Here is a 56,011-nt window from a genome sequence, read left to right on the forward strand (position 1 = left end):
CTGGGGGAGTTGGGCGAGATACCGCCGCACGAGGGACTCGGGACAGCATAGCTTACTGCTCGCCGCGACCCCAGCCATCACATATCGACTATTGCTGATATCACGGCAGCATGATACTAAGGGTCCATGGACGCTTTCACCCTGCTCGCCGAGCCGGTCCGCCGACGCATAGTCGAGCTGCTCGCGGACGAAGCGCGGGCGGCCGGAGAGGTGGGCGCCCTCGTCCAGGGTGAGTTCGGCATCAGCCAGCCAGCCGTGTCCAACCAGCTCCGGGTGCTGCGCGAGGCGGGCGCGGTCGAGGTCGAGGCTCGCGGCTCTCGGCGGATCTATCGACTCCGCGCCGGCGCGCTCGACGAACTCCACGAGTGGACGGAGCGGTACGCCCGCTTCTGGCCCCAGCGCCTCGACGCACTCGAGACCGAACTCGCCCGAGGTCGGCGGCGTCCCGCCCAGGCCCCGGGCACCCCCGAACCTCCCGACTCCGCTGATCACCATGACCGCCACCACCCCACCGTTGAGGAGAACGACCATGGACCAGAGCATCATCCGGGCGCTGACCGGATCGCGTGACCACCCCGTCCTCGGCCTCGTCCGCGTCTATCGGGCCGAGGCGGCCGACCTGCGCGACGCGTGCACGGACACCGCCCGGCTGGCGCGCTGGTTCGGCACCGTGACCGGAGACCCGGCCAAGGTCGGTGACACCTTCGAGGCCACCCTCTCGGACGACCCGAACGATCGCGCGACCGGACGCGTGCTGAGATGCGCCGACGACGAGGTCGCCGTCACCTGGTCGTGGCAGGGCGAGCCCACAAGCCAGATCTCAGCACGGTTCCGGCCGGTCGAGGACGGCCACACCGAGCTCACCCTGCGCCACGAGCTGGAGGAGCCAGCTCACGCCGCGGGCTACGGCGGCGGCTGGGAGCAGACCCTCCAAGCGCTGGCCCGGGCCCTCGGCGTCGCCGACCCGGATGCCCCGGCCGACGATGTCATCGAGTCCACCGCCGCCGCGACCTGGCGGACGATCACGCGCGCCCCACTCGAGCTCGAACACCCCCTCGACGCCGACGCTCAGCGGGTGTGGGCCGCGCTGGCCACCGAGGAGGGACTGCGGACCTGGTGGTGGGTGCACTGGGACGACGTGACGATCGACGCCGACGTACGCCCCGGAGGCAGCTACCGGATCGCGGCACCGGGGGTGGGCATCGTGCTCGACGGTCGATATCTCGGCGTCGTGCCCCCGGATGACCGCCAGGCCGGCCGGCTGTCGATGACGTGGCGCTGGAGCGACGCCGACGGGACCAGCGTGGACGAGGCCGTCGAAATTGGGGTCCTCCCCGAGTCGGCCGGCACCCTGCTGACGGTGCGCCACAGCGGCCCGTGGTCGGACGACGCCCCCGCCGAGGATTACCGCCAGGGCTGGAGCTTCGTGCTCCAAGGGCTCACCGCGGCAGTCTGAATCGGGCCCTCGGGTCGGCAGCGGCGATCGAATCTCCGTGCAACCGGGCTGGGTGCGGAGTACGGCAAGATTGGCGGCATGGAACCGTATCTGGCTGCCGATGACCGTTACGACTCGATGCCCTACCGCCGGGTGGGGCGGTCCGGGCTGAAGCTGCCGGCGGTCGCGCTGGGCCTGTGGCACAACTTCGGCGACGACAAGCCACTCGCCGGCCAGCGCGCCATTCTTCGGCGGGCCTTCGACCTAGGGGTCACGCACTTCGACCTGGCCAACAACTACGGCCCGCCCGCGGGCGCTGCCGAAACCAACTTCGGACGCGTGTACGCCGAGGACTTCCGGCCCTACCGCGACGAGCTGGTGATCTCGACCAAGGCCGGCTATCACATGTGGCCCGGGCCCTATGGCGACTGGGGTTCCCGCAAATATCTGGTGTCCTCACTCGACCAGTCGCTGCGCCGGACGGGCCTGGATTACGTCGACATCTTCTATCACCACCGCCCCGACCCCGAGACGCCGATCGAGGAGACCATCGGCGCCCTGGACCAGCTGGTCCGCAGCGGCAAGACCCTGTACGCCGGCATCTCCAGCTACAGCCCGGAGCAGACCCGACAGGCGTACGCGGCCGCCGAAGCGGTGGGGCTGCGGCTGCTGATCCATCAGCCCTCCTATTCGATGCTGAACCGGTGGGTCGAGGAGGGCGATCCGAACCTGTTGGACACCTGCGGCGACCTCGGGATGGGCGTCATCGCCTTCTCGCCGTTGGCTCAGGGCCTGCTCACCGACCGATATCTGGATGGAGTCCCCGAGGATTCCCGGGCGGCGGCGGGCAAGTCCCTCAACCCGGACCGGATCACCGAGGAGACCCTCGCCAAGGTCCGAGCGCTGCAGACGGTCGCGGATGCCCGCGACCAGTCGCTGGCCCAGCTGGCGCTGGCCTGGATCCTGCGCGACCGAGGGACCGCGACGGTCACCAGCGTCCTGATCGGCGCCTCGAGCGTGGCCCAGTTGGAGGCCAACGTCGGCGCGGTGGCCAACCTCGACTTCACCGCCGAGGAGCTGGACCGGATCGGGCAGATCCTGACCTGAGCGGCGTACGCAGGCGCCCGTCCACGCCGCCGCATTGGCCTCCGGCGCTCGCTGCGGCTATCCTGTGCGGCGGAGGATTCGCCTAGAGGCCTATGGCGCTCGCTTGGAAAGCGGGTTGGGTTCACGCCCTCACGAGTTCGAATCTCGTATCCTCCGCCGACAGCGGCCCCGCACCCGAACGGGTGCGGGGCCGCTTCTGTGTGTGGGCCACCGACTGGACTCGGGCGCCGAAAATACGTTGCGACCGGCTGATGACCTGACCTACCGTCCCTGGCATGTCAATTGACTCCGCGGCCAGCTTCAGCGGCCGCCGCGACCGCGCCGCCTGAGACGCGCTCTTTCCGGGTCCACGTCGACCCGTCGACCACCCGCGCGCCGCCGCCGTGCCCACGCACCTCGGCGGGACATCCGCGTACGCACGCGCCGCAAGGGGTGCTCCGGAACCACAGCCACGGAGCGCAGTCATGCCCCAGCAACCTTCCCGCACGTCCCGGAGAGTCTCGTCGCGTCGCGCGGCCCCTGGCGGACCCCACGAACCCGGCCAGAACTTCCTCCACCACCGCCGAAACCTGACGGCCGTGGAACTGGACGGCAACCGAGCGGCTCGCCTGCGCGAGCAGGTCCCGGGCGCCCGGATCGTCCACGGCGATGCGATGAGCCTGTGGGTTGCTCTTCCCCTGCGGTGATGCCATCAAGCCCCTCGGCAGCGGACAGCAGCCCCGCACCCGATGGAGGTGCGGGGCCGTTGCGCTCAGTCAGGCGCGTGCCGCCTCAGTGGCGGGGGTCGCCGGTCAGTCGAGGGCCTTGTCGACTTCCAAGCCCTGCTGGGCGGCCTGCTTCGCCGAGTCCGCGCCGGCACTGGCGAGGTTGCCGTCGTTGTCGATCAGGTGCGAGCGCACGAACCACTGCGACTTCTCGAGCTCCTTGATCTGGCCGATGAGGATGTCTTCGACCACCGCGTCAACCTTGCCTGCCTCATTCATCACGTCCCGGTGGTCGCTGATGACACCGTCGAAGACCAGGTCGAGCGCCGCGAGGTGTTCGGCGGCCTGGGCACGCCCGATCGGGTAGTCCTCCCAGGTGCGCGTGGCAACCAGGTCACCGGGCGTACCGATGGGCTCCACGCCCATGGTGGCCATCCGCTCGGCGATCTCATCGGCCATGGCGCGGGCCTGCTCGACCATCGGATCCAGCATCTCGTGGACGGAGATGAACTTGGGGCCCACCACATTCCAGTGAATGTGCTTGAGGGTCAGTTGCAGGTCATTGAGCGCATGCAGACGGCTCTGCAGCTTGCTGGCAAGGGCCTGCGCCTCCGCCACAGGGAGTCCGGGAACGCTGTATGAAGCATTGTTCTGGTCAGCCACGATGATCCTCACATTCTGCTCGATCGTCATCTTCCGCCCCTGCGTCGGGGTCTTACTTTGTCAACGCCGAATTCCGATGAAACATTCCGATTCGGCGGTGATCCGGGTCACATCTGTCAGCCGTCTTGCCAGTGCGCGATTCAGAAGGCCGCGCCAGGGTCAACCGGACAGGCAGACAAGCGGCCGGGGCCCGAACATCACCGTCCTGGCCCCGCAGTCCCACTCAGTCGATGGGCGACCCGCTCAGGCGATGCCGCCGTTCTCCTTGGCCTTCGCGTACTCCTCACGCGCCTTGTCGGCGAAGTCGCTGACGAACTTCTCGATGCCGCGATCCAGATCCTGATCGGAGACCTCATTCTGGATCCAGCGGCGGAAGACGTCCGACACGTCCTTGCCTGCGGCGCTCTCGTTGGTGGAGACCCACTCGGAGTAGAGCTCCCAGTGCGCCGCCTTCACGCCCTGCTCCTGATGGTCGAGCTGCCACTGGTGCAGCTCCTCGGCGACGGACTGGTCCTCGGGCACGTAGATCTGGCTGTTGACCTGCTGGCCGAGGTAGGCCCGCGCATTGAGAGCCTCCTGCTGGGTGGCGTCCTTGTTGGCGATCGGGGCGCCCGACTCCATCGAGTAGTGGGTGCCCTCCACGCCGTACTGGACGTCCAGATATTCCTGGGCGCCGAACGGGGCGGCGAAGTAGTCCATGAACTGGAGGATCTCTCGTACCCGATCATCAGAGGTCTGCTTCGAGACCGCCACGAAGTCGCCGTAGCCGGGGCGCTTGAGGTAGATCTGCGAGGCACCGCCGTCGAGGCCGGGCAACTCGGGAATCACCGCCTCCAGGCCATCGCGCTGGAGCTCGCCCGGCATGTACTCGAAGCTCTGGTGCTTGAAGACCGTGACGCCGGCGTTCCACCAGGTCGAGTAGCTGCCGGGCTCGGAGAAGGAGTTCGGGTGCAGCGCACCCTCGGCCCACAGCCGCTTCACTGCCTCCAGTGCCGGCCGGAAGGTCTCGTGCTCGCACTGGTGCACGAAGGCGCCGTTCTCCTCGCCCCAGACGTTGGGTGAGCCCGCCATCATCGCGGTGAGGTTGAGGATCGAGGTGATCGGATCGGCGCCGAGGGCGAAGATGTTCTTGCTGCGGTCGCTGCACTCGATGCACATCGACACCCACTCGTCCAGGCTGCTGGCCGAGAAGTCGCCCTCATAGCCGGCCGTACGCGCGGTCACGGGGCTGCCGACGATGATCCGGCCCACCGCGGGACGGGGCTGGGTCACGCCCCAGATCCGGCTGCCCAGGGTCGGAATGGTCCAGGTCTCGGTCGGGATGCTGGCCAGGCCCGGGTAGTCCTCGACGGCGCTGCCGGACAGGAAGGGGGTGAGGTCGGTGAAGGCACTCTCAAGCAACTGCGGCTTCCGCGGCGCCGTGCTCGGCAACATCATCAGCTCAGGCAGGTCACCCGAGGCGATGGTGACCTGGAACTTCTGCTCGTACTCGGTCCACGAGCCCCAGTTGAAGTTGAACTTGTTGGCCGTCGCACCCGACAGCAGGCCATACCAAGCGCTGCCCCCGAACGGGTTGGGCGGCGGCGCACCCTGGCAAAGGAATTCGATCGGGTCGGTCTCGGCGGGCGGCTGCTCGCGCATCCGAGGCGGGTCGGCCGGGTAGCTGAAGAAGGCCGGCTGGATGCCCAACGCGTTGTCGCCGGGCAGGTCCGGGGTCACCTCGGCGAAGGGCACGTAGTTGGGCGCCTGCGCCCGGGTGCTCGTCGCGCCGCCCTCCCCTTCGGCACCGGAACCGCCGGTGTCATCACTGGCGCACCCGGCCAGCGCTGCGGCGGCTGCAGCGGCACCGGCCCCGGCGAGAAGATGGCGACGAGAAATCGTGGTCATGCGCGAACCTCCATTGGCGACGGGCCCGGCGGTGGGCCATGCCCTGATCTTGGAGGACGCCCGCAGCCTCAGCAAGCGTTTTCAGATAACGATTCGGGCACCCGCCGACGGCTCACCAACCGATGGAACGCAGGTACTCGCGGGACTCGCGTACCGAGTCGAAGGGATCGCGCCCGTAGGTCTGGTCCTGCTCGACGAAGATGTACTCGGCACCTGCCTTGACCGCCGCCGGCAGCACCTCGGGCCAGTTGATGTTGCCGGCGCCGACCTCGGCGTACTGCACGATCTCGTGGAGGAAGTACTGGTGGGCGCTCATGCCGCGCTCCTCGTCGCTCATCTCGAGGTTCTCCAGCGTCGGCGCGGCGATCCGATAGTCCTTGGCGTGGATGGTCTTGCACACCCCGTCGTAGGCCCTGAGCATGTCCAGCGGAGCCATCCCGCCGCGCTGCACCCAGTGAATGTCCACCTCGAACTGCATGGCCGGGGCGACCCGGCGTACCAGGTCGAAGATCCGTTCCCCGTCCAGCTTGGCCAGGTCGGCGTGGTGGTTGTGGTAGAGCAAGGTGATCCCCTGCTCGGCCAGCCGCTCGGCGTAGGGCTGCGCCTCGGCGGCCCACGCCTCGCAGGCCTGCTTGGAGGTCATCGCCTGGCGCGGCATCCCGCCGATCCGGACGAAGCGGGTGTTGAGCCGCTGGCAGTCCGCGACGATCTTGTCGAAGTCGGCGTCCAGCGCGTCGGGGCTGTTCTCGTTGGCCTTGGTCAGGGCGGTCGACAACGCGCCGACCTCCATCCCGAGCTCGGAGATGCCGCGTTCGAGGTCGGCCGTGTTCGCCTCGTCCATCGGGACCTGGGAGATCTCGACCGAGTCGTAGCCGATCTCCTTGAGGCGCTCCAGCGTGGGCCACATGCCCTGCTCGCCGATCTCGCGCTTGAACATCATCACAATGCAACCCACAGAAGCCATGGCCGGAGCCTAGCGGCTCGCCAGCGGCGACCTACCTGATGTGGTCGCCATCGGTGCTGCGCCCCGGCTCCCCGAGCTGCTGGAGTCCGAGTTCGCGGACCTCACCGACCATCTTTCCGGCGACGCCATCGAGGCCTGCGCTACGGCGTCCAGGAACATGCGTGACGACCACCAGATCGGCTGGGTCAACGCGGTTCCGAACGCGGTCCATCACACCGCCCTACGGGCCGCCGCGGCGATGGCCCGAGCACTCGGCGACCGGAGCACCGCCGATCGCCACGACCGGCGCGCCGACGCACTACGCGAGGACTTCCAGCGGCTCCTGTTCGACCCTGAGGCCGGCCGTTACCGCGACGGCCTGGACCGGACCGGCTCCCCGATTGACCACCACTCCTTCCATTCCAGCGTCTTTGCGCTGCGGATGGGGTTGGCCAGCGAGCGTCTGCGCCCCGGCTTGGTGCGCGCGGTCGCCGACGGTGGCGTACGGGGAAACATCTTCGCGGGCATGTTCTTCTTCGAGACGCTCTTCAGCTACAGCCAAGGAGTGCGGGCGCTGGAGTTCATCACCGACGCGGCCGCGGTCGGTCCCGCACGCCAGCTGGCGCAGGGTGCCACCACCACTTGGGAGGCCTGGGACAAGGACCTGAAGTGGAACACCAGCCTGTGCCATCCAGCCGGGTCCATGGTCGGCTCGGTGATCGCCCAAGAGGTGACCTACCGCTGCTGGGGCGCGGTTTTCTGCGCGAAGCGTCAGCGACCGAGCAGCTTTTCGACCTCAGCGCCGATGGTTTCTGCCATCCGCAGGAAGCCGAGGTCAGTCGGGTGAGTGCCGTCGACAGTTCCCTCCCCGTCGGTGCCGAACAGCCGCTGGCTGAAATCGCCGCCGGGCAGAGTCACCTGTACGCCGGCTTGCTGCGCCCGCGTCACCGCCCGGACCAAGCTCTCGTTGGAGCTCTTGACCCGCTCCGCCCGGGAGGCCGAGATCCAGGAGTTGGCGTAGTCCGGGCTCGGGACAGCCAGGATCGGGATGTCTGGATGCGCCTTGCCGATCGCGACCAACGCGTCGTGGACGGCCGGTTCGAGCTCATCACCGGACAGGTTCGGCAGCGGATCCACCACCCACACGTCCGGGGTCAGTTCGGTCAGCAGGTCCACCACCGGCGGCTGGCACTTGCCGTTGCCGGAGAAACCCAGGTTGATGTGGTTGATGCCCAACTTGCGGGCGATCTGGGCCGGGTACGCCATGCCCGGCCGGTTGGCGCAGCCGCCGTGCACGATCGACGTGCCGTAGAAGGCGACCACCGGGGAGGTGTCGGCAGCTGCCGCGCTGATGGTGCCGTCGGTGCCGATCTGGATGTCGGTGGCGCCGCGGTAGAGCGGCAGATAGAGGCAGTACTCGCGCTCGGTGCCATCCATCCCCTCCAGGATCACCTGCTCCTGGGGCTGGTCGTGGTTGCGGGCCGGCCACGCCGCCCGAACATGACGCCACGCGGTGGCCGGGGCGCCGAGCTCACGGGCGTACAGGTCGAAGCCGCTGGAACCGCTGTCGGGCATGTGGGACAACGGCCCACCGGCGGTCAGCCGCCACCGCACCGCGGCCACCGTGATGGCACCGACGAAGCGGACCCGGAGGCCGGCCGAAGCGCGAGACAGGTCCCACACCCGATCGGGCACGGAGCCCTCCGCACGGTCCGGCAGCCGGGTCCACGGTTGCGATTCATCGGGCCAGGCCTGCCCCTCGATCCGCAACGTGGCGGCATCGGTCCAGGTCAGGTCGGGGGTCGTTTCTTCCATGACGCTCCTCGGCGACAGTGCTGGCCCAGGATTGGGCTGGCGGGGATCAGGTCCGGGTCAGCGGCGGCGCCGCCCGGTGCCGAACAGGCCACGGGTCACTTCACGCATGACCGTACGCCCCATCTGGCGCACGAAGGTGTTCTTGCTCAGCTGCTCGAACATGCTGGGCTCGTCCTTCTTCGGCTTCGGCTCTCGGCGCGGCGCCTCCTGCCGTGGCGCCGGCTGCTGCGGGAAGGGCTGTTGCGGTTGCTGGGCCTGGGGTTGGGTCTGCTGCTCCTGTTGGGCGGCCTCGGCACCTGCTTTCAGTTTGCGCGACAGCATCTCGTAGGCCGAATCACGATCGACCACCTGGCCATACTTGGCCTGCAACGGCGAGGCCTGCACCAACTGCTGCAGCTGCTCGTCCGGGGTCGGCGACATCAGCGATTGCGGTGCCCGGACCCGGGTCCAGGCCACTGGGGTGGGCGCCCCGTCGGGATCCATCACGGTGACGATCGCCTCACCGGTGCCCAGCGAGGGCAGCAGCTCGGTCAGCTCATAGCTGGAAGTGGGATAGGTCGCCACGGTCTGCTTGAGCGCCTTGGCGTCCTTGGGGGTGTGGGCCCGCAGCTGATGCTGCACCCGCGACCCGAGCTGGGCCAGCACCTCCTCGGGCACGTCGGTGGGCGACTGAGTGACGAAGAAGACACCGACACCCTTGGAACGGATCAGCCGCACCGTCTGGGTGATCTGGTCCATGAACGCCTTGGAGGCGTCCTTGAAGAGCAGGTGCGCCTCGTCGAAGAAGAAGACGAGCTTGGGCTTGTCGACATCGCCGACCTCGGGCAGGTCGGCGTACAGATCGGCCAGCAACCACATCAGGAAGGTGGAGAAAATCTGGGGCCGGTTGGCCAGATTGGGCAGCTCCAGCAATGAGATGATGCCGCGGCCGTCCTCGGCCACCCGCAACAGCTCGGCGGTGTCGAACTCCGGCTCACCGAAGAAGGCGTCGGCGCCCTGGTTGGACAGCGTGATGAGGTTGCGCAGAATGACCCCGACCGTCGCCGCGGACACTCCGCCGATGCCCTTGAGGTCGGCCTTGCCCTCGTCGCTGGTCAGATAGTTCAGCAGCGCGCGCAGATCCGCCAGGTCCAGCAACGGCAGCCCGGCTTGGTCGGCGAAGTGGAAGACCAACCCCAGCGTCGATTCCTGGGTGTCGTTGAGACCCAGCACCTTGGACAGCAGCACCGGCCCGAAGGCCGACATGGTGACCCGTAGCGGTACGCCGTGGCCCTCACCACCGAGGGCGTAGAACTCGGTCGGATAGCCGGTCGGCTGCCAGTCCTGACCGATCGACTCGGTGCGTTCCAGAAGCTTCGGCGAGGACTCACCCGGGCTCGCCAGACCCGACAGGTCACCCTTGATGTCAGCCGCGAAGACCGGCACACCGGCCGCGGACAACCCTTCGGCCAGGCCCTGCAGCGTCTTGGTCTTGCCGGTGCCGGTGGCACCGCAGATCAGGCCGTGCCGATTCAGCATCGCGAGCGGGATGCGTACGCCTGCCTCGGGCCGGGGCTCGTCCTCCACCAGCAGCGCGCCGATCTCGAGCGCTTCGCCCTCGAAGGTGTAGCCCTGCTGGATCGTCGCCACCTGATCATCTGTCGCGGTCATGGCCAGCAGCTTTCCAGTAACGGGGTCCGGGCACAACGGTGGGGCCCGGACCGGTCTGCAGGGTGAGCCGAAATTGCGGCAACCGGTCACGTTGCCGAATCGTTAGCCGCAGGATTGGGGGTTCCCCCCGTCGCCCGGCCTAGACTGCGGCGCGTGATCTTCAAGCGAGTTGGCGATGGGAAACCGTATCCTCCGCATGGCTACGCCCAGAAGCAGTGGGCGGCCATCGCCCCCCACCAGGTGCGGCTGGACCAGTTGGTGACCACCAAGCGGACGCTCGATCTGGAAGCGCTGCTGGAGGAGGACTCGACCTTCTACGGCGACCTGTTTGCCCACGTCGTCTCCTGGCACGGTGACCTCTATCTGGAGGACGGTCTGCACCGGGCGCTCCGGGCAGCCCTGCAGCAGCGCCAGACCTTGCACGCCCGGGTGCTCGAGCTCGACTGAACCAAACGTGTTCGCCGGCACAGGGCGGGTTGACCTCACGACCGCCGCGGAAGTCGCTAACCTGTCGCCGTTGGCTGTGTCGCGACCGCGGGTGTCCCCGCGGACCGCGGTTCGGCTCCAGAACACCAGTCGAATGCAGGACCCCAGTCGGAGGGAAGTGAAGTGACTGCAGGCCGCGTCTTCCAAGCGCTGCGTACGCCGCTCACCCTCGTAGTGCTGTTGGTGCTCCTCTACCTCGGCTTCAACTGGGGTTGGGAGCGTGCCAGCGCACCGATTCCGCCGCCACCCCCGCCCACCTGCATCAACCAGCCGGTCCCCGAAGGTCGCCTCACCACCGAACAGGTCACGCTGCGGGTGCTGAACGGTTCCGACCAGCAGGGCCTGGCGCGCCGGGTCGGCGACGAACTCACCAGCCGCGGCTTCCGGGTCACCACGACCGGCAACACCGATGAGGTCATCACCAGCACCATCATCGTCGGCGCCGCCGAGGAGAACCCTGAGGTCCAGCTGATCGCGGCCCACCTGCCCGAGGCCGCCATCCGTGCCGACGGACGCAGCGACCGCAGCGTCGACGTCTTGGTCGGGTCCACTTTCGAGGGTTTCGCGCCCGAGGCACCCGATTCGGTGGAGATTCAGGGCGAGTCGATCTGCCTGCCGTCGGCCCCGTGATGGGGCGTCGGCCCCAGCTCAACTGGACAGCCGGCGTACGGCGAGTATCATGGATCCCTGTGCCCGGCGCGTCGCCCCGCCGAAAGCCCGGGAAGCACTTCAGAACTCACGAGCGTCACCAGCGTTCGTCCGACCAGATTGGTTAGCCATGGCTGTTCCCAAGCGCAAGATGTCGCGCAGCAACACCCGGCACCGCCGCTCGCAGTGGAAGGCCACCGCGGCTGACCTGGTGCCGATCAACGTCCAGGGCCGTCAGGTGCGCGTACCGCGTCGCCTCGTCAAGGCCTACCAGCGCGGCCTGCTCGACCCGCAGGACGCCTGAGGCACTCGGAGCCCAGCTCCGTCGACACGACACCGCTCACCGGCACGCCGGGGGCGGTGTTTGTGGTTTGCTGAGGACCTCATGGCAGACACGATTCGGCATCACATCCTGCGCGGCCCTCGGCTCAGCGCGCAGCAGTTGCACGACCTGCTGCAGCTGCGGGCGCGGGTCTTCATCCTCGAGCAGGGCATCATCTGCGACGAGATCGACGGCCACGACCTCGACGCGACCACCACTCACCTGTGGCTGAGCCGGGACGGTGAGGTGGTCTCGACGCTGCGGATGATGGACGGGCCTGATGGCGTACGGGTGGGTCGGGTCTGCACCGCCGCCGCCGAACGTGGCCGCGGCCATGCCACCAAGCTGATGAGCCTGGCCCTGGACGTCATCGGCGATCGCCCCAGCGAGCTGCACGCCCAGGAACCGGTGATCGACTTCTATCGCCCCTTCGGATACGCCCCGGTCGGCGACATCTACCTGGAGGAGGGCGTACGCCACCAGACCATGGTGCGGCCCGGCGCCGGATCCGGTACGCCCCCAGCCCCGGCAGCCGAAGCCGTCGTGGAGCATCGGCCGAGTCGGCGGGTCGCCCCGGAGCCGGTCGGACCGATCGTTGCCGCTGCTGATGGCTCAGCACTGGGCAATCCCGGACCGGCCGGTTGGGCCTGGTACATCGACGACGACTGCTGGGCCAGCGGCGGCTGGAAGCATGCGACGAACAACCGCGGGGAGTTGCAGGCGGTGCTGGATCTGTTGTGGCAGACCGCCCACGTGGATCGGCCGCTGCAGGTGCTGTGCGACTCGCAGTACACGATCAACGCGTTGACCAAGTGGATGCCGGGCTGGAAGCGCAAGGGCTGGCGCAAGAAGGACGGCAAGGCGGTGCTCAACCGCGACATCCTGGAGCAGCTCGACCGCGCCCTGGCCGGCCGCGACGTGTCGTTCAGCTGGGTCAAGGGGCATGCCGGGCATGACCTGAACGAGGCCGCCGACGTCCGCGCCCGAGCCGCGGCGACGGCGTACCAGCAGGGCCGCGACCCCGATCCGGGGCCCGGATATCCCGACGCCCGGCCCGCGCCGCCCGCCGTTGCCGCGCCGGAAGCGGATCAGGCCGAGCTTTTCTGAACCGAAACCGTTACCAAGAAGCGTGCGCCACGCGCCCACTGACGGTTAGGCTGCCCTCGTGAGTAATCCTCCTTATGGTCAATCAGGCGGCAACGGCGACGGCGGCTGGGGCCAGCAGCCCAACAACGGGGCCAACAACAACTTCGGCCAGCAGCCCGGCGAGGGCTGGGGTCAGGGCGGCCAGCAGCAGGGCGGCTTCGGCCAGAGCCCGCAGTCGGCCAACCAGCCCGGCCCGGAATGGGGCCAGGGCGGCCAGCAGCAGGGCGGTCAGTCGCAGGGCGGCCAGAGCTTCGGCCAGGGCCAGCCTCAGAGCGGCCAGTACGGTCAGGGCCAGCCCCAGGGCGGACAGGGCCAGTACGGGCAGGGACAGCCCCAGGGGGGCCAGTACGGCCAGGGCCAGTACGGGCAGGGCCAGGGCCAGCCCCAGGGCGGCCAGCAGCAGGGCTTCGGCGGCCAGCAGGGCTTCGGGCAGCAGCCCGGCCAGCCTGCCTTTGGCCAGTCGGCCGGTTCCAAGCCGAACATTGTCGCGATCATCGCCGGTGTTGCCGTGGCGGCGCTGGTCGTGGTCGGCGCGATTTTCTTCCTGCCGAGCCTGCTCGGCGGCGGCAACCCCGAGGTCGGCGACTGCATCATCGTGGTGCAGAACGACGAGGGTGACTTCGAGCACGAGGATGCCAGCTGCGACGACCCCAGCGAGGAGATCGTCTATCACGTGGTCCAGGCCGAGAGCGGCCCGGCCAGCTGCGGCGAGAACTACTCCGAGTACTACGAGGAGGAGGAAGGCAGCGGCGATCGTCGCTTCACCGCCTGCCTCACCCCGATCTTCGAGTCGGGCGAGTGCCTCGCCAGCAGTGGCAGTGTCCTGGTCAAGGTGGACTGCAACGCGGTGAATGCCGAGATCAAGATCGAGCAGCGGGTCGACAGCGCCGACGAGAGCGCCTGCAGCGCCGATACGGTGCCGCTGGTGTACGAACTGCCCGCGCCGGGCATCACCTACTGCGCCACGCAGCCCTGATCCCCCAGCCCTGATCGGCTGAGACTGACGGCTCCGACTCCCGCGTCCGACCAGGGCGCGGGAGTCATGCGTCCCGGGGTCGTACGCAGGATGGCTGCGACGCCGGCAGGGACACGGGCCCGCTGGCTACAGTGCTGGCCATGACCTCCCTCGCCATCGTCAATGCCCATGTCGTGCCCGTCACCGGAGACCCGTTCGACGGCTCGCTGGTGATGGAGGGGACCACCATCACCGCGCTCGGCCCGGATGTCACCATCCCGGACGATGCGCAGATCGTCGACGCCGACGGCGCCTGGCTCACCCCGGGCCTGGTCGAGGCCCACGGTCACGTCGGCATCGCCGAGGAGTCCCACGGTTGGGCCGGCGACGACACCAACGAATCCTCCGAGGTCAACGGCGCCCGGTTTCGCGCCCTCGACGCGATCCATCCCACCGATGAGGGCTTCCGCGATGCGTTGTCGGGTGGGGTCACCACCATCGTGGTGAAGCCGGGATCGGCCAACCCGATCGGCGGCCAGACGGTCGCCCTGAAGACCTGGGGTCGGATCGTCGACGAGATGGTGATCCGGGCACCGGCCTCGATCAAGTCGGCCCTGGGCGAAAACCCGAAGCGGATCCACGGCTCGGACAACAACCGGCTGCCGAAGACCCGGCAAGGCGTGGCCGCGGTGTTGCGGGAGGCGTTCACCGCCACCCGGGACCACCTGGCCGCCAAGGAGCATGCCGAGGCTGAGGGCAAGCCGTACGCCACCGATCTCACCCATGAGGCGTTGGGTCTGGTGCTGTCGGGTGAGATTCCGTGGAGTCAGCACTGCCACCGGGTCGACGACATCGCCACTGCGATCCGGATCGCCGATGAGTTCGGCTACCGGTTGATCATCGACCACGGCACCGAGGCCCACCTGATCGCCGACCTGCTGGCCGAACGCGAGCTGCCGGTGGTGATCGGGCCGCTGTTCACCGATCGCGCCAAGCAGGAACTCCAGCACCGCTCCCTCACCAACCCGGGCCGCCTGGCACGCGCCGGCGTACGGCTCGCCCTCACCACCGACGCCCCGGTGGTGCCGATCGAGTTGCTCGTCGTGCAGGCGATCCTGGCCGTCAAGGAGGGCCTGGACCGGGACGCGGCGTTCCGCGCCATCACCCACGGCCCGGCCGAGATCATGGGCATCGGCGACCGGGTCGGCAGCCTGGCCGAGGGCAAGGACGCCGATGTCGTGCTGTGGAGCGGCGACCCGCTGGAGGTCGCCAGCCGCGCGCTGCGGGTCTGGGTCGATGGCCGCGAGGTCCACCACTACGACCCCGACACCCGCGAGGGCATCACCCTCGACCCGTACGCGACGCTCGGCACCACCGTCGCCGGCCCGCAGCGCGGCCGCCGCTGACGGCGTACCCGCCCGACCTCAGCCACCCGGCGTACGCCGGCGGCCGCACTGCGCCGCACAGGCGGCCTTGGGCTCGTCGCCGGATTGGGTCAGTTGGCGATCCAATTCCCATTGGCATCACGCATGTAGTCCTCGACCTCGCCCGCGACACCGATGGTGGCGTCAGTCATCACCGACAGCTGTACCGTCGCGGTGTTGTCAGTCTCCCCATCGGCCTCAACCGAGGGGAGCTCGATCTCGATTGCGTTGTCGGGATCGGTCCCGGAGGCAGCGCAATCGCCCACGACGGTGAGGGTCGAGAGGTCATCAGCAATGTAGGTGCCCGGCTCGGGCGCAGACTCGTCGAAGTCTGAGATCGGGTTGGGCGCCTTGCTGGAGGTGAGTCCCAGTGCGGTGGTGATGATCTCCGCGTCGGTGGTCTCGCCTTCACTGCCTCCGCTGAGGTGGGCATCCACCACTTCTTGACCGGTCGCGCCATCGGTGTGGAACGCCCGGCGAACATCTGGATGTTCTGTCCGATCTGCAGGGCCGTCAGACCGCGCTCCTTGCCGTTGGCGATGATCTCGTCAACCTCGGCGATCACCTCATCAATCGAGGATGCCTCGGTGCGTTCCAGAAGCGCCTCTTCAGCCCGCGCCCGTTGACCGGCGTCTGATCCTGCCGACAGGAGGCGGTCGGGTTGGCCGTCGAACTACGTGATCGCCACGTCAGCCGCGCAGACCTGCGCGTCACCGAGCGCCCTGCCGGTCACAACGATCTCGTCGATGACAAGGTTGTCGGCGTCGGCGCCCATGACCTCGCGAAGATCGTCAGGAAGTCGGATCGTCACGTCGGCCGAAGGCTCGATGCCATTCGTCTGAAACTCATAGACGTTGCCAGCGGAATCGCCCCCAGACTCGTCGGTCGGGGTCTCGGCCGGGCCGGAGGAGCATCCAGCAAGGGTGAGGCCAAGGATTGCGGCGGCGAGCACCGTTGCTGGTCGGTGCAATGCTTTCATCATCTGTCTCGCGCTGGGGTGCGCGCCCCTCTCGGAGTGGACTCCCCGGCTCGGTTTTGAGCCAATTCGTGGAAGCCTATCGGGTCCTGGTGGCAGCGACCCCCATCACGACTTCAGGCCACGAAAGGAATGACGAAGGCCCCGACTCCCCCATGCTTCCAGGGGATCGGGGCCTTGGTTCTGGCGGTGACGGTGGGATTTGAACCCACGGTAGGTTTCCCTACACTCGCTTTCGAGGCGAGCACTTTCGGCCGCTCAGTCACGTCACCGCCGAGAAGGTTAGCGCGGCTGACGCCACAGAAGCCAATCCGCGTTGATGCCGGTCGGGCTCAGCTCGGCGTACGCCGGTCCCCGAAGAAGTCCTGCAGCAGCTGTCGGCAGGCCGCCTCCTCGACTCCGGAGGTCACCTCCGGGCGATGGTTGAGGCGGGGATCGCGTACCACGTCCCACAGCGAGGCGACGGCACCCGCCTTCTCGTCCCAGGCGCCGAACACCACCCGCCCGATCCGGGCCTGGACGATTGCGCCGGCACACATCGTGCAGGGTTCCAGGGTGACCACCAAGGTGTGATCGGTGAGGCGCCACTCCCCCAGCGCGGCGGCGGCCTGGCGCATCGCCACGACCTCGGCGTGAGCGGTGGGGTCGGCGTCCCGTTCCCGCCGGTTGCCGGCTCCCGCAACAATCTGACCAGCGGGATCGAGGACCACGGCCCCGACCGGGATCTCCCCGGCCGTGACAGCGGCCCGGGCCTCAGCCAATGCCTGGCTCATCGCCGGTTGCCACCGGCTGGCCATGTCAGTCCCCGAAGCTGTCGACGATCCGCTCGACCTCGGTCGCCGCACCGAGTCGCTTGGCGACGGTGAGGATCTGGTCGATCGGGGACATGTCGTCGTCGGTGCACAGCGATTCGACGTCGAGCTCGCTCATGCCCAGGTCGGAGAACATCCCCAGGTCGCCGAACGGCGTCGGATCGTCGTCGTCATCGGGCAGGTCGTCCTCGTCGAGGTAGTCAGCGACGTCGCGGGCCAGCGGCCAGTCCTCGGCGGCGGCGCCGTCGGACAGCAGCACCTGCACGCTGCGGCCCCGCACGCGTACGGCCACGAAGATCCAGTCGTCCAGCGCCACGAAACCAACCGCGCCGGCATCACCGGGCAGCCGACTCAGCTGGGAGATCAGGACGTCCAGGTCGTTCGCGGCTTCCAGGTCCATGGCCTGGGCGACCACGCGCCCCTCTTCGCGATGGACCGACACCGCAACGTCGACGTCGTCCTCGGTGGCATCGTCGAGGTCGTAGTCGTCCTCGTCGTCCTCGTCGTCCTCGTCGTCATCATCGTCATCGTCGTCGTCGTCGTCGAGGTCATCGTCGTCGAGCAGATCGTCGTCGTCATCGACCTCGTCAACACCGGGCCGGTCGTCGCCACGGTCGACCAGTTCGAAGGAATCGTCGTCCTCATAGCCATCCATGGCGTCTCCTTCACCGATCCGACTCGCACACATCGTGTCAGATGGTACCCCGGTCGGCGACCCCGTGGACGCCGCCCTGACCCCGGTCCTCACCGCGGCCCTCGCGCCCACGGGTGCGTAGGTCGGCCCCACGCCTTAGGCTGCCCCCGTGGAACTGCGCATCATTGATCATCCGCTGGTGGACCACAAGCTGACGCTGCTCCGCAGCCGGGACACCGACCAGCCCACTTTTCGGCGGCTCACCGAGGAGCTCGTGACACTGCTGGCGTACGAGGCGACCCGCGAGGTCCGCACCGAGCAACACACCGTCACCACCCCGGTCAGCCCGACCGTCGGCTCGCGACTGACCGCGCCCCAGCCACTGGTGGTGCCGATCTTGCGCGCCGGTCTGGGGATGCTGGAGGGCATGACCCGGCTGATGCCGAGCGCCGATGTCGGCTTCGTCGGGATGGTGCGCAACGAGGAGACCCTGCAGCCGGTGACGTACGCCGAACGACTCCCCCACGATCTGTCGGGGCGGCAGTGTTACGTGCTGGATCCGATGCTGGCCACGGGTGGTTCGCTGGGCGGCACGGTCAACTTCCTGGTCGACCGGGGCGCGGACGACATCACCGCAATCTGCCTGCTGGCCGCTCCGGAGGGGGTCGAGAAGATGCGCGAACTCACCGCGCACCTGTCGGTCCCGTTGCGCCTGGTGGTGGCCGCCGTCGACGAACGCCTCGACGAGCACGGCTACATCGTGCCCGGGCTGGGCGATGCCGGCGACCGGCTCTACGGCGCCGCGGAATAACGCTTGACCGGGCTCACGCAATTTCGTTCCGGGGCGAGTGCGCGAGTAAGCTGACCCTAACTTTCAGCGCCAGGAGTCCCGATGACCGTTCGTACGCCCGAACCGACCGCCCGCCAGGCCGATCTGGGGCTGTCCGCCCGTCTTCGCAGCGCCACCTCCGAGGCCCACGAGGGCGCCGAGCAGAGCCCCTTCATGGCCAAGCTGGTCGAGGGCCGCTCCAGCGTGGATGCGGTGCTCGCCCTGATGGTGCAGCAGCACGTCCTCTACGAGGCGATGGAGAAGGTCCAGGGCAGCCTGGCGGCCGATCCGCTGCTGACCTTCGTGCACGACCATTCGCTGGACCGCAGCGAGGCGCTGGCCGCCGACCTGCTGCGCCTGATCGGGCCGGGCTGGCAGGGCATGATCGCCCGCGACGAGCTCCCTGTGATGGACGCCACCCGCGCGTACGTCGGCCGGGTGCTCGAGGCCGATCCGGAGTGGCTGGTCGCCAACCACTACGTGCGCTATCTGGGGGACCTGTCCGGAGGCCAGATTCTGGGCGTACTCTTCGGGCGCCATTACGGTCTGGCCGGGCTGGAGTTCTACCGCTTCCCCAACATCACCAAGGTCAAGCCCTACAAGGACCGCTACCGGGCCCAGCTCGACCTGCTGGGCAGCCAGCATCCGGAGGCCGCCGACCGCATCGTCATCCACGCCTCCGATGCCTTCCGCCGCAACGCTGCGTTGTTCGGTGAGTTGGAGCAGCACGTCGCCGCATGACTGAGTTCCTCGCCTGGCTCGACAGCCTGCCGCTCATCGTCGTGATGATCGCCTTCTGGTGCGGCGCCATGATCCGATCCAATTCGACCTATTGGATCGGCCGCTTGGCGCGCTTCGGGGTGGGCAAGGCCGTTGATCGCCACCGGGCCGCTCGAGAGCGTACGCCGGTGGGGTCCGGTGTCATTGACGCCCGCGACCCGGGCGTCGGGCTGCCGGAAGCGCCGGAGCATGCCCCTGTCGAGGAGGACGACCCCGCCCGTCTCACCCGCAAGGAACTTGCCCGCCGACTCGTCGACCGGCTCGGCCCGATCGCCGTCTCGGTCGGCTTCCTGACCGTCGGCCTGCAGACGGCCATCATGCTGACCTCGGGCGCCATCAGGATGCCGCTGTCGCGCTTCATCCCGGCGACCATGATCGGGGCCGTGGCCTGGTCGCTGGTCTATTCGACCGTCGGCATGGGCGTCATCGGCGCCTTCTGGGCTGCCATCCTGGGCAACCCACTCACCGCCGTTGCGCTGGTGCTCGTGGTGGCCCTCATCATCGTCGGGGCAGTGTTCCTGGATCGCCGGGTGTTGGCGTGGGCACATCGCAAGGTCGGCAGCACACCCGCCGACCCGGCCTGAGCCTCAGTCGCCGGCCTGATCAGTAGAAGTACGGGAACTGCGACCAGTCCGGTTCCCGCTTCTCCAGGAACGAGTCCCGGCCCTCAACGGCCTCATCGGTCATGTACGCCAGTCGGGTCGTTTCGCCGGCGAACACCTGCTGGCCGACCAGCCCGTCGTCGATGGCGTTGAAGGCAAACTTCAGCATCCGTTGGGCGGTCGGCGACTTGCGGCAGATCTCGGCGGCCCATTCCAGGCCGACCCGTTCCAGGTCGGCATGCGGCACCACCTCGTTGACCATGCCCATCCGGTGCGCCTGCTCGGCGTCATAGGGACGCCCCAGGAAGAAGATCTCGCGGGCAAACTTCTGGCCCACCTGACGCGCCAGGTACGCCGACCCGTAGCCGCCGTCGAAGGAACCGACATCAGCATCGGTCTGCTTGAAGCGGGCATGCTCGGCGCTGGCCAGAGTGAGGTCGCAGACGACGTGGAGCGAGTGGCCACCGCCAGCAGCCCAGCCGTTGACCAATGCGATGACCACCTTGGGCATGAAGCGGATCTGCCGCTGCACCTCGAGGATGTGGAGTCGTCCCAGCCGGGCAGCACGGTCGGCCTCATCCTCGCCGTCGGCGCGGCCGTACTCATAACCTGCCCGGCCCCGGATCCGCTGGTCGCCGCCGGAGCAGAACGCCCAGCCGCCGTCCTTGGGCGAGGGACCGTTGCCGGTCAACAGCACGCAGCCGATCTTGGGATTGGTGCGGGCATCCTCCAGCGCCGTCGCCAGTTCGTCCACCGTCTGAGGCCGGAAGGCGTTGCGCACCTCGGGCCGATTGAAGGCGATCCGCACCGCCGGCACCTGCTTGGCGCGGTGATAGGTGATGTCGGTGAACTCGAAGCCGGGCACCGGCTCCCACAACTCCGCATCCACGACGGCTCCCGGCTGATTCTGCTCTCCATGCATGTCCACGGCTCGAGACTACTGGGATTTCGCAGATGAACGTCGGGTGAACTGAACCCCCGGGGCGGTAGACAAGGGCTTGTCCGTCCCCGGATGGGCATCCGCGTACCCTGCCAAGCCCGACAACCCCCGGAAAGGGAGATGCCATGACTGACTCCTCAGCACGTGGCACGGGCTCGCTCAACCCTGATGCCGTCACGGTGACCTCGGCGGCCGCCGACCTGCACAACGGCGACCTGGAGACGATGGCCCGTGACCTGGGTCAGCGTCAGGAAACGCTGCGCAAGGAGTACGCCGCCTCCACCGACCAACTGCGCGAACTGCTCGCCGCCGTCGGGGAGATCGAGGGTCAGGGGTACGCCGAGGACGGCGCGGTCCGCGCCACCGTCGACGCCCAGAACCGCATCGTCGATCTGGAGCTCAGCCCCGAAGCACTGCGGCTGGGCTCGATCGAACGACTCCGGAACGCCATCGTCGACGCCTTGGACTTCGCGTACGCCCACGCCCAGCAGCAGATCCGCGAGGCGGGCGGCATGATCGGCGACGATGACCCCGTCCAAGCCTACCTTGATGTCATGCCGGAGGTGGCCACCGTGTTGCCCCGTGGATTCGGTGCAGCGCATCGACGTCCGGACGAGACCGATCCGACCGACCCCGACGCGGACACCGAACCCAACGAGGACTCGGGCCGGTCGTGGACCAACGACCAGTGGCAGAGGGAGCGCAACCCCTATGAGTGATCTGCTCGCCAATGTGACCGAAATCGGCCTCGTCGCGGAGGCCCTTGACCAGGTTGCCACCGCTGCCGCCGAAGCGTCGGCGACCTGCGCCCAGACCATCGAAGCTGCCGGCGCCGCCTGGGGGCAGGACATGCCCGGCCAGGCCTTCGCGACGGCGTACCTGCCCGGAGCGAAGCTCGGCATGATCGCCGTGGTCGGCAGCGGCCCGGTGCTCGAGGACATCGCCGAGAAGGTCCGGATGACCGCCAAGTCGATCCAGGACACCGAGGACCTCAACGAGTCCGAGACGACCAACATCCCCACCGACCCGAGCCCGAGCCCGACTGGGGGCCGCTGATGATTGAGGTGTATCGCGGCGCGCTGGTCCCCGAATGGGTCTGGACCGACCGCTTCCCCACCGCCGACGAGACCAAACTCGCCTCGATCTCGGGGGCGTGGAAGGCTGAGTCCACCGCGCTCGGCGACGCTGCCACCGGGGTCGCAGACGCCTTTTCCCGGCTGGAATCCGTCTATGAAGGTGATGGCGCCGACGCCGCCAACGCCAAGGGGAAGCTGCTTCACGACTGGCTGAGCTCAGCCAAGGACGGCACCGCGGAGTTGTCCCGGGTGACGCAGGAGGCCAGCGAGGCCGTCACGTACACCAAGCAGGCGATGAACCTGGTGCTGACCGAGCTGGACCAGCGCTCGGCCATGCTGTTGCTGGTCGGTGCCACCAATGTCATCGAAGGTGCGACCGCGCTGCAGCAGATCCGCGCCCTGCAGTTGGCTGCCCAGATTCAGTTGACGACGTTGGCGATGGCGCTGGCGATCAAGCTCGGCGGTGCGATCCCGGACGTGGTGATCGAGCCCGAGCTGGAGATCGGCGTCTCGGCTGCGGCACCCAGTACGCCGGGCAACTCGATGGCCGTCCAGGACCTGTTGGGCGGCGGCCTGCCCACGGTGATGCCCGACCTCGGCAAGATCGGTGTCGGTGGCGGGATGCCTGGTGGCGGGCCCGGCAGCGAGGGCGGCGCCGGTGGGGTCGAGAAGGGCATCAGCACGATCATCGGCGAGGACGAGCACGACGAGAACTCCGATGGCGAGGGTCTCCTCCCGCCGGAGGACCTGGGTGCTGGCGCGCTGACTCCTGAGGAGCAGGAGTCGATGGTGACTGAAGCTCTGGAGAACCTTGATGAGGGCGGCGCTCCCAAGGCTCCGGGAGTCGGTCCCAGCGAGGGTGAGGCACCCGCTGGGGAGGAGGGCGAAGGCGCCGGTGGCGCCGGCGCTGCCGACACCCCACCGCCGGCCGGCTCCGACCTGGATGGTGACGGCGAGCGCGACACCTCCTCGCTGCTGGACCTGGCCGATTTGATCGGTGGTGACGGTCCCAACGGTGGCGAAGGCGGTGGCGCCCCCGGCCCCGACGCCGGTGACGGCGTACCGCCCGAGGTGACCAACCCGGATCCGGGTGCCCGTCTGAGCGTTGACGACATTCTGGAACCGCCGCCCGGCGCGCCCGGCCCCAGTGAGGGCAACCACGGTGGTGGCGGTGGTGACAACGGTGGCGGCAATCACGGCCATTCCGGCAACGGCAACCCCCACAACAGCCACGGCGGCAGCTTGGTGGACGCAGTCCGTGACCTGCCCGAGCGCCGGATTCCCGATGGCGGTGACACCGGCGGTGGTGACTCCGGCGGTGGCAGCGACAACGGCGGCGGCAGCGGTGGCGGCCAGAACAACGGTGGCGGCCAGAACAACGGCGGTCGCCTGCCGGCCCCGGACATCAACTATCCGGGTCCCTCGGACCCGGGCCCCTCGCAGCCCGCGCCCCAGACCCCCGGACCCCAGGCGCCAGCGCCGAACCAGCCCGGCCCATATCTCCCGAACCCCGGCGATGGGGGCGGTTCCGATGGTGGCGGGTCCGGTGGCGCCGACGACGTTCCCTACACGCCGCCGCCGATGTCTGAGGGTACCGGCGCGGCCGGCCTGCAGCCGCCGCCGTTGGCTCCAGCGCCGATCCAACCATTGCCTGGTGGCGGCATGCCGATCATGGGTGGTGGCGCAGGGCCGGCTCCGACGCCGGGCTTCATCGGCGGCGGTGGCGCAATGCCGCCCGCTGGCGCTCCGCCGATGATGGGCGCCCCGGTCGGCGGTGGCCCCGTGGCCGGTCCTCCGATGGGCGGCGCGCCGATCGGCGGTGCCCCGGCCGTCCCGCCGACCAGCAGCTTCCAGCCGCCGGCCGCCGCAGCTCCGGCTCCTGGCGTTGCCGCCCCGGCACCGGGCGCAGCTGCGCCGGCTCCCGGTGCGGCTGCCCCGCCGCCGGTCGTCAACCAGGACCCGCGCCGCGATGCACCAGGGGCCGTTCCGGGCAGCCAACGCCCCGAAGGCGAAGGCTCTCGCCCGCAGGGTCGACTGTCCCGCGACGGCGGCGGCCTGATCGGAGTCGGTTCGCTCGGTGCAGGTGCCGCTATCGCCGGCGCCGGACTACTGTCCAAGGCTTGGTCCGATTTCGGTGGCGCCGTCCCCGGTGTCGGGTCCGGAGCCCAGCTACCGACCCAGTTCGGCCCCGCAGATGCACCGATCGTCCCCATGCCGCCCGGCATGGGAGTGGTGCACCAGCAGGTGCTGATGCCGGGTCAGACCGAGGACCTGCTCAGCGGTCGCCAGTCCACGCTGCGCGGCATCGTCCACCAAGCCAGCCAGGTGGCCCACCTGCGTACGCCGGCCGAACTGGTCCAGCAGTTGGGTCTCGAATTCGAACTGGCCGGTGGCCAGTCGCAGTACTCCACCCCGACCGTGAACGACGCCAGCATCGACGTGCTGCGCTGCAACGGTGTCCGCTTCGAGGACCTGATCGTGCCGATCGATGCCGGCGTACAGGTGCCTGCCGATGCGGTGCTGCCGCACCTGGTCCGTGACCACGCCCGGCCGTGGACCGGCACCGGTGAGGCGCCCGGTTCGACCAGCACCCATCCGATCGAGGAGTTCGAGATCCTCTCGATCGCCTCGGCCCCGCTGCCGCACCTGGCCGAGATCTGGCGGGTGCATGCCGATGGCCGCCAGGAACATGTCGCCACCTACAACGCCCGACTGGGCGGGTTCAGCGGCAGCACCCCAGAGGTCAAGCCCGGCCGCCCGATGGACAACGGTCTGATGGCGATCCTGGGCGACGGCAATGCGTACGGCACCGTGACGCTGTCCGACAGCCAGTCGGTGCTGGTCGCACCGACCAGTTCAGCGCCGGCGGACTTCGAACAGGCATTGGACGGCAGCATGCGCAAGGTCGTCCAGAACTCTGACATCGCCGCGCTGCTGGGCGTCACCACCACGGGTCTGTGGAACGGCGTGCCGGTGCAGTTGCTGCGTCGCGAGGGCGACCAGGTGATGATCGAGTACGCCGGCGACAGCCGCGCTGAGGCAGCTGCGGCTGGCTTCCGCCAGATCGGACAGGGCCAGTGGGAACCCGGCTGGGTGGCGTTCGGCCAGGTCAGCGACTGGGGCGAGCTGGACCGCGACTATCCCCTGCCGCGCCCCGACAACGAGGTGCTGAACCCGTCCGCGCGGCCCTGAGCCAGGCGGCCGGGGTGGCGAGTTGGAGGGGATGAGTGCACGTACCTGTGGCTCGGTTGAACCAATCGCCTCCTAGGCTGGCTGCATCATGAGCAGTCTGGATGAAGGGGTCGCGGACCGCGCACAGCCCACCCCGCCGGTGGTGGAGGTACGTCATCGTCGCGGCCAGGCGCCCCGACTGATGCTCGACCCGGTCTGGCGCGACCGGGTCAGCGCCGAAGACCTCCCGGAGCTGATCGAACAAGCCTTCGCGCAGCTGTACGCGTCGGAGGGCTGCGGCGTCGCCCTCACTGTCGAGGACGACTGGGCTTCCCAGCTGGCCGATCTGCTCACCGAACCACCCCGCCGGGGCCTGCCACACGCCCGATTCGGCTCGGACCTCAGTGGCTGGCTGCGGCTCGAGGTCTCCCCCTCGATGCGGGTGATCGGTGTCGATGCCGACCCGGCCTGGCTCAATCGCCGCGACCCGTTGGCGATCGCCACGGCCTTCGACGACGCCTACGAGCAGGCCTCCCAGTCGCCATGGTCGGAGGTCTGGTGACCGTTCCTCGACCTGCCGCGACCCGCGCCCTGCTCGCCGACGCCGCCCACTGGCGTACGCTCGCCGCCACCTTGGAAGTGATCGACGTGGCAGCGCCTGCCACCGATGACCTGCCGGCGATGCCGGGGGTCGCCGACTTCGTGACCGCGTCCGCGGCGGTCACCGCGGCCTTCCAGGAGCAGATCCACGCCGCCTGCCAGGAGTTCCACGCCACCGCCGAAGCACTCCGCAGGCTCGCCGAGACCGAGCCGACGGCGCCGTCCTCGGTCAATCATCATTCTCACGACCCCGATACCGACCGGGAAACCGCCGCCGACGAGCCGGTTGGCCTGCTGCGCCGGGCCGAACGCTGGCTTGCCACCGCCGGCGTCTTTCTGTCCGAGAGCGCCCAGGACACGCCTGCTGAGGCTCCGGCGACCGCGATGCTCGCCCAGATCGAGACCATTCGCCGCCATGCACTGCAGGCCAGCGACGCCATCGAATGGGTGGGCTGGTTGGGACAGACCGCAGCACCGTGGCGGCAGGCCGGCCGCCTCACCAGCAGCGTCGAGGCCGGCCTGGCGCTGGAACAACTGCTGAGCGAGCACCTGTGGCAGGGGCAGGGACCCTTGGCTTACCAGCGTGTCGCCCGCAGTCACCGCACGGCCGTCCACAGCCTGACCGCCGCCACCGAAGCGGTCGGGGTGACCAGTTCCTTGGTCGGGCTCGCGGTAGGCGATGTCGTCACCACCGTCGGCGCCGCCACTACCAGGGCAGTCCTGGCGATGCGGCAGGCTGCCCAGGCGCTCGGCGAACCGGGCCGCACCCTCGACGTCCTCACCACCGCACTGGCGACCGAGATCGAATCGTGCGACCGGTCCTGGGCTGACGCAGCCACCCAACTCCAGGAACAGCGCCACACCCTGACCCGGCTCGCGGACCGGCTGACCGGCGGCTGGCCCAGCCTCCCCGATGCGTTGCAACAGCCCGAGCTGTGGCACCCCAGCGAGACGGTTCACGAGTAGTAGGAAACACGGGCTGAGCGGGACGAGTCCTCACCCGGTCGCGCCCCGGAGCGGCAGCTGCCGTGGCGAACGAAACTCACATTCCCGGCCATCGACCGGATCGATGAAGCTGAGGCTCTCGGCGAGCAGTTGCAATGGGGTGGAGAAGTCATCGATGTCGACCTCCTGCTCCACCGGATACAGCGGATCTCCCTGGATCGGGATGCCCAGACCTGCCAGCTGCACCCGGAGTTGGTGAGTCCGCCCGGTGCGCGGCCGCAGCCGATACAGGCCCCGCTCCCCGACCCTCGTCACCAGCTCCAGCTGGGTCTCGGCGTTGGGCGACAGACCGGCGATCTCGTGGGCCTGCCGATCGCCTCGTTCCTTGATGATGTGGCTGCAGACGGTTCGCGGCCACTCCAGTTCGGGCCGAAAACCGGCCAACGCCAGATAGGTTTTGACGGGTTCGCGGCGCTCGAACATCGATTGGTAGGGCGCCCGCCACCGCCGTTCGGTGGTCAGCAGCAAGACCCCGGAGGTGAGCCGGTCCAGCCGGTGTGCGGGTCCCAGTTCGGGCAGGCCGAGCTGGTGGCGCAGGCGTACCACCACCGACTCGGTGACGTGGCGACCGCGCGGGATGCTCGACAGGAAGGGCGGCTTGTCGACCACCACAATCCTGTCGTCACGGTGCAGCACCACCACCTCGCCGGGCACCGTCGGCTCCTCGCGCAACTCCCGGTGGAACCAGACGAACTGGTGTGGCGGCACCGGCTCCGCGGCCCCAACAGAGCTGCCGTCCTGCCACACGAAGGCTTCGGCCGCCAGCATCCGGTCCACCTCAACGGGACCCGCCGGCCCCAGCCGTTCCACCAGATAGGCCCGCATGGTGGGCCAGGGGCGAGGTTGGCCGTGGTCCGGGGTCCGCAGCCAAGCGGCCTGCAGGCCGTGACGCGGAGGCAGTGGGGAACGTGGCGGCACGGGCCGACTGTACGCGGCGATCTGGTCACCGGCTGCCGCCCAACCGGCCACATGGCCTTCCTCGCGCACAAATCGGCGTTGAGCGGCAGCTCACGACCGGATTCGACAACGCCCTTGACTCTCACACCGTGTCAGGCTCCACGATGGATCCATGACCGACACCTCGGCCCTCATGACGATCGGACAGTTCTCCGCGGCGACGCGGATCAGCGTCCGGATGCTGCGGCATTACGACGACAACGGCGTCCTGGCACCGGCGTACGTGGACGATGCCACCGGTTATCGGTGGTACGCCCCGGCGCAGGTCGACGACGCGATCGTGGTCCGGCAGCTGCGTGATGTGGGGTTCGGCGTGCCCGCCATCGGTGCTCTCATGGCCGCTCGCGGCGACTCCACCTTCGGCCGTGCGCTCGACCAGCAGCGCGCCGCCCTCGTGGACAACGCCCGGGGTGTGTCGCACCAGATCGCCCTCATCGACCGGATGCGCCAGGCGCATCACCCCGATCCGTCGGGACAACCGAAGGAGACCACCATGTCCGTCCAGATCGACCAGACCAGCCTCGCGGCCCGCACCGTCGTCGCCGTCCGGGGCACCATCCCCACCTACACCGACGAAGGCATCCTGTGGGGCCAGCTGATGCCGGAGATGGCACGCCAGGGCATCACCCCGATCGGGCCGTGCGGCGCTATCGACCTCGCCGACGAGTATCAGGAGCGCGACGTCGACAAGGAGGTGTACGCCCCGGTCGCGCCGGGCACCACTGCCGAGGATCCGCTCACGGTGCGTGAGCTCGCCGAAACCCCGGCGGTACGCGCCACGCTGACCGGCCCCTTCGAGGGCATCTCGGAGGCCTGCGACCAGCTGGCCCGCTGGGTCGCCTCCCACGGTCACCAAGCGACCGGCGGCATGCACTACATCTATCTCAAGGACATGGAGACCACCCCGCCCGAGGAGCTCGTCACCGAGATCTACCTCCCGGTCGCGCAGTGATGCTGACCAGGTGACGCAGTGATCACGATCCGCTGAGCCACGGCCTGTCGCGGACAACCCCTGCCGCCGGCCGGTCGTGCCGGTCTACGCTTCGCCCATGGTGGCGGGGCGCAGCCGGTACGGCTGGTCGGTGGCGGTGGTGGTCCTCGCCGTGTGTTTCAGCGTGGTCGCGGCCTGGGCGGTCACTCCGCGCGCCCTGCCCGACGCCGACCTCGCCCCGACCGACGGCCTGCAGGGGCATGTGGCGTACGCCGGGGTCCCGCACCTGCAGCAGGACCACCTCTTCGTCGGAGTCAGCGGCTTCATGGAGGCCGGCCCGATGCTCATCAACGCCTGGAGCACCGTCGACGAGGCCGAACAGCAGTCCTGGTGGATCCGCCGTGACAGCGGTCCCGACTCCGCGGTGACCCGGGTGCGCGAATTCACCGAGGCCGGGATTGCCCTCCACGTCGAGGAGTCCTCGGACCTGGTACGCCTGTGGCAGCCCGCCCTCCTCGAGGTCGGTGACCTGGCTGCCGGATCCTGGAGCAGCAACGGCCAACTGGTCGAGGCGACCGCCGCTGAGGTGACCACCAAGCGCTACCGCTCCGAAGCGACCGCCGTCCGCGACGGCGAGTGTTGGCAGATCAGCCAGCGGATCTGGGTCGAAAATGACCAGCGCCACCAGTCCAGCCGCTGGTGTCCTGACCAGGGTGAGGTCTCCCGCGGCGGGGACGCCCCTTCCTTCGACTTCAGCCGGGCGCCGGTTCCCGAGGTCCCGATGCCGCCGCCCACCGGAGCACTCCCGGCGCCCACCCCGGGCGAACCGCAGTGTTCGCTGGCCCGCCATGCCGACAACCCGGCGTCCCTGCTGGTGTTTCCCGTCGGTGGCTTCGAACGCCTCGGCGACAATCTGGTGGCCGGCAACCGCAACAGCAACTCCCTGGTCAGCCTCGACCCGGATCTGACGCTGCGCTGGGTGCGGCATCCGGGCGGCCACCTGCTCCACTTGGCATCCGCCGGGCAGCTCGTCGTGGCCGGCACCACCACCCGGATGGTGACCGCATGGACCGAGACCGGTGAACTGGTGTGGCAGCAGCAGCTCGGTGAGGTGCTGGCGTACCGGCCGGTCTTCCTGGACAGCGGTCACGTGCTGGTGGTCACCGTGGATGGCCACCGCAGCATCCACCGACTCGACACCGGCGAGGTCGTCACCGAATTCGACGGGGACATCGGCGTCGCCGCCGCGGCCGGGCAGCACTGGGCGATCGCCACCGAAGACGAGCTCAGCTTCGGCGACGCATCCGGGACCAGCTGGACCGCAGCGCGCAGCCAGGCCGCCACCGGCGTGACGATCGTGCCGGGCAGTGACCCGCTGGTGCTGGTCGGTGACGACTCCGGCGGACTGACGGCGTACCGCTCCGGCGCCGAGCTGTGGTCGCGCTGGCTGCCCGGCAATGGTGAGGAGATCCTGCCGCTGGCTGGGGAGGGCGGGGGCCAAGAGATTGTCGTGCTGACCGATCAGGGGCTGAGCGTGATCGACAGCAGCGGCGAGGTGCGCTGGGAACGAGGCGGCGACTTCCATGCCGCCGTCGGGCACGGGGATCGGGTGTGGGCGGTCAGCGATGCCGACCTGCTGGAGCTGTCGGCTGGCACCGTGCCGATCGACCAGCGGGTACGCCGGGTCGCCGCCGGGCAACAGCAGGTGCCCGCGCTTCGGGTGGTACCCGGGCCCGACGGAGCCCAGCTCATCGGCCTGAACCGGACGCTGATGGTCTGCCGGTGGTTGCCATGACGGGACAACCGATCACCACGCGGTGGCTGCCCGGGTGGCGCCGGCTGCCGTTGGTCTCGACGGTGCTGGAGTCCGGACCGCGGCCCGCCGAGTGGTCTCGGCCGTTGCAGCTGGTCATGATCGTCGCCGGGCTGGCGGCCGTTGTCGCCATCGGACTGACTCTCACCGCCGGCTGGCTGCGAGCGACGGGCACCCTGGAACTCCTGGGCGAGGGAGCCACGATCCCGGCGGTCGCGATGAATCCGGTGCTGTGGCTGATGGTCGTGGTGATGTCGCTGGCACTGACGGCTGCTCTCCACGTCTCCGGGTGGGTACGCGCCGCCATCTGGTTGGTGTGCTTCAGCGCGGTGGCGCTGCTCACCTCGACCGCCCTGTCGCTGCCCGCGGCCATGGTGGCGGTGGCGTGCCTGGGCGTCTACATCGGTTTTGCGGTGGCGCGGGCGGGACAGGACTTCGCGGCGTACGAGTTTGCGGTCGTGCTGATCCTGGTCAGCGTCTCGGCCGTCGGCCCGAGCCTGCTGTCGGTGTCGACGGCGTACGGCATCGACCTGCGTCCCCAGGCGATCCTCCAGTTCGAGACCTCGGTGATGGTGTTGGCCATCCCGATCCTGATGGTCGCCGGCGTGGCGCTGGCGCAGATCACCGTCCAGTTGGTGCGGTGGGGGACGGCCCAGATCGGCCGGATCGGGGCCACCACCGACCCCGAGGCACCGGCGGGCGGTCCACTGATCGCGGTGGCCTCGGCCCTGACAGTTGCGGTGCTGGTGACAGCGGTCGCGCAGTTCTTTGCTCCGCGGGCGGTCTGGTGGCAGGGGCAGTGGGCGGAGGCGTGGAGTTGTGCAGTGGTGTTGGCTGCGGTCGCGGTGGTCCTGAGGGGGCTGGTCGGTCTCGGCAATCGCGGTCGGTCCTCCCGGCTGCCCCGCAACTGGGAGGACATGACGCTGGCAGTGTCGGCAGCCATCGTCGGGCTGATGGTGCCGATCTCGGTTGTCCTCAGCCTCAGCGCCGTGATCGGCGTCACGGCACCGCAGGTCACCGAGGTCGTCACCGAGATCTGGCGGGCGGTGCTGTCGCCGCCGGCGATCCAGGCCTGGCGCTGTCTGGTGGCGTTGGTGCTGCTGGTCTGGGCGCGGGCACAGCACCGGCGCGGCGGCAGTTGGACGGTGTGGGTGCTGTGCTCCTTCGCGGCGCTCGTCCTGCTGACCTCAGCGTCGGCATGGACGTCGGGCAGGGTCCAGCTCACCGTCGATGACTGGGCGGTGGGGCAGCTGGCGGTGCTGGCGGCGCTGGTCGGAGTGATCGTCGCGGCGGTACGCCGGCGGCTCACCCGGCCGCGGGTGCTGGGTCTGCTCGCCACCGCGGGGTTGGCGCTGGCGATCCCGTTCCGGGAGTTCCTGGCGGCACCGTTGGAGGTGCTGATCGGGGTCGGCGCTGTCGCCGTTGCCCTGCTCGGTGTGGTGTGGGAGCTCGCCACCGGCGCTGACCTGACCCGGCAGGGCTCCCGGGCCTTTCCGCAGGCCACCCGGGTGCTGCTGTGGGCCGCCAATGGGCTGCTGGGTCTCAGCGTGGTGGCGCTGGCCGCGCTGACGCGGGCGCCGGACAGCACCGCCCAGGCCTTCGCCGAATTGGGTGACTACCTGCTCGGCTGGCCCTGGCTGATGGCGGCGCTGATCCTCGGTGTGGTGCAGGCGTGGACGACCGCGGGCCGCACCCGGCCACCTGAGCCCGCGCTGGTGCCCCCGTCCGCGGTGGGCCCACACCCCGCCTTTGCCCCACCGCACCCGGATCAGCGAGTCGGCTGAACGGGCGTACCCTCAAGCCCCGCGACCGAAGCCGAACTGCCGCCAGGCCTCGTAGACGGCGATCCCTGCGCTGGTGGCGAGGTTGAGGGAGCGGCGCCCGGGCAGCATCGGGATCCGAACCTGGGCGGTGATCCGCGGATCAGTCAGCACTTCGGTCGGCAGCCCGCTGGGCTCACAGCCGAAGATCAGCACGTCGCCCGGGCGATAGTCGATCGCTTCGTGACTGACGTCGCCGTGTGAGGTGAAGGCAAGGATCCTGGCGGGCAGCAGGGCGGCGTACGCCTGTTCCAGCCCGTCATGGACCGTGAACGAGGCGAGCTCGTGATAGTCGAGGCCGGCCCGCTTGAGCCGGGCATCGGTCAGCTCGAAGCCGAGCGGTCCGGCCAGGTGCAGCTCGCAGCCGGTGACCGCCGCCAGCCGGATCGTGGCACCGGTGTTCTGCGGGATCCGGGGCTCGTGGAAGAGCACCCGGACCGGGCACGGGGCGGGGTCGGTCTGCTCGGGCATGTCGCCCAGTGTGGCGTACGCCGACCTCACCGGCGTACTTGTCAGCAGAAATGCGACAACCCCATCAGGGTCGGCCCCGGGATGGGGCCGCCCCCGATGGGGTTGCGATGCGGACGGCTCAGGAGCGACGACGCAGCCAGGCGGCAGCGACGACGGCACCCACCGCGACAGCGGTCAGGAGCGGGGCGATGCCGGCGCCGGTGTCGGGCAGACCGGGGCGATCGTCACCGGAGGTGGGGCTGGCCGAGCCGGTCGGAGCCGGGCTGGTCGGAGCCGGGCTGGTCGGGGCCGGGCTGGTCGGAGCCGGGCTGGTCGGAGCCGGGCTGGTCGGAGCCGGGCTGGTCGGGGCCGGGCTGGTCGGGGTCACCGAACCGGTCGGAGCCGGGCTGGTCGGATCCGGGCTGGGAGCAGGCGTCGTGGGCGCCGGCACCAACTGCAGACCGACGAGGACCGGGTCGTGGTCGCTGGACCGAAACTCGGACTCGTCGAAGAGCGCGTCCTCAGCGTCCTGCTTGAACTCCATCGAGTAGTCGATCAGGCTCGCCTCGTCGGAGTTGATGTGCCAGTCGGCAGCACCGGTCACCTTGGGCTGCAGGGCCTCGTTCGCCAGCGCGTGGTCGAGATAGCCGAGCTGGCCGTCGAAGACGTAGGAGTAAGCCTGGTCGCCCTGGAACTGCTTGATCAGGTCGGTGTAGCCAGCGGCCTCAAGCGTCGTGATCGGTGACTCGTAGTCGTAGGAGTTGAGGTCGCCGATGATGAGAACGTTGTCGGAGGCTTCAACCTCGGCTCCATCGGCCAGCCAGTCCGCGAGCGCCTGGGCGCCTTCCGTGCGGGTCTGGTTGCAGTTGCCGACACCGTCAGCGCCCTCGTTGGGTTCGTTGCATTCCGAGCCCTTCGACTTGAGGTGGTTGACGGCCACGGTCACGGTCTCGCCACTGGAGAGTTCCTCGAAGGTCTGGGCCAGGGCGGGGCGGTGCCGGCTGATGTCGAAGTTCGGGTCGTCGTCGAGGACGTCGAAGTCACCGACCGGAGCCACCAGTGCGGGCTGGTAGATGAAGGCGGTGGTGATCTCATCGGTGCCCAGTGCACCGGTCTCGATCGCAGCCCACTTCTCCTCGCCGGCAGCCTCGTTGAGGGCGTCGACGAGAGTCAGCAGCGCCTCGCTGTTCTCGCTGTTCTCGATCTCGTTGAGACCCACGACGGCGGCATCGGCCTTGTTGATCGCGGTCACGATCTTGGCCTGCTGCCGAGCCAGTTCCTCCTCGGTGGTGGCACCGCGCGAGTTGAGGGTGGTGAAGTAGTTGAGGACGTTGAAGGAGCCGACCTGCAGCGAGCCGCCGACCTCGGGGGCGGACTCCGGGCGTACGTTGACGGACTGGATGTCGCCGGTCTTGCGACCCTCCACGGTGCCGCCCGCCGGGTCGACCGGGTGGATCCGGTAGAGGTCGAAGCCGAAGCTCAGTACGCCGGTCGGACTCTGCACCAGGTCGCCGCCGCGGAAGGCGTTGTCGAGGGTGAACTCCTCACCGGTGGGCAGGTATGCCGGACTCGGGTTCTGGGTGTTGCGACCGTCGTCGAGCGTGACCCGGCTGAGCAGGTTCTGCTCGGCCAACGCGACTGCCTCGGGACTGCCGGGCGCGTGCAGCGCGGTCGGCTGGAACTGCCGGTCGGTGCCGACGGCGATCTCGCCGTAGCGGCCGTAGTTGTAGTACTCGAGGATCGCCAGATCCTGCGGGACGGTGACGAGCATGCCCTCGTGGGCCTCGAACACGCCCAGGTCAGCAACCGGGAGCGTGATCTCGGCCGGGGTGATCTCGATCGCGGCCGGGCTGATCTCGGTGTCGGGGACGATCGTGAGCGAGGAGAGGCTGACCTGGGTCAGGCCGTAGTACTCGCTGACGCGGCCCTGGATGCGTACCTCATCACCGATCGCGAGGTCGTCGGTGTTGTTGGGCGCATAGACGAACAGGCCATCGGAGGTGGCGGGGTTGTCGTCGCCGCCGTCCTGGATGAAGAAGCCGTTGTAGCCCGTGGTGCGGTGGTCAGCGGTGACGACGCCCTGCACGGTGACGGTCTGGCCCTGCATTGGGGACGCATCGCCCTCGCCCTGCACGGCGCCGATGGCGGTGACGTCACCTGGTGCGGTCGGCGTGCTGGTGGGGGTGGCCGTCGGGCTCGGGGAGCTGGTGGGGGTCCCAGTCGGGCTGGCGGTGCCCGTCGGAGTCACAGTGGGGCCGTCGTAGGAGTGGCTGCCCAGACCATCGAAAGTGTCGGTCGGGAGACTCTCCCACTGGACGCTCGCGTCGAAGGCGTCGGTGGTGGTGGTGTCGGGTTGAGCGGTGCGCCGCAGCGTCACGTTGGTGCCGAAATCGTCGACGACACCGACCTGACCGAAGGAGTCGACCACGGTCTCGCCGCTGAAGAGCACGATGGCGTCGTCGCCGTTCCACAGGCCCGCGGAGGTGACCTGGTCGGCCAGACCAAGGATCTCAGCTCCGGCGTTGTTCTTGGCCAGCACGAAGGTCTCACCCGGGGCAAGTGTGCCCTCCAAGGTGATGTTGCCGCCGCTGGGGTTGGTGCCGCCGTTGGCGTAGACCGCGACCCGATACTGGGACAGGTCGATTGCGCTACCGGTCGGGTTGTAGATCTCCAGGGCCTTGTTGTTGCTGGTGCCCTCGATGTATTCGCTGATGAACAGGTCGGTGGCCTGGGCATTGGCCGGTGTCGAGGCGAGCGGCAACGCCCACGCTCCGACGACCAACGCCGCGGCAGCGATGCCCGCGCGCAGCTTGCTGGTGAACTTCATTCGGCTTCCTCACGTAGGGGGTCGCCTGCCAGCCAACGTGGCGCCAGCGACAGCCAACGGGAGATCAGGTGAACAGCGCATGAAAGGTGAGCGACCGGCTGCCCAACCTTCGCGGAGCGTGAATGAGAACAGCCCCTCCGCACGAAGCGAAGGGGCTGGATCGGCGCGCCCGGAGGGATTCGAACCCCCAACCTCCTGATCCGTAGTCAGGTGCTCTATCCGTTAAGCTACGGGCGCAGTTGGAACCGAGGACCAACTGTACGCGAGTGCGTGGCCGTGGTCCAATCGAGTTTCCGACGCCCACCGTAGGCCGCCTGACTGACCCCGGCACATCGGAGGAGTAACGTCCCAGCACGTGCCCATCACCCATGACGCGTTCCCCGGCCCGAGCCAGGGACACGGGCAGGGGCGTACCCTCACCATCTCCCAAGCCCGCCTCACCCCCGACGCCGAACCGGTCGACGTGACGGTTGCCGACGGCCGCATCGTCGCCATCGGCGAGGCCGCTCCAGCCGACTCCGCCAGATTGGAAGCCGACGGCCGCTGGCTGGTGCCGGGCTTCGTCGACACCCACTCCCACGCGGACACCATGGTGCGCGACCCGGACATCCAGGCCGCACTGCTGCGGCAGGGAATCACGACCGTCATCACCGGCCAGGACGGCGTCTCGCCCGTGCCCGGCGTACCCGACTGGGCCGATGCCTACTTCGGGGCCCTGTTGGGGCCCGTCGCCGAAGCCTCCAGCAGCATCGCCGACCACCTGGCCTCCTGCGACGGCAGCAGCGCGGTCAACGTCGCCACCTGCGTCCCCGCTGGCTCGGTCCGGTATGCCGTCTGTGGGCACGACCCGACGCCGGCCACCTCCGAGCAGCGCCAGGCAATGGTCGACCTGGTCCGGCAAGGGATGACCGAGGGCGCGGTCGGGCTGTCGAGCGGGCTGGAGTATGTCCCCGGCGCCTTCAGCGACACTGCCGAACTGATCGACCTGTGCGCTCCGGTTGCCGCCGCCGGCGGCGTGTACGTGTCCCACCTGCGTGGTTACGAGGCCGACCTGCCCATCGGGATGGGTGAGCTGGCCGCCATCGCCGTGGCCGCCGGCGTACGTGTCCACGCCTCGCACCTGCACGCCCCCAGCGAGTTGGTGATGGCCGGGTTGGCCCAGGCCGCCGATCGGGGTGCCGATGTCAGCTTTGACATGTATCCCTATCGCAGCGGGATGTCGCTGCTGGCGATGCCGATGTTGCCGCTGCAGGCCCAGACCAACGGTCCGGCCGCAACCCTGGCGGGGCTGCGGGTGACCGGCACCGAACGGGAGGAGCTGGAGGCCAGCGTCGCCGCGAGGGGCCGGGCCCGACCCGACTTGGGCGCCCAATGGGCCGAACTCACCACGATCGCCTCCGTCGCCGATCCCGCCGACCGCTGGGCCGAAGGACTCAGCCTGGCCGCCGCCGCCGGGCGTACCGGCCAGTCTCCCGAGGCGCTGGTGGTCGACCTGCTGATCCGCAGCGAGTTGAAGGTGTCGGTGGTGTTCCGCGCCACCGCGCTGCGGCCCCGCGACGACCTGACCCGGATCCTGTCCCACCCGGCGCATCTCTACGGCTCGGACGGGATCTACGTCGGCGGTTTCCCGCACCCGCGAGGATTCGGCGGGGTGGGCCGCTACCTCACGGGCTATGTGCGGGGCGACCTGCTGGATGCGACGTCGGAGCGCGAGCGTCCGGACTGGCCCGGCGCGGTGGCCCATCTGTCCACTGGCGCGGTCGACCGGTTCAGCCTGGGTCGCCGCGGCCGCATCGAGGTCGGAGCGATCGCCGACCTGGCGCTCATTGATCTTGACCAGCTGTCGGACCGGGCAACGTACGCCGACCCGCGTCAATCACCCGGCGGCATCGACGATGTTGTGGTGGCCGGCACTCCGGTGCTCCGCGACGGCCAGCTGACGGGCGCCACGCCCGGTGCTGGCGTACGGAGAGAGACCCGTGGCTGACCGACCGATCCTGAAGAAACTGCCCGGGCTGGGGCTCTGCGCCGTCGCGGTGGCGGTGTCGATGCTGCTCGCGCAGGTGATTCCGTACGCCAGCGCGCTGCTGGTCGCGATCGTCCTCGGCATCCTGGTCCGCAACCTGGTCCCGGCGTCGCGCTGGCCCGAGGCGGTGGACCCCGGCCTGGCATTCGCCGCGAAACCGCTGCTGCGCCTCGGCGTGGTGTGTCTCGGTGCCCAGCTGGCGGTCGGCGACATCCTCGGCCTGGGCGCCGGCACCATCGCGCTGGTCGTCGTCGCGGTGCTGGGGGGTTTCTTCGCGGCCGTCGGGCTGGGCCGACTGATGAAGCTGCCGACCGACCTGACCATTCTCATTGCATCGGGCTTCTCGATCTGTGGTGCGGCCGCCGTCGCCGGCGCCGATTCGGCGATTCCGGCGAAGAAGGAACACACCACCGCCGCGGTCGCGCTGGTCGTGGTGTTCGGCACCCTGATGATCGCGGTGGTGCCGCTGTCGGCGACCGGCTTCGGACTGAGTCCCGAATTCGTCGGGCTGTGGACCGGTGCGTCGGTGCACGAGGTTGCCCAGGTGGTCGCGATCGGCGGCATCGTCGGCGGCGGCGCGCTGGAGATTGCCGTCGTGGTGAAGCTGGCCCGGGTCCTGATGCTGGCCGTCGTGATCGCCGGCCTGAGCCTGTGGCAGCGGCGTCAGCCCACCGTCGAAGGCGCGCCCAGTGGCAAGCGGCCGCCCTTGGTGCCGCTGTTCGTGATCGGCTTCATCGCGCTGGTCACGTTGCGCAGCATCGGGCTGATCCCGGACGCGGCGTTGCCGTGGTTCTCGACGGCCCAGTCAATCCTGCTGGCGGCCGCGATGTTTGCGCTGGGTGCCGGCGTACGGGTGAAGCAACTCGCCGAACTCGGCCCCAAGCCCGCCGTCCACGCACTGCTCACTACGGTGGTGATGAGCGCCATCGGGATCGGCGGCGCGGCCATGATCGTGAGCTGACCCGTCGCTGGGTGGGCCCGATCGCGAGTTGACCTGCTTGCCAACTGAGACCTGGAGGCACCGTGACCGATCAGCTGCGATTCCTGCCCGAGCCGGGCATCGATCCTGCCGGGCTGCCGTTGAGTGAGCTGCGGCCGCCGTTCATGACGGTGAACCGCAGCGCGATCGAACACAATGCCGCCGAGATGGCGCGGTGGTGCCGGGCGCAGGACGTACTGCTCGCCCCACACGGCAAAACGACGATGTCACCGTGGCTGTGGCAGCTGCAGCTCGACCAGGGCGCCTGGGGCATCACCGTCGCGACCGAACAGCAGCTGGTGACCGCCTATCGGCTCGGGGTCCGCCGGGTGGCGCTGGCCAACAATCTGGTGCGCCCCGCGGCGCTGCGGTGGTTGGCCGGGGTGCTCGCCGATGATGCGGGCTTCGAGTTCGTGTGCTGGGTGGACTCAGTGGCGGTGGTGGAACAGATGGCGCGGGTGCTCGGCGAGGTGGTGCGGCCGGTGCCGGTGCTGGTGGAGCTCGGGATGGAGCAGGGCCGGACCGGCGCGCGCGGTCTGCCGGAAGCCTTGGCGGTCGCCGAGGCGGTCGGGCGTACGCCGAGTCTGAGTCTGGCCGGGGTTGCCGGCTACGAGGGCCTGGTGCACGGCGAGGAGGGACTGGAGCAGGCGCGTTCGTATCTGCGGGACGTCTCAACCCTGGCGAAGACCGTGCTGCCATTGGTCAGCGGCCCGGCGGTCATCTCGGCCGGCGGCAGTGCCTACTTCGACGTGGTCGCCGAGGAATTGGGTGAGCTGCGCGACGAACGTACTGAGTTGCTGCTGCGCAGCGGGGCCTACATCACCCACGACGACGGCGCGTACACCGGCTGGACGCCGCGACACCGCGGCGCCGCAGAGGATCCGAGCCAGCCCGACTTCCAACCGGCACTGCGGGTCTGGGCGACGGTGATCAGCCAGCCCGAACCGGGCCTGGTGCTGCTCGACGCGGGGCGGCGTGACCTGCCCGACGACTCCGGGATGCCGATGCCACGCGGCGTCGTGCAGGTCGGCGCCGACGGCAGCTGGGGCGAGCTGAAGCCGTACGCGGGCGAGGTCACCGAGCTGAACGACCACCACTGCTTCGTTCGCTGCGAACCCGGCACCGAGCCCGCCGTCGGCGACGTGGTGTCGCTCGGCATCTCCCACCCCTGCACGGCCCTGGACCGCTGGCGCGGCCTGGTCGTGATCCCCTCGGCCGAGGATCTGGTCGTCGACCGGGTGGAACTGACCTACTTCTGAGCTGCCGCCAGGCGCTGATGAATTGCGGCTGGCCGGCCGCGGCCGGGTCCCCTGAAATGTCCCTCCCAGCCCGTCACAGATGGCAATACGTCATCGGCTCCCCAGATCTGGTGACGTTTCAGGGGCGCCCCCACGGCCCCGTGCCGATCTGGCATGCGCGGGCAGCCCCCTGAAACATCCGCCCCAGTGCATGGCGGATGGCAATACGCCATCGGGACCCCGGAACCAGGGACGTTTCAGGGGCGCACCGCGGCCAGGTCACCGTGGCGCCGGGACCCCGGACCCTGGCGGGTGTGCTGCTCGACGACCTGGAAGCCGGCCTCCGCCACCCGCTGCGCGATCCACGGCAGCGGCCAGGCGTACGCCGTGACCACAGCATGATCAAAAGGCGCCAGCTCGTCGGCGGCGAAGTGTCCGAGCAGCAGGCTGCCGCCCGGGCGCAGCGCCCGAAAACAGTGGAGAAGCGCAGCATCCAGCTGATCGGGCGGCAGGTGGATCAGCGAGTACCAAGCCAGAATCCCGCCGAGGTTGCCGTCCGGGGCCAGGTCCACCACCCCACCGACCTGGAAGTCCACGCCGGGAAACCGGCGCCGGGCATCGGCGACGAACTCGGTCACCGGATCGACCCCGGCGATCTCGACTCCGAGACCGTGCAGGTGAGCGGTCCAGTGGCCAGGCCCGGCACCGAGATCCAGCACTGGACCGGTCACGCATGTCCCCCATCCAGCGATGAGGTCCCGATCCGTTGGCGCCGTGGCCTCCATCGAACCGAGCTTGTCGATGTACTCCTCGGCCCGCGCGGCGTACGCCTGCCTCACCTGCTCCATGCGGCCATGCTCGCAGCCCCTGATACGTCCGCGCTGATCGGTCACCGATGGCAATACGCAATCGGCACCCTCGATCCGCGGACGGTTCAGGGGCGCACTGGGCACACAAAAAGTCCTGAGCCGCGCACCCGATGGGTACGCGGCTCAGGACGGTGGCGGAGGTGGCGGGATTTGAACCCGCGATGGGGTTGAAGCCCCAAACCCGCTTAGCAGGCGGGCGCCATAGACCGGACTAGGCGACACCTCCCCGGGCCCACCATCCCCGACCGAAGCCGGAGCGAGGCACGCCCAAGCCAACACTTTAGCGGCTGGCGACACTCAGCCTCAAACTGTGCAAACGGCGTCCGAGGCCGAGAGGTGCGACCACGGGCCGGTGCGGGTCTGCCCCAGGGGGCATGGCCGGGCCTCAACCCCGGCATCAGCGTTGTATCGGCATCCTTGGGACTGGTCCTAGACTGACCCGCGGGTCCGCTGGGGGTGGACTCACCTGACAGCTCGACCAACCTGCAAGGATCGCGATGACGACAGCTGACACCGACCCGGCGTCACCGCCTGCCGCCGCGCCCGAGCATCAGTTCCGCAAGTCGCTGGGCTGGACCGCATTGTCGGCGGCCGCGCCGGGCAGTGGCCTCATCAAGTCGGGCCACCGCATCCTCGGCGGCGTCGTGCTCGGAGCCTTCGCGCTGGCCGTGGTCGGGCTGGTGGCGTACGGCGTCTGGGGCATCCAGGACATCGGTCGGCTCGCTGGCCATGCCACCAACGCTCCGGCGCTGCGGGTGCTCACCTTCGTGCTGATCCTGGTGGCGCTCGGCTGGGTGACCTCCCTGGTCGCCAGTCACCTCTTTCTCCGGCCGGGCAAGCTGAGCAACACCCAGCGGCTGGTCGGCTCGATCTTCGTCGCCGGGCTGTCGCTGGTGATCGCCACTCCGCTGGCGGTGGCCGCTCGTTATTCGTGGGACCAGGCCAACCTGCTGGATGCGATCTTCGGCTCCGAGGACGACACCAAGTCCGCCACCCGCACCCAGCTCGACCCCAACGATGAGGACCCCTGGGACGGCAAGGACCGCGTCAACCTGTTGCTGCTCGGTGCCGACTCCACCGACACCCGGGTCGGCGTCCGCACCGACACCGTGATGGTCGCCAGCGTCGACACCCGCACCGGCAACACCTCGCTGTTCGCACTGCCGCGCAACACCCAGCACATGCCCTTCCCGGAGGATTCCCCGCTCTCGCAGATCTATCCCGACGGCTTCGTCGACCCCGACGGCATTGATGGCGAGTCCTATCTGTACGCGATGTATGAGAACGTCGCGCAGAATCCGGAGGTGCCGCCGAACATCCTCGGCGAGACCGACTACTTCGGCGCCGACGTCCTCAAGCTGTCCACCGGCGAGGCACTCGGGCTCACCATCGACTACTTCGTGATGATCAACATCGAGGGCTTCACCGCCCTGGTCGAGGCGCTCGGCGGCATCACCGTCAACGTCAACGAGCGGGTGCCGATGGGCGGCAACACCGACCGCGACATCAAGCCCTTCGCCTACATCGAGCCCGGCCCCGACAAGCACCTCAACGGCCGCGAGGCGCTGTGGTTCGCGCGCGGCCGGTACGGCTCCAGCGACTATCAGCGGATGGATCGGCAGCGCTGCGTCATCGCCGCCATGATCAAGCAGGTCAACCCGGCCAACCTCATCACCAAGTACGAGGCCGTCGCGAGCGCCTCCCAGAACATCATCAGCACCGACATCCCTCGTCAGGTGCTGCCCCAGTTCGTCGATCTCGGGCTGAAGGTGCAGCAGGCCAACGTCCGCAGCCTCACCTTCAACCGCGACAACGGCTTCATCAGCGAGGATCCGGACTTCGACTTGGTACGCCGCCAGGTCGACGAGACGATCGGTCGGGCCCAGCAGCCCAGCCCGGAACCGAGCCCGGCACCTGCACCGCCGCAGACCAGCGAGCCGCAGCCGAGTGAGCCGGAGCCGAGCCCCTCACCCAGCCCGACACCGGAACTGCCGCCCTCCCCGGAGGCCTCCACTCCGGGCACCCCGCAGCCGCCGGAACCTCCGCCGGACACGGACATCCAGGACGCCTGCGCCTACAACCCGGCTCAGGCGACAGCGACCCCGACGCCCTGAGGTTTCGAGGTCCGTACGCCACTGGGTCGCCTCAGCCGTGCAGGCCCCGGCTGGCGTCCAGCCGGGTGACCATCTCGCGCGCGATCGCCATGATCGTGTCGGCCTGATGGGCCGGGTGCACCAGGTGCACCCTGGCGTCGGGGCCGTGATAGATCAGCAGCCGATCATCGGTGCCCGTCACCTTGGTGACTTCGGCCCAAGCCCCTTCCCGACGTTGCGCCGCCGGGCCAAGGATCTGATAGCCGTCGGCATCCAGCACCACCTCCACGGTGGCGAGCTGTCGCGACCGGAGGACCAGGACGGCGTACGCGATCAGGGCCACCACGATCACGCCCAGCAGGGCGTAGGGGATCACCGAGTCGAGCATCTGACCGGCGACGAAGGCGACCGCCATCAGCAGGACGCCGACCACAACCACCAGGATCGCTCCGAGCGGGACCCGCGGTCGCAGGCGAAACGTCGTCATCACATCTCCAGACAGGTTCGGGGCGGCGAGGGTGGGATTCGAACCCACGGAACGGTCACCCGCTCGGCCGCTTTCAAGGCGGCTGCACTAGTCCACTATGCGACCTCGCCGAGGCGCCCAGTCGTGGCGCCACGTGCCGGACTGCCGGCATCGGACCCATCCTAACCAGACCCACCGACGTCCGCCGACCGCACATTCTGGCACGTCAGCGTACGTCTCACACCCCCGGTGCTACCTGTCGGATACCGCGGTCCGATGCCTGACCCACCAACCCCGGGAAGGATCGGGTCGTGCCCTTCTTCGCCCTGACCGCCGCCCTCGCCGTCATCGCCGGTCTGCTGTGTCGGCTCGGCAGCGCCGTCATCCCCAGCCCGTGGCCCGCCCTATTGACCACCAGCGCAACCTGGGGACTGCTGGTCTGGGGCGTGCTCTCGGTGGCATTCCGGTACGCCGGCCGCTCCCGGCACGCGCAGAGCCGGCTCGGATTCGTGCTCGCCGGGGCCGGGGCGATGGTGGTGCTGCTGGTCACCTCCGGAGCCTGGACAGCACCACTGAGCATCGCGGCCGCCCTTGTCGCGGGCAGCCTGGTCGGCTTCTGCGCCGAGCGCACCAGCAGTGGCGAATCGGCCTGGCTGGGTGTCATCGGCGGCCTGTTGATGGGCGAAGGGGCGTACGGCGTGATCCTTGACGTCAGCCCGGACCACGCCAGCATCCAGTACTGGACAGAACTCATGGTTGGTGCCGCAGTCGCGTTGATCCCACGCCAGCGGGTCCGTTCCTTGGTGGTGGCGCTGGGGATCGCGGTGGTCATCGCGTTGGGGTGCCTGGCGTACGACTCGCTGCGGTAGCCCTTCTACAGTGGCTCCATGCGCGCCGTGATCCAGCCCGACCCGAGCAACACCGCCCCCGACAGCCTGCAGGTGGGCGACATACCACGCCCGACCCCGGGCCCGGGTGAGGTACTGATCCGGGTCACCGCGGCCGGCGTCAATCGCGCCGACACGCTGCAACGACAGGGCAATTATCCGCCCCCGAAGGGTGCCAGCGAGACCATTGGCCTCGAGGTCAGCGGCCACATCGCCACGATCGGACCCGGCGTACGGGACTGGAAGTTGGGACAGCCCTGTGTCGCGTTGCTCGCCGGCGGCGGGTACGCCGAGTACGTTGCGGTGCCCGCGGGACAGGTCGTTTCCCCACCCGAAGGCATCGATCTGGTGTCGGCGGCCGGATTGATCGAAGTGGCCGCGACGGTGGTCTCCAACCTGGAGCTGGCCGGACTGCAGCGCCGCGACACCATCCTGATCCACGGCGGCGCCGGCGGCATCGGCGGGTTTGCGATCCCCTACGCCAAGCATCTCGGCGCCCGCGTGATCTCCACTGCCGGCAGCGAGGAGAAGCGGCAGCACTGCCGCCGGCTCGGCGCCGACGTGGTGTTGGACCACCATGAGGACTGGGCCGCCGGCGTACGCGACGCCGCCGAGGGTGGGGTCGATGTGATCCTCGACATCATCGGCGCGAAGTATCTCCACGACCACCTGAAGCTGCTCGCGACCGGCGGCCGGATCATCACGATCGGGCTCCAGGGCGGCACGAAGGCCGAGCTGAATCTGGGGTTGCTGCTCGCCAAGCGGGCCTCGATCCACGCCACCGGGCTGCGCGCGCGGCCGGTCAGTGAGAAGACCGCCATCGTCAACCGGGTGGTCGAGAAGGTCTGGCCGCTGCTCGTCAATGGCACCATCCCGCTCGCGCAGGAACGCCGCTATCCCTTGGCTGCGGTGGCCGACGCGCACGCCCATCTGGACTCGGGTGAGGCCAGCGGCAAGCTCATCCTCACGCTCTGAGCCGGGCGTACGCCCCAGCGCAGCACCGACCGGCCAAGGCGGGGTCGCCCGCCCCTGAAACGTCCCCGCCAGCCGATCGTCGATCTCGATGTGCGCGCGGCTCGCGCCAACGGCGGACGATTCAGGGCCAGCTCGCCGGCCTCAAACCCGGGCCAGCACCTCGCCGTGCAGCAGGCTCATCCAGGCGTTCGGATCCTGCCCCCAACGACGCCAGGCCGCCGCGATTTCGTCCAGCTCATCGGCGGTGCTGTGGCCGCCTGCGATCAGTTGCTCATGGATGGCGGAGTGGAGAATCCGCTCGGCCCACATGTCGCCCCACCAAGCACACTTGTCCGGCGTCGACCAGCACCAAGTGCTGGAGCTGGCCTCGACCTCGGTGAAGCCGGCCTCGCGGGCCCACCGCTGCAGGTGTCGGCCAGCGTCCGGTTCGCCGCCGCGCTCCCTGGCGGCCACGTCGTACAGCTCCAACCACCGATCCAGCAACGGATCGGCCGGTGTCCACACGAAGCCGTGATAGTCCGAGTCGCGCACCGCGACCAGTCCCCCGGGGCGACAGACCCGACGTAGTTCGGCGAGGGCCTGCACCGGATCGGCCACGTGCTGCAGCACCTGGTGGGCGTGCACGACGTCGAAACTGTCGTCGGGCAGCGGCAGTGCGTGGATGTCACCGACATGCCCCTCGATGGCGAAGCCGCGCCGTTGCGCCTCGGCCAGCGTGAGCGCCAGCGCGTCCTGGTTCATCTCGAGGGCCGCCACCGACCCGACTAGTTCGGCGAGGTCACAGGTGATGGTGCCGGGCCCCGACCCGACGTCCAGGAGTCGTTGATCCGCGCTCAGGTGCGGCAGCAGGTACGCCGCCGAGTCCCGGGCCGTCCGGGTGCGGTGGGAAGAGAGCACCGAGGAATGGTGACCGTGCACATAGCCGACACGAGAGTTCATGACCCATGTCTATGCAAGGCTGGGGCCGCTCGGACACCTTGTCCACATGTCGCGCACCTGATCAGGGCGCCAGCGTCGCACCGTCGCGACCCGGGCCTCGCTCCGCACCGCAGGAATCTCGATTCCCGTCACGAGTACAGGCCTCTGATTATCGCCTGAGTACTCCCACTCAACAAACGAGTACTTGCACTCATTCTTGGCCTTCACGTCGGCGGTCGTCGCGGGCACCATGGAGTCATCGCCTCTTCGGGGCCTGACAAAGATTCACAACAGAAAACCGAGTCCGAGGACGGAACTCACTTCCCGATCGCCCCCGTCCGACCGACTCACCGCAACACCAATGACGAAACATCTCGTGCGACTGACCGCACACACAGAGGGAGACATCATGAGCGCGACACCGTGCAGCCAGCAGGCCGACCTCTTCCAGCACCCCCTGATGGAGGAGCCGCCCACCAGCTCCGCCCGTCCCGATGCCCGCCGTGAGCACACCATGCTCCAGCGTCGCGCCACCAATGTCTGCGCCAGCTGCCCGCTGCTGGTCGAGTGCCTCTACGAAGCCGTCGTCAAGCACGACGTCTCCGGCTTCGTCGCCGGCACCACGCAGCGTCAGCGCAACCAGATCCGCGCCCGGCTCGGTTGGAAGGTCGCGCCGGAGGACTTCGACACCTTGGCCGGCGTGACCACCCCGAACCGTCAGATTGACCATGCCGAGGTCGTCCGACTCCGCAACGCCAACCCGACCGAGAGCCTCGAGACCCTGGCCCACCGCCTCGGCTGCTCGCTCTCGACGGTCAAGCGCCACCTGCGCAAGGCTCGCGCCGAGGCCAAGAAGCCGACCCTCACCAAGGTCGCCCCGACCCGCGAAGACGTCATGAAGGCGTACGCCGAGATCTGCACCCCGACTCGGCCGGCCCGTCAGGTCTTCGCCGCCTGATCGGGAGTCCGCCACCGATTTCCACCCTCAGTTCCGAACGCCCGCCGGATCACCGGCGGGCGTTCGTGACGTCTGGGGCAGGCGAACGCCCAGGCGCTACCCTCGGGCGTACGCCTACGCCTCGAGGAGTCTCATGAGCACCATTCGCGCCGCCATCGTCGGCTACGGCAACCTCGGCCAGTCGGTCGAGAAGTTGATCGGCCGCCAGCCCGACATGACCTTGGTCGGGGTGTTTTCCCGCCGCGCCAGCCTCGACACCGAGGCACCGGTGTACCCCGTGGACAGCATCGCCGACCACGCCGACGAGGTCGACGTCCTCTTCCTGTGCCTGGGCAGCGCCAAGGACATCCCCGATCTGGCTCCGCAGTACGCCGCCTTCGCCAACACGGTCGACACCTACGACAACCACCGCGACATCCCGCGGCACCGCAGCGCCATGCATGAGGCCGCCAGCGCCGCCGGCACCACCGCGATCATCTCCACCGGCTGGGACCCGGGCATGTTCTCCCTCAACCGCACCATCGCCAGCGCTGTGCTGCCCGATGCCCAGCAACACACCTTTTGGGGGCCGGGGCTGTCGCAGGGCCATTCCGATGCCGTGCGCGGGGTGGCCGGCGTACGCAAGGGAGTCCAGTACACGCTGCCCTCGGAAGAGGCATTGCAGCAGGCCCGTGCCGGTGAGGCCGGTGGGCTGAGCGGCAAGGAGGCGCACGTACGCCAGTGCTGGATCGTCGCCGACGAGGCCGACCAGGAGCGCATCGCCGAGGAGATCCGCACCATGCCGGACTACTTCGCGGGCTATCGCACCGAGGTCCACTTCATCGACGAGGAGACCTTCGACCGGGACCACACCGGGATGCCACACGGCGGCCACGTGGTCACCACCGCCGACACTGGTGGCCACCACCACTCCATCGAGTACATCCTGAAGTTGGATCGCAATCCCGACTTCACCGCGGCGGTGCAGGTCGCGTACGGTCGCGCGGCACACCGGATGCGGCAGGCCGGCCAAGTCGGTGCCTACACCGTGTTGGAGGTGGCGCCCTATCTGCTGTCGCCGACTCCGCTGGAGGAGCTCATCGCCCGGGACGTGTGATCCCGCACTTCACCCCACGATTCGCGCGCACGGCGTGCAGTCGATCCCCCGCCACCCTCGATTCCCGGGGTCCGGGCGAATCGACTGCACGTCTTGCGCGCTCAGGCGAACCAGCGATCCAGTTCGGTGACGGTCCCGCCGTCGCCGAACCGGCCGGTGACCGCGTCGGCTGCTGCCTTGACGGTCTCGTCGGCGTCGCCGATCGCGACGCCACGGCCGACGAACTCGAGCATTTCGATGTCGTTGCGGCCATCCCCCAACGCCAGTACGTCGGTGGGTTCGATGTCGTAGAGCTCACAGACGTCTGCCAGCGCGGTCGCCTTGCTGACGCCCTCGGGGGCGATGTCGAGCCAGGCCGAATACCCGATGAAGTACTCCACCCCGTGCATGCCCAATGATTCGGCCAAGCTGATGAAGTCGGAGTCGGTCGCCTCCGGGTCGCGGATGATGACGCGACTGACCGGTTCGGCGCTCAGCTCGTCGATGCTCTGCAGCTTCATCTCACCGGTCAGCTCCCCGTCGGGGAAGTGACGATTCAGTCGATAGCCGACACCAACCTCCTCGACCGCGATCGCCGCCTGCGGCACCTCCCGGAGCACCGTGGTGATGACCTCACGCGGGTCGAAGGTGATGAGCTTGTCGATGCTGAACGGTGGATAGCTGGCGCGCACCGAGCCGTTGGAGCAGATCAGCTGCCCCGGTGGCAGGCCCAACGCGTCGTGGATCGGCGCGGTGCCATGCCAGCTGCGACCGGTCGCGAGCACCACGCGTACGTCCTGGTCGAGCGCCCGCTGGACTGCCTGCCGCACCGGGTCGGGCAGGAATCCGGCATGATCGACGACGGTCCCGTCGATGTCGAGGGCGACCATCTTGGGCCGCCAGTTCTTTCCGCGGGAACGCTTCCGATTGAACCACGCCACAGCCGGCTCACTTGACCGGCGTCAGCGCTTCGCGCCCGCCGAAGTAGGGCCGCAGTGCCTCCGGGAGCCGGACCGAGCCGTCCGCCTGCTGGTGGTTCTCCAGGATCATGATGATCGGTCGCGCCATCGAGCAGAGCGTGCCGTTCAACGTCGCGACCGGCGCGGTGCCGTCCTCCCACCGGGCCCGGATGCCAAGGCGGCGGGCCTGGAAGGTGGTGCAGTTCGAGGTCGAGGTGATCTCCCGGTATCGCTGCTGAGTCGGCAGCCAGCCGTAGCAGTCGTACTTGCGGGCGGCGCTCAGCCCCAGGTCGCCGGATGCCACGTCGAGCACCTGGTAGGGGATCTCGAGCAGCTCGATGAACTCCCGTTCGAAGGCGAGCAGCTTGCGGTGCCAGGCATCGGCCTCGTCCGGATGGCAGTGGACGAACATCTCGACCTTGTCGAACCAGTGCACCCGGAAGATACCGCGGGTGTCCTTGCCGTAGGAACCGGCCTCGCGGCGATAACAGGGGCTGAACGCGACGTACTGCAACGGCAGTTGCGCCGGATCGAGGATCTCGTCGCTGTGGTACGCCGCCAGCGCCACCTCCGAGGTCCCCACCAGATAGAGGTCGTCATCGGGCAGGTGATAAACATCGTCGGCGGCCTGGCCCAGGAAGCCGGTGCCCTCCATCGCCTCGGGCTTGACCAGTGCTGGCGGAATCATCGGGGTGAAACCCCATTCGGCAGCCTTGGCCATCGCCAGATTGAGCAGCGCCAACTCCAACTGGGCGCCCTGCCCGGTCAGGAAGTAGAACCGTGAACCGGACACCTTCGCGCCCCGTTCCATGTCGATCGCGGCCAGCATCTCGCCGATCTCCAGGTGGTCGCGCGGCTCGAACCCCTCCGCGGCGAAATCGCGCGGCGTACCGACGGTCTCCAGGACGACCCCATCGTCCTCGCCGCCGGTCGGGACGCCGTCCTCGACAATGTTGCCGAAGCTGCGAGCGAGCTCCTCGAAGCGGGCCTTGTTGTCATCCGCGTCGGCCTGCAACTGCTTCACCTGGGCGGCCAACTCCTTGGTCCGGACCAGCAACTGCTGCTTCTGCTCACCGGATGCCTGGGCGACCTGCTTGCCCATCGACTTCTGCTCGGCGCGAGCCTGCTCGAAGGCGGCGATGCTGGCCCGGTGCGCGGCGTCGGCAGCCACGGCCTCATCCACCAGCTCCTCGGACTCACCGCGGGCGCGCTGGCTGGCCTTGACGACCTCGGGTTCACGACGCAACAGCTTCAGATCAATCACATGCGCCAGCGTAGCGGGACCCGCCGACAACCCCGGGGCGGAGCGTGGCCGGCCGATTCCGTCCGCTCGAAAAGTGTCGGCGCCCCCGGCTAGGCTGCGGAGAAGTTGACCGAAGGAGAGCCGTGAGCGCCCGCCCCGTTCCCGACCCCGAGCCGCCCGCAGCTGTCGCGGCCGAGGCCGGCAGCCGCCTGCCGAGGTCTCCCCTTGCGCTGATGTGGGTGGCCGCGGTGGTGCTGGTCACCGCAGGCTGGTTCGTCGGGGTCGCGCTGGGCTGGATCCGGCCGGTGGACCGGGCGCTGCTCGCGCCGCCGCTGACGCCCGGGTCGGCCATGGTGCAGATCCTCGGCGCCATCGCGCTGCTGACCTGGCCCGGGGTGGCCTGCCTGGCGGCCCTGCTGGTGGCCTGGTGGTGCGCGCGCCGCCGGCTCCACAGCTTTGCGCTCGTGATCGCGCTGGCACCGCTGATCTCCTGGGGGTTGGCAGCCCTGTTCAAACGGCTGTACGCCCTGGATCGGCCGCCCGGCAGTGCCGATCTGGGCCTCATCACCCAGGGCGGTGCGAGTTTCCCGTCCAGTCATGCCGCGGTCGCCGGCGCGACCGCAGCGATGCTGATCGCTGGTTCGCTGGCAACCCGGCAGCGCTACGGCACCCGGGTCGGCTGGCGGATCACGGCGGCGGTCCTGGTCGTCGTGGTGGTGCTGAATCGTTGGCTGCTGCATGCCCACTGGCCCTCCGACATCGTCGGCGGCCTGCTCCTGGGTGCCAGCGTCACCGTGGTGAGCCTGGTGGTCGCCAACCTGCACGTGCTGCCGCCGCACCACCGGCCCGGGCCCGGCACAGCCACCGTTGCGGTGATCCACAACCCGGTCCGGCTGATCGACGTGAAGGTCTTCAAACGCACGGTCGAACACCAGGCCGCGCTGGCCGGCTATCGACCGCCGCTGTGGCTGGAGACCACACCGGACGACATCGGCCCGGGGCAGGTCCGAGCAGCGCTGGCTGCCGGCGCCGATCTCGTGCTGGTCGCCGGCGGTGACGGCACCGTTCGAGCCGTCTGCGATGCGATGGCCGGCAGTGGGGTCCCGATGGCGCTGATCCCGGCCGGCACCACCAATCTGCTCGCGAGGAATCTCGGCGTCCCCACCGACCATGTGGCAGCGCTCGAGAGCGCCTTCCAAGGACAGGTCGAGCCGATCGACCTGGTCCGGCTGAGCGTCAACGGCGGTCCTGCGGCCGGCGGCTCCGAGCACCGCTTCGGCGTGATCGCAGGGGTCGGCATCGATGCGGCGATCATGGGATCGACCAGTGACGAACTCAAACGGTCGTTGGGGACGGCGGCGTACGTGCTGTCCGGACCGCAGGCGCTGCGACACCGACCCTTCGACGTCGAGCTCACTGTCGACGACGACGAACCGATCCACAGTCGAGCCAGCGTGGTGCTGGTCGGCAATGTCGGGCTGATGCCGGGCGGCATCCAGCTGATCCCCGACGCCCGGCCCAATGACGGTCAGGTGGATGTCCTGCTCGCCTCACCCACCGATGTCATGGAGTGGTGGGGCGTGCTGCAACGGATCCTCAGCCAAGGTCGCCACACCACCGATGCGATAAGGCAATACAGGGCCCGCCGGGTCCGGGTGCGGCTGCGGGAGCCTCAGCAGTACCAACTCGACGGTGACGTGATGGGCCCGTGCACCGAGTTCATCGCCGAAGTGGACCCCGGGGCGATCCAGATGATCCACCCTGGGGTACGCCGGGGGCTCAGCCCAGCAGCGAGGTGATCCACTCCTTGGCGGCGCGGAAATCCTCCTCGGCAAACCCGCGGCCCACCTGCGGCGGCTGCTGGTCGGCACGCGGATAGGACCCCAGGAAGTCGACCCGCTGGCTGGACCGCTTCAGACCCATCAGCGCCTCCGCCATTCGCGCCTCGCCGATGTGGCCCTCGGCATCGATCGAGAAACAGTAGGAACCCAGCACCGTCTTGGTGGGCCGGGACTCGATCCGGCACAGGTTCACACCACGGCTCGCGAACTGTTCGAGCAACTCCAGCAGGCTGCCGGGGCGATCGGTGTGCATGTACACCACGACGGTCGTCTTGTCTGCGCCGGTCACCGCCGGCACCGGTCCGGGCCGGCGTACCACCACGAACCGCGTGACTGCGTCGGGATTGTCGGCAATGCCACTGACCAGCGCCTCCAAGCCGTAGAGGTTCGCGGCGACATCGGCGCAGATCGCCGCGTCGAACTCCGAGTCCGGCCGCGCCACCTCCTTGGCCGCGGCGGCGGTGGAGCCACCCGCGACCACGTCAGCCTGCGGCAGGTGCCGGTCGGTCCAGTCGCGGGTCTGCGCGGCGGCATGCGGATGGGTGAGCACTCGGCGTACCTGATTCAGCTCGGTGCCGGGACGTACCGCCAACACGAAGGCCACCGGCAACAGCACCTCCTGGGTGATCTGCAACGGCCGATCCCCGGACAGATTGTCCAAGGTCGCCGAGACGCCACCCTCGACGGAATTCTCGATCGGCACCAGCGCGGCTTCGGCGAGCCCCTCGCGCACCGCATTCAGCGCCTGCGGAACGCTGGCAAAGGGCAGCGCCGGCTGATCGGTGAGCGTCCCGAGGAGGGCCTGATGGGTGAAGGTGCCCTCGGGGCCGAAGTACGCATAGGTCATAGGGATTGCCTAGCCCACAGCGGACTACTGCGGCAACTTCAATTCCACGACTGGGCGCCAGCACCCACATCCAGGCACGACTGTTGAGGCATGGTTCAGGGTTGGCCGGCCACGGCTACGCTGACCGACCATGGATCCACGGATGAGGCTGGACTTCGACCGCGCCACCCGCACCGGTGACCCCGAGGTGGTCTTCGGGCAGGGCAAGACCCCCGACCAGGTGGTCGACGCGCTCACCGAACTGCACCGCGCCCACCCCGCCCGGGCGGTGCTGGCGACCCGGGTCAGCGACGAGGCCCGGCAGGCGGTGGAGGCCAGCCCGCTGCCCGCCTCCTGGTATGGCCCGGCCCGCTCCTTCGTCGTGGGTCCGATCCCGCAGCCGCGCGGCATCGTCGCGATCCTGTCCGCCGGCACCAGCGACCAGCATGTCGCCGCAGAGGTGGAAATCACCTGCGGTGTCTACGGCGCCGGCGTACGCCGGGTGGACGATGTTGGCGTCGCCGGCCTGCACCGACTGCTGTCGGCCCGCGACCAGTTCGTCAATGCGGACGTCATCGTGGTGGTCGCCGGGATGGAGGGCGCGCTGCCCTCGGTGGTGGGCGGCCTGGTCGGCCAACCGGTCATCGCGGTGCCGACCTCGGTCGGCTACGGCGCCAGCCTCGGCGGCCTGTCCGCGCTGCTGGGAATGCTGAACTCCTGTGCGCCGGGCGTCGTGGTCACCAACATCGACAACGGCTTCGGAGCCGGCGTGCACGCTGCCCGGATCGCCCGCACCGTTGGTGAGCTGCGGTCCCGGGCGGATGATCACGAGTCGGATTCCGAGCCTGATGAGGGGGCCGAGGACCCGGCCTGAGGCCTCACAGCAGTCGCATCCCGGCCAGCATGGTGTCGAGCTGAGTGGTTTCCTCGGGTCCGATCCCTTCGGGTCGGATGTCCAGGATCGTCACCGCGCGGCCCGGTTCGCCCGGCACGATGATGACCCGAGCAACGATCTCGTGCCCCAGGAAGTCGCCCGGCGCGGTGACCTCGACGGTCGTCTCCACCAGAATCGCGCCGGGGAGCCCCGGCACCACCGTGCTCGCGTCACCGGGCTGCGGCTCCGGCCAGGTCCCGATGTCGGCGTACAGCCGACCGACGGTACGCCGCAGCAGGTGGCCCGCAGTGGTGTGCAGATCTGCGCCGGTCAGCACCTCGGCCGGCGTGATCCCGATCGCGAGCAAGTTGGACCCCGCCAGCGCCGGCTGCCCGGTCACGACGTAGCCGCTGAATTGGATGCTGAGGTCGGCGACCGCGGTGAGTTTGCCCGCTTGGGCGCCCCGCTGCGGACCCGCGACGCTCGGCAGGAAGACCCGGTCAGCGAAGACATGACCGTTATCGACCTCAACGATGCCCGCCGTCCACGAGGACGGTTCGGCGGTGACAGCGACACGCCGTTCGGTCGCCGGCGCCGGCAACTGGCTGGCGCCGATCGCGGCCAGCACGACCACCACCACACCCGCCACCAGGGCGGCGATCAGCGCCGTCGTCAGCCACGCCGACTGCGGCGCAGCCGGGGTGACGGCGTACGGTCGGCCCTCCCGATCCCGGCCCGGCACCTCCCCGAGCGGCGGCGGTTCGCCGCCGTCATCGCTCAGCCACGCCGTCCAGTGCCGGCCGTCCCACCAACGAAACTCGGCCCGGACTCCGGGGTCCTCGTACCAGCCGGGCGGGGCAGAACTCATCGGCCCGAGCCCGCCTCAGCGGGTGTCGGGTCAGTGCGCTGGCCCTCGGAGGTCTCGGAGGGTGTGTCGGTTGGCTCCGCCTCCGCCCGTTCGCGGTCCAACCGCGCCTGCATCCGCAACGCCCGCCGCCTCAGCCACGCCAGCGGATAGGGGCGTTCCGCGGTCGGTTTCGCCAACCATTCCTGGTGCCACCACAGCACGATCGCGACCACCACGCCGATTTGCACCGCCGGCGAGGCCAGGTCTCGGATCCGTTGGGTCGCCCAGTCCACCTGCGACATCCACCCGAGGTCGCGAGAGGTCGCGTACGCCATCGACAGGAACACCACGCGTACGCTCACCAGCACGTCGAGCCGGGTGGCAGCCAACATCCCCATCGGCACCCAGATCAGCAGGTCGTACCACGGCAGCGAGTAGGGCGAGGTCAGCAGCCAGGCGGCGCACAGCACCAGTGCGGTCCGCAACGTGACCGCTATCGGGTCGGGCTTACCGGAGAGTTCCAGGGCCACCGCACGGGAGGGGCCACGCGGCGGGGCGGGCAGCTGCTGCCGCGGAATGATCTGGAAGAAAATCCAGGCCAGCACCACCATGGCGCTGTAGGAGATCACCGAGATGACGACCTTGGAGGCCGGATTGCCCATCATCACGGTGAGCCAGTGCAGGAAGTAACTGGCCCAAGAGCCGGATGAAACGTAGCCGGCGTTGCGCAGCGATGCGAACAACGAGCCCGGCGAGATGAGCAGATATCCCACGCCCATCGGAATCGCGGCACCCAGGATCACCAAGCCGGCCTTGACGGGTTCGCGCCGGTAGCCCCACAGCATCGCGATGCCGTAGAAGACCAACGACACCTTCACCAGGCCTGCCAAACCGATCCCGACCCCGGCCAGCAGCGCACCCCAGCGGCCCCGTCGCATGAACGCGATGCCGGCGACCGCAAACACCACCGACAACGCCTCGTTGTGGGCACCTGCGGTCAGCGCCCAGATCAGCAGCGGGTTGGCGATGGTCAGCAGGCTGGCGCGGGCGGCGCGCTGCGCGTCGTGGCGCACCAACCACACCACGATGAAGCAAGTCACCAGCAGCGGAATCAGACCGAACATCTGCAGCCAGAAGACGATGTTGTGCATCGACTCGCCGCCCAGGATGTTGGCCAGCCACTGGGTGAATGAGGCGATCGGGCCGTACACGCTGGGTGTGTCCTGCCAAGGCCGTTCGGTCCAGCGCAACACCGGGTCGTACTGCTGCCGGAAGATCTCGGCGGGCGTGATCTGGTACGGGTCGATGCCCAACACCTGCAGCCGTCCGTACGCCGCGTACATCAGCACATCCGCCGAGGTCAGCGGCAGCGTCAGCGAGGTGGCGATGTTGAGCAGGGCGCCGAGGCCGAAGATCCGCCAGGGGCGGGGCCGCCACCCCGCTTTCATCGCTCGAAGCGCCACCACCAGGGCGACGCCGGCGATCGCGATCATGCTCCAGAGCAGGATCGAGGCGGTCCATTGGTTGAC

General features: G+C 69.0%; 51 protein-coding genes, 5 tRNA genes, 1 other RNA gene and 2 pseudogenes (2 of these 59 cut by a window edge). 33 read left to right on the plus strand and 26 right to left on the minus strand.

Annotation, left to right across the window (positions count from 1 at the left end; translation table 11 throughout):
* Nucleotides 1-40, minus strand: an RNA gene (gene ffs, locus CGZ91_RS04260) — signal recognition particle sRNA small type; it reaches 55 nt to the left of the window's first position.
* 86 nt (nt 41-126) lie between these two features.
* Between ffs and CGZ91_RS04265 the strand changes: the two genes are divergently transcribed.
* The 4 genes from CGZ91_RS04265 (at nt 127) to CGZ91_RS04280 (ending at nt 2,698) form a co-directional block, all read left to right on the plus strand.
* Entirely contained in the window at nt 127-570 is a 444-nt protein-coding gene (locus CGZ91_RS04265) for an ArsR/SmtB family transcription factor (protein WP_094452781.1), read from the plus strand.
* The gene (locus CGZ91_RS04270; RefSeq protein WP_094452783.1) at nt 530-1,456 is read left to right on the plus strand and encodes an SRPBCC family protein; all 927 of its coding nucleotides are present in this window, start codon (nt 530-532) and stop codon (nt 1,454-1,456) included. The genes CGZ91_RS04265 and CGZ91_RS04270 overlap by 41 nt, the downstream gene beginning before the upstream one ends.
* Nucleotides 1,457-1,534: 78 nt before the next feature.
* A complete protein-coding gene (gene mgrA / locus CGZ91_RS04275; RefSeq protein WP_094452785.1) occupies nt 1,535-2,542 on the plus strand; it encodes an L-glyceraldehyde 3-phosphate reductase in 1,008 nt (335 codons plus the stop codon).
* Between the two features lie 71 nt (nt 2,543-2,613).
* Nucleotides 2,614-2,698 (plus strand) — tRNA-Ser (locus CGZ91_RS04280).
* Between the two features lie 635 nt (nt 2,699-3,333).
* Here the strand turns inward: CGZ91_RS04280 and CGZ91_RS04285 are convergent.
* The 3 genes from CGZ91_RS04285 to CGZ91_RS04295 all read right to left on the minus strand — a co-directional run bounded on the left by CGZ91_RS04285 (nt 3,334) and on the right by CGZ91_RS04295 (nt 6,760).
* Nucleotides 3,334-3,939, minus strand: a complete 606-nt coding sequence (locus CGZ91_RS04285; RefSeq protein WP_094452787.1) for a Dps family protein — start codon at nt 3,937-3,939, stop codon at nt 3,334-3,336.
* A gap of 213 nt (nt 3,940-4,152) precedes the next feature.
* A complete protein-coding gene (locus tag CGZ91_RS04290; RefSeq protein WP_094452789.1) occupies nt 4,153-5,796 on the minus strand; it encodes a type 2 periplasmic-binding domain-containing protein in 1,644 nt (547 codons plus the stop codon).
* A 112-nt stretch (nt 5,797-5,908) separates the two neighbouring features.
* Complete coding sequence (locus CGZ91_RS04295) at nt 5,909-6,760, minus strand: sugar phosphate isomerase/epimerase family protein (RefSeq protein WP_094452791.1); 852 nt, start codon at nt 6,758-6,760, stop codon at nt 5,909-5,911.
* Nucleotides 6,761-6,800: 40 nt separating this feature from the next.
* Between CGZ91_RS04295 and CGZ91_RS04300 the strand changes: the two genes are divergently transcribed.
* Nucleotides 6,801-7,586, plus strand: coding sequence for an alpha-L-rhamnosidase-related protein (locus tag CGZ91_RS04300; RefSeq protein ID WP_094452793.1), 786 nt, complete (start codon nt 6,801-6,803; stop codon nt 7,584-7,586).
* Here CGZ91_RS04300 and CGZ91_RS04305 read toward each other — a convergent pair.
* On the minus strand, nt 7,511-8,554 hold the full coding sequence (locus CGZ91_RS04305; protein ID WP_094452795.1) for an SGNH/GDSL hydrolase family protein: 1,044 nt from the start codon (nt 8,552-8,554) through the stop codon (nt 7,511-7,513). The genes CGZ91_RS04300 and CGZ91_RS04305 overlap by 76 nt on opposite strands.
* Nucleotides 8,555-8,611: 57 nt before the next feature.
* The gene (locus CGZ91_RS04310) at nt 8,612-10,204 is read right to left on the minus strand and encodes a helicase HerA-like domain-containing protein (RefSeq protein WP_094452797.1); all 1,593 of its coding nucleotides are present in this window, start codon (nt 10,202-10,204) and stop codon (nt 8,612-8,614) included.
* Nucleotides 10,205-10,357: 153 nt separating this feature from the next.
* Between CGZ91_RS04310 and CGZ91_RS04315 the strand changes: the two genes are divergently transcribed.
* The 7 genes and pseudogenes from CGZ91_RS04315 to CGZ91_RS04340 all read left to right on the plus strand — a co-directional run bounded on the left by CGZ91_RS04315 (nt 10,358) and on the right by CGZ91_RS04340 (nt 15,167).
* On the plus strand, nt 10,358-10,651 hold the full coding sequence (locus tag CGZ91_RS04315; RefSeq protein WP_094449922.1) for a type II toxin-antitoxin system VapB family antitoxin: 294 nt from the start codon (nt 10,358-10,360) through the stop codon (nt 10,649-10,651).
* A gap of 162 nt (nt 10,652-10,813) precedes the next feature.
* On the plus strand, nt 10,814-11,320 hold the full coding sequence (locus CGZ91_RS04320; protein WP_094452799.1) for a LytR C-terminal domain-containing protein: 507 nt from the start codon (nt 10,814-10,816) through the stop codon (nt 11,318-11,320).
* 148 nt (nt 11,321-11,468) lie between these two features.
* Nucleotides 11,469-11,642, plus strand: a complete 174-nt coding sequence (gene rpmF / locus CGZ91_RS04325; RefSeq protein WP_094452801.1) for a 50S ribosomal protein L32 — start codon at nt 11,469-11,471, stop codon at nt 11,640-11,642.
* 81 nt (nt 11,643-11,723) lie between these two features.
* Nucleotides 11,724-12,140 (plus strand): annotated as a pseudogene (locus CGZ91_RS14755) (GNAT family N-acetyltransferase); the annotation flags it as partial.
* A 111-nt stretch (nt 12,141-12,251) separates the two neighbouring features.
* A pseudogene (locus tag CGZ91_RS14520) lies at nt 12,252-12,722 on the plus strand (ribonuclease H family protein); the annotation flags it as partial.
* A 103-nt stretch (nt 12,723-12,825) separates the two neighbouring features.
* Nucleotides 12,826-13,782, plus strand: coding sequence for a hypothetical protein (locus CGZ91_RS04335; RefSeq protein ID WP_094452805.1), 957 nt, complete (start codon nt 12,826-12,828; stop codon nt 13,780-13,782).
* A gap of 140 nt (nt 13,783-13,922) precedes the next feature.
* Nucleotides 13,923-15,167, plus strand: coding sequence for an amidohydrolase (locus CGZ91_RS04340; RefSeq protein WP_094453015.1), 1,245 nt, complete (start codon nt 13,923-13,925; stop codon nt 15,165-15,167).
* Between the two features lie 89 nt (nt 15,168-15,256).
* On the opposite strand, the gene CGZ91_RS04345 is transcribed toward CGZ91_RS04340, so the two are convergent.
* The 5 genes from CGZ91_RS04345 to CGZ91_RS04365 all read right to left on the minus strand — a co-directional run bounded on the left by CGZ91_RS04345 (nt 15,257) and on the right by CGZ91_RS04365 (nt 17,628).
* Entirely contained in the window at nt 15,257-15,622 is a 366-nt protein-coding gene (locus tag CGZ91_RS04345; protein WP_179229202.1) for a hypothetical protein, read from the minus strand.
* A gap of 236 nt (nt 15,623-15,858) precedes the next feature.
* Nucleotides 15,859-16,137 (minus strand): hypothetical protein, encoded by a 279-nt coding sequence (locus tag CGZ91_RS04350; protein ID WP_094452809.1) that lies wholly within the window; start codon nt 16,135-16,137, stop codon nt 15,859-15,861.
* A gap of 208 nt (nt 16,138-16,345) precedes the next feature.
* Nucleotides 16,346-16,433: transfer RNA gene (locus tag CGZ91_RS04355), tRNA-Ser, on the minus strand.
* Nucleotides 16,434-16,493: 60 nt separating this feature from the next.
* Nucleotides 16,494-16,934, minus strand: a complete 441-nt coding sequence (tadA, locus tag CGZ91_RS04360; protein WP_229116416.1) for a tRNA adenosine(34) deaminase TadA — start codon at nt 16,932-16,934, stop codon at nt 16,494-16,496.
* Between the two features lie 25 nt (nt 16,935-16,959).
* Entirely contained in the window at nt 16,960-17,628 is a 669-nt protein-coding gene (locus tag CGZ91_RS04365) for a tRNA adenosine deaminase-associated protein (protein WP_094452813.1), read from the minus strand.
* A 163-nt stretch (nt 17,629-17,791) separates the two neighbouring features.
* Here CGZ91_RS04365 and upp point away from each other — a divergent pair, with 163 nt between their 5' ends.
* The 3 genes from upp to CGZ91_RS04380 all read left to right on the plus strand — a co-directional run bounded on the left by upp (nt 17,792) and on the right by CGZ91_RS04380 (nt 19,800).
* On the plus strand, nt 17,792-18,418 hold the full coding sequence (gene upp, locus CGZ91_RS04370; RefSeq protein WP_179229213.1) for a uracil phosphoribosyltransferase: 627 nt from the start codon (nt 17,792-17,794) through the stop codon (nt 18,416-18,418).
* Between the two features lie 81 nt (nt 18,419-18,499).
* Complete coding sequence (locus tag CGZ91_RS04375) at nt 18,500-19,177, plus strand: biliverdin-producing heme oxygenase (RefSeq protein ID WP_094452817.1); 678 nt, start codon at nt 18,500-18,502, stop codon at nt 19,175-19,177.
* On the plus strand, nt 19,174-19,800 hold the full coding sequence (locus tag CGZ91_RS04380; RefSeq protein ID WP_094452819.1) for a DedA family protein: 627 nt from the start codon (nt 19,174-19,176) through the stop codon (nt 19,798-19,800). The genes CGZ91_RS04375 and CGZ91_RS04380 overlap by 4 nt, the downstream gene beginning before the upstream one ends.
* A gap of 19 nt (nt 19,801-19,819) precedes the next feature.
* On the opposite strand, the gene CGZ91_RS04385 is transcribed toward CGZ91_RS04380, so the two are convergent.
* Complete coding sequence (locus tag CGZ91_RS04385) at nt 19,820-20,740, minus strand: 1,4-dihydroxy-2-naphthoyl-CoA synthase (protein WP_094452821.1); 921 nt, start codon at nt 20,738-20,740, stop codon at nt 19,820-19,822.
* 143 nt (nt 20,741-20,883) lie between these two features.
* On the opposite strand from CGZ91_RS04385, the gene CGZ91_RS04390 reads away from it, so the two are divergent.
* The 5 genes from CGZ91_RS04390 to CGZ91_RS04410 all read left to right on the plus strand — a co-directional run bounded on the left by CGZ91_RS04390 (nt 20,884) and on the right by CGZ91_RS04410 (nt 26,571).
* The gene (locus CGZ91_RS04390) at nt 20,884-21,477 is read left to right on the plus strand and encodes a YbaB/EbfC family nucleoid-associated protein (protein WP_094452823.1); all 594 of its coding nucleotides are present in this window, start codon (nt 20,884-20,886) and stop codon (nt 21,475-21,477) included.
* Nucleotides 21,470-21,814, plus strand: a complete 345-nt coding sequence (locus tag CGZ91_RS04395) for a hypothetical protein (RefSeq protein ID WP_094452825.1) — start codon at nt 21,470-21,472, stop codon at nt 21,812-21,814. Before CGZ91_RS04390 ends, CGZ91_RS04395 begins: the two co-directional genes overlap by 8 nt.
* Nucleotides 21,814-25,026: a hypothetical protein gene (locus tag CGZ91_RS13965; RefSeq protein ID WP_144276774.1), complete on the plus strand. Its 3,213-nt coding sequence runs from the start codon at nt 21,814-21,816 to the stop codon at nt 25,024-25,026. The genes CGZ91_RS04395 and CGZ91_RS13965 overlap by 1 nt, the downstream gene beginning before the upstream one ends.
* Nucleotides 25,027-25,114: 88 nt before the next feature.
* Nucleotides 25,115-25,567, plus strand: coding sequence for a hypothetical protein (locus CGZ91_RS04405; protein WP_094452827.1), 453 nt, complete (start codon nt 25,115-25,117; stop codon nt 25,565-25,567).
* Complete coding sequence (locus tag CGZ91_RS04410) at nt 25,564-26,571, plus strand: hypothetical protein (protein ID WP_094452829.1); 1,008 nt, start codon at nt 25,564-25,566, stop codon at nt 26,569-26,571. The genes CGZ91_RS04405 and CGZ91_RS04410 overlap by 4 nt, the downstream gene beginning before the upstream one ends.
* 30 nt (nt 26,572-26,601) lie before the next feature.
* Here CGZ91_RS04410 and CGZ91_RS04415 read toward each other — a convergent pair whose 3' ends face one another.
* Nucleotides 26,602-27,435, minus strand: coding sequence for a pseudouridine synthase (locus tag CGZ91_RS04415; RefSeq protein WP_407670831.1), 834 nt, complete (start codon nt 27,433-27,435; stop codon nt 26,602-26,604).
* Between the two features lie 244 nt (nt 27,436-27,679).
* Between CGZ91_RS04415 and CGZ91_RS04420 the strand changes: the two genes are divergently transcribed.
* The 3 genes from CGZ91_RS04420 (at nt 27,680) to CGZ91_RS04430 (ending at nt 32,095) form a co-directional block, all read left to right on the plus strand.
* Nucleotides 27,680-28,519 (plus strand): MerR family transcriptional regulator, encoded by an 840-nt coding sequence (locus tag CGZ91_RS04420; RefSeq protein ID WP_094452831.1) that lies wholly within the window; start codon nt 27,680-27,682, stop codon nt 28,517-28,519.
* A gap of 97 nt (nt 28,520-28,616) precedes the next feature.
* On the plus strand, nt 28,617-30,293 hold the full coding sequence (locus tag CGZ91_RS04425; protein WP_144276775.1) for a PQQ-binding-like beta-propeller repeat protein: 1,677 nt from the start codon (nt 28,617-28,619) through the stop codon (nt 30,291-30,293).
* Nucleotides 30,290-32,095, plus strand: coding sequence for a hypothetical protein (locus tag CGZ91_RS04430; RefSeq protein WP_094452835.1), 1,806 nt, complete (start codon nt 30,290-30,292; stop codon nt 32,093-32,095). The genes CGZ91_RS04425 and CGZ91_RS04430 overlap by 4 nt, the downstream gene beginning before the upstream one ends.
* Before the next feature lie 12 nt (nt 32,096-32,107).
* Here CGZ91_RS04430 and CGZ91_RS04435 read toward each other — a convergent pair whose 3' ends face one another.
* The 3 genes from CGZ91_RS04435 to CGZ91_RS04445 all read right to left on the minus strand — a co-directional run bounded on the left by CGZ91_RS04435 (nt 32,108) and on the right by CGZ91_RS04445 (nt 35,645).
* On the minus strand, nt 32,108-32,602 hold the full coding sequence (locus tag CGZ91_RS04435; RefSeq protein ID WP_094452837.1) for a tRNA (cytidine(34)-2'-O)-methyltransferase: 495 nt from the start codon (nt 32,600-32,602) through the stop codon (nt 32,108-32,110).
* 118 nt (nt 32,603-32,720) lie between these two features.
* A complete protein-coding gene (locus CGZ91_RS14220) occupies nt 32,721-35,408 on the minus strand; it encodes an ExeM/NucH family extracellular endonuclease (protein ID WP_094452839.1) in 2,688 nt (895 codons plus the stop codon).
* Nucleotides 35,409-35,572: 164 nt separating this feature from the next.
* Nucleotides 35,573-35,645 (minus strand) — tRNA-Arg (locus CGZ91_RS04445).
* A gap of 118 nt (nt 35,646-35,763) precedes the next feature.
* Between CGZ91_RS04445 and CGZ91_RS04450 the strand changes: the two genes are divergently transcribed.
* The 3 genes from CGZ91_RS04450 to CGZ91_RS04460 all read left to right on the plus strand — a co-directional run bounded on the left by CGZ91_RS04450 (nt 35,764) and on the right by CGZ91_RS04460 (nt 39,672).
* Complete coding sequence (locus CGZ91_RS04450; protein WP_179229203.1) at nt 35,764-37,395, plus strand: N-acyl-D-amino-acid deacylase family protein; 1,632 nt, start codon at nt 35,764-35,766, stop codon at nt 37,393-37,395.
* Nucleotides 37,388-38,395, plus strand: coding sequence for a YeiH family protein (locus CGZ91_RS04455; protein WP_229116417.1), 1,008 nt, complete (start codon nt 37,388-37,390; stop codon nt 38,393-38,395). The genes CGZ91_RS04450 and CGZ91_RS04455 overlap by 8 nt, the downstream gene beginning before the upstream one ends.
* A 62-nt stretch (nt 38,396-38,457) precedes the next feature.
* Nucleotides 38,458-39,672 (plus strand): alanine racemase, encoded by a 1,215-nt coding sequence (locus CGZ91_RS04460; protein ID WP_094452843.1) that lies wholly within the window; start codon nt 38,458-38,460, stop codon nt 39,670-39,672.
* A gap of 236 nt (nt 39,673-39,908) precedes the next feature.
* Here CGZ91_RS04460 and CGZ91_RS04465 read toward each other — a convergent pair whose 3' ends face one another.
* Together CGZ91_RS04465 and CGZ91_RS04470 are read right to left on the minus strand one after the other, a co-directional pair.
* Nucleotides 39,909-40,499 carry a class I SAM-dependent methyltransferase gene (locus CGZ91_RS04465; RefSeq protein WP_094452845.1) on the minus strand — a complete coding sequence of 197 codons (591 nt, stop codon included), beginning with the start codon at nt 40,497-40,499 and terminating at the stop codon, nt 39,909-39,911.
* A gap of 153 nt (nt 40,500-40,652) precedes the next feature.
* Nucleotides 40,653-40,746 (minus strand) — tRNA-Ser (locus tag CGZ91_RS04470).
* A 271-nt stretch (nt 40,747-41,017) separates the two neighbouring features.
* Here CGZ91_RS04470 and CGZ91_RS04475 point away from each other — a divergent pair.
* A complete protein-coding gene (locus CGZ91_RS04475; RefSeq protein WP_094452847.1) occupies nt 41,018-42,634 on the plus strand; it encodes an LCP family protein in 1,617 nt (538 codons plus the stop codon).
* A 31-nt stretch (nt 42,635-42,665) separates the two neighbouring features.
* Here the strand turns inward: CGZ91_RS04475 and CGZ91_RS04480 are convergent, their stop codons facing one another.
* Nucleotides 42,666-43,100 (minus strand): hypothetical protein, encoded by a 435-nt coding sequence (locus tag CGZ91_RS04480; RefSeq protein WP_094452849.1) that lies wholly within the window; start codon nt 43,098-43,100, stop codon nt 42,666-42,668.
* A gap of 23 nt (nt 43,101-43,123) precedes the next feature.
* Nucleotides 43,124-43,210: transfer RNA gene (locus CGZ91_RS04485), tRNA-Ser, on the minus strand.
* A gap of 180 nt (nt 43,211-43,390) precedes the next feature.
* Here CGZ91_RS04485 and CGZ91_RS04490 point away from each other — a divergent pair.
* Both CGZ91_RS04490 and CGZ91_RS04495 read left to right on the plus strand, forming a co-directional pair.
* Nucleotides 43,391-43,948 carry a DUF6518 family protein gene (locus CGZ91_RS04490; RefSeq protein ID WP_094452851.1) on the plus strand — a complete coding sequence of 186 codons (558 nt, stop codon included), beginning with the start codon at nt 43,391-43,393 and terminating at the stop codon, nt 43,946-43,948.
* Between the two features lie 18 nt (nt 43,949-43,966).
* Nucleotides 43,967-44,941: an NAD(P)H-quinone oxidoreductase gene (locus CGZ91_RS04495; RefSeq protein ID WP_094452853.1), complete on the plus strand. Its 975-nt coding sequence runs from the start codon at nt 43,967-43,969 to the stop codon at nt 44,939-44,941.
* A gap of 141 nt (nt 44,942-45,082) precedes the next feature.
* Here CGZ91_RS04495 and CGZ91_RS04500 read toward each other — a convergent pair whose 3' ends face one another.
* Nucleotides 45,083-45,880, minus strand: coding sequence for a class I SAM-dependent methyltransferase (locus CGZ91_RS04500; protein WP_094452855.1), 798 nt, complete (start codon nt 45,878-45,880; stop codon nt 45,083-45,085).
* A 388-nt stretch (nt 45,881-46,268) separates the two neighbouring features.
* Here CGZ91_RS04500 and CGZ91_RS04505 point away from each other — a divergent pair, with 388 nt between their 5' ends.
* Nucleotides 46,269-46,817, plus strand: coding sequence for a WhiB family transcriptional regulator (locus CGZ91_RS04505; protein ID WP_179229204.1), 549 nt, complete (start codon nt 46,269-46,271; stop codon nt 46,815-46,817).
* Nucleotides 46,818-46,950: 133 nt separating this feature from the next.
* On the plus strand, nt 46,951-47,913 hold the full coding sequence (locus tag CGZ91_RS04510) for a diaminopimelate dehydrogenase (RefSeq protein ID WP_094452859.1): 963 nt from the start codon (nt 46,951-46,953) through the stop codon (nt 47,911-47,913).
* A gap of 101 nt (nt 47,914-48,014) precedes the next feature.
* On the opposite strand, the gene CGZ91_RS04515 is transcribed toward CGZ91_RS04510, so the two are convergent.
* Together CGZ91_RS04515 and serS are read right to left on the minus strand one after the other, a co-directional pair.
* Nucleotides 48,015-48,782: an HAD family hydrolase gene (locus tag CGZ91_RS04515; RefSeq protein ID WP_094451300.1), complete on the minus strand. Its 768-nt coding sequence runs from the start codon at nt 48,780-48,782 to the stop codon at nt 48,015-48,017.
* A gap of 58 nt (nt 48,783-48,840) precedes the next feature.
* On the minus strand, nt 48,841-50,115 hold the full coding sequence (gene serS, locus CGZ91_RS04520; RefSeq protein ID WP_094451282.1) for a serine--tRNA ligase: 1,275 nt from the start codon (nt 50,113-50,115) through the stop codon (nt 48,841-48,843).
* Nucleotides 50,116-50,237: 122 nt separating this feature from the next.
* On the opposite strand from serS, the gene CGZ91_RS04525 reads away from it, so the two are divergent.
* Nucleotides 50,238-51,893, plus strand: coding sequence for a diacylglycerol kinase family protein (locus CGZ91_RS04525; protein WP_094452861.1), 1,656 nt, complete (start codon nt 50,238-50,240; stop codon nt 51,891-51,893).
* On the opposite strand, the gene pheA is transcribed toward CGZ91_RS04525, so the two are convergent.
* Nucleotides 51,874-52,782, minus strand: coding sequence for a prephenate dehydratase (gene pheA, locus CGZ91_RS04530; protein WP_094451284.1), 909 nt, complete (start codon nt 52,780-52,782; stop codon nt 51,874-51,876). The two genes, CGZ91_RS04525 and pheA, sit on opposite strands and share 20 nt — an antisense overlap.
* A gap of 142 nt (nt 52,783-52,924) precedes the next feature.
* On the opposite strand from pheA, the gene larB reads away from it, so the two are divergent.
* A complete protein-coding gene (gene larB / locus CGZ91_RS04535) occupies nt 52,925-53,635 on the plus strand; it encodes a nickel pincer cofactor biosynthesis protein LarB (protein WP_229116114.1) in 711 nt (236 codons plus the stop codon).
* A 4-nt stretch (nt 53,636-53,639) separates the two neighbouring features.
* On the opposite strand, the gene CGZ91_RS04540 is transcribed toward larB, so the two are convergent.
* Together CGZ91_RS04540 and mptB are read right to left on the minus strand one after the other, a co-directional pair.
* On the minus strand, nt 53,640-54,503 hold the full coding sequence (locus CGZ91_RS04540) for a DUF2510 domain-containing protein (protein ID WP_094452863.1): 864 nt from the start codon (nt 54,501-54,503) through the stop codon (nt 53,640-53,642).
* Nucleotides 54,500-56,011, minus strand: partial view of a polyprenol phosphomannose-dependent alpha 1,6 mannosyltransferase MptB gene (gene mptB, locus CGZ91_RS04545; protein ID WP_094451287.1) — the 3' portion only. It continues 207 nt past the right edge of the window; 1,512 of the gene's 1,719 nt are visible here — the last part of the coding sequence; its start codon lies beyond the right edge, outside the window; its stop codon occupies nt 54,500-54,502. The genes CGZ91_RS04540 and mptB overlap by 4 nt, the downstream gene beginning before the upstream one ends.

This window comes from Parenemella sanctibonifatiensis, from assembly GCF_002250565.1.
In the GTDB taxonomy this organism is placed as follows: Bacteria; Actinomycetota; Actinomycetes; order Propionibacteriales; family Propionibacteriaceae; genus Parenemella; species Parenemella sanctibonifatiensis.

Bases quoted from the DNA above. Each gene is read 5' to 3' on its own strand.
- CGZ91_RS04500 (WP_094452855.1), bottom strand. From the start codon at position 45,880: ATGAACTCTCGTGTCGGCTATGTGCACGGTCACCATTCCTCGGTGCTC.
- CGZ91_RS04540 (WP_094452863.1), bottom strand. From the start codon at position 54,503: ATGAGTTCTGCCCCGCCCGGCTGGTACGAGGACCCCGGAGTCCGGGCC.
- mgrA (WP_094452785.1), top strand. From the start codon at position 1,535: ATGGAACCGTATCTGGCTGCCGATGACCGTTACGACTCGATGCCCTAC.
- CGZ91_RS04420 (WP_094452831.1), top strand. From the start codon at position 27,680: ATGACCGACACCTCGGCCCTCATGACGATCGGACAGTTCTCCGCGGCG.
- CGZ91_RS04435 (WP_094452837.1), bottom strand. From the start codon at position 32,602: ATGCCCGAGCAGACCGACCCCGCCCCGTGCCCGGTCCGGGTGCTCTTC.
- CGZ91_RS04475 (WP_094452847.1), top strand. From the start codon at position 41,018: ATGACGACAGCTGACACCGACCCGGCGTCACCGCCTGCCGCCGCGCCC.
- CGZ91_RS04290 (WP_094452789.1), bottom strand. From the start codon at position 5,796: ATGACCACGATTTCTCGTCGCCATCTTCTCGCCGGGGCCGGTGCCGCT.
- CGZ91_RS04495 (WP_094452853.1), top strand. From the start codon at position 43,967: ATGCGCGCCGTGATCCAGCCCGACCCGAGCAACACCGCCCCCGACAGC.
- CGZ91_RS04380 (WP_094452819.1), top strand. From the start codon at position 19,174: ATGACTGAGTTCCTCGCCTGGCTCGACAGCCTGCCGCTCATCGTCGTG.
- pheA (WP_094451284.1), bottom strand. From the start codon at position 52,782: ATGACCTATGCGTACTTCGGCCCCGAGGGCACCTTCACCCATCAGGCC.
- CGZ91_RS14220 (WP_094452839.1), bottom strand. From the start codon at position 35,408: ATGAAGTTCACCAGCAAGCTGCGCGCGGGCATCGCTGCCGCGGCGTTG.
- CGZ91_RS04265 (WP_094452781.1), top strand. From the start codon at position 127: ATGGACGCTTTCACCCTGCTCGCCGAGCCGGTCCGCCGACGCATAGTC.
- CGZ91_RS04425 (WP_144276775.1), top strand. From the start codon at position 28,617: ATGGTGGCGGGGCGCAGCCGGTACGGCTGGTCGGTGGCGGTGGTGGTC.
- rpmF (WP_094452801.1), top strand. From the start codon at position 11,469: ATGGCTGTTCCCAAGCGCAAGATGTCGCGCAGCAACACCCGGCACCGC.
- CGZ91_RS04430 (WP_094452835.1), top strand. From the start codon at position 30,290: ATGACGGGACAACCGATCACCACGCGGTGGCTGCCCGGGTGGCGCCGG.
- CGZ91_RS04480 (WP_094452849.1), bottom strand. From the start codon at position 43,100: ATGACGACGTTTCGCCTGCGACCGCGGGTCCCGCTCGGAGCGATCCTG.
- CGZ91_RS04405 (WP_094452827.1), top strand. From the start codon at position 25,115: ATGAGCAGTCTGGATGAAGGGGTCGCGGACCGCGCACAGCCCACCCCG.
- CGZ91_RS04510 (WP_094452859.1), top strand. From the start codon at position 46,951: ATGAGCACCATTCGCGCCGCCATCGTCGGCTACGGCAACCTCGGCCAG.
- CGZ91_RS04465 (WP_094452845.1), bottom strand. From the start codon at position 40,499: ATGGAGCAGGTGAGGCAGGCGTACGCCGCGCGGGCCGAGGAGTACATC.
- CGZ91_RS04395 (WP_094452825.1), top strand. From the start codon at position 21,470: ATGAGTGATCTGCTCGCCAATGTGACCGAAATCGGCCTCGTCGCGGAG.
- CGZ91_RS04270 (WP_094452783.1), top strand. From the start codon at position 530: ATGGACCAGAGCATCATCCGGGCGCTGACCGGATCGCGTGACCACCCC.
- CGZ91_RS04505 (WP_179229204.1), top strand. From the start codon at position 46,269: ATGAGCGCGACACCGTGCAGCCAGCAGGCCGACCTCTTCCAGCACCCC.
- CGZ91_RS04310 (WP_094452797.1), bottom strand. From the start codon at position 10,204: ATGACCGCGACAGATGATCAGGTGGCGACGATCCAGCAGGGCTACACC.
- CGZ91_RS04375 (WP_094452817.1), top strand. From the start codon at position 18,500: ATGACCGTTCGTACGCCCGAACCGACCGCCCGCCAGGCCGATCTGGGG.
- CGZ91_RS04515 (WP_094451300.1), bottom strand. From the start codon at position 48,782: ATGGTCGCCCTCGACATCGACGGGACCGTCGTCGATCATGCCGGATTC.
- tadA (WP_229116416.1), bottom strand. From the start codon at position 16,934: ATGAGCCAGGCATTGGCTGAGGCCCGGGCCGCTGTCACGGCCGGGGAG.
- CGZ91_RS13965 (WP_144276774.1), top strand. From the start codon at position 21,814: ATGATTGAGGTGTATCGCGGCGCGCTGGTCCCCGAATGGGTCTGGACC.
- CGZ91_RS04305 (WP_094452795.1), bottom strand. From the start codon at position 8,554: ATGGAAGAAACGACCCCCGACCTGACCTGGACCGATGCCGCCACGTTG.
- CGZ91_RS04415 (WP_407670831.1), bottom strand. From the start codon at position 27,435: ATGCGGGCCTATCTGGTGGAACGGCTGGGGCCGGCGGGTCCCGTTGAG.
- CGZ91_RS04385 (WP_094452821.1), bottom strand. From the start codon at position 20,740: ATGCATGGAGAGCAGAATCAGCCGGGAGCCGTCGTGGATGCGGAGTTG.
- CGZ91_RS04295 (WP_094452791.1), bottom strand. From the start codon at position 6,760: ATGGCTTCTGTGGGTTGCATTGTGATGATGTTCAAGCGCGAGATCGGC.
- CGZ91_RS04340 (WP_094453015.1), top strand. From the start codon at position 13,923: ATGACCTCCCTCGCCATCGTCAATGCCCATGTCGTGCCCGTCACCGGA.
- CGZ91_RS04365 (WP_094452813.1), bottom strand. From the start codon at position 17,628: ATGGATGGCTATGAGGACGACGATTCCTTCGAACTGGTCGACCGTGGC.
- larB (WP_229116114.1), top strand. From the start codon at position 52,925: ATGAGGCTGGACTTCGACCGCGCCACCCGCACCGGTGACCCCGAGGTG.
- CGZ91_RS04285 (WP_094452787.1), bottom strand. From the start codon at position 3,939: ATGACGATCGAGCAGAATGTGAGGATCATCGTGGCTGACCAGAACAAT.
- CGZ91_RS04390 (WP_094452823.1), top strand. From the start codon at position 20,884: ATGACTGACTCCTCAGCACGTGGCACGGGCTCGCTCAACCCTGATGCC.